This is a genomic window from Roseomonas sp. KE2513 (assembly GCF_016107305.1).
Taxonomy (GTDB): Bacteria; Pseudomonadota; Alphaproteobacteria; order Acetobacterales; family Acetobacteraceae; genus Roseomonas.
On the sequence record NZ_RCVR01000037.1, the window covers coordinates 1 to 47,921 of the forward strand.

The 47,921-nt window shown below is 71.4% G+C and carries 48 protein-coding genes; 27 read left to right on the top strand and 21 right to left on the bottom strand.

The window, feature by feature from the left end:
• Window positions 1-30 precede the first annotated feature (30 nt).
• Window positions 31-1,359, bottom strand: coding sequence for a siroheme synthase CysG (gene cysG, locus D9599_RS24340; protein ID WP_198383897.1), 1,329 nt, complete (start codon window positions 1,357-1,359; stop codon window positions 31-33).
• A gap of 136 nt (window positions 1,360-1,495) precedes the next feature.
• Here cysG and D9599_RS24345 point away from each other — a divergent pair, with 136 nt between their 5' ends.
• Both D9599_RS24345 and D9599_RS24350 read left to right on the top strand, forming a co-directional pair.
• Complete coding sequence (locus D9599_RS24345; protein ID WP_198383898.1) at window positions 1,496-3,187, top strand: NADPH-dependent assimilatory sulfite reductase hemoprotein subunit; 1,692 nt, start codon at window positions 1,496-1,498, stop codon at window positions 3,185-3,187.
• A 50-nt stretch (window positions 3,188-3,237) separates the two neighbouring features.
• On the top strand, window positions 3,238-3,414 hold the full coding sequence (locus D9599_RS24350; RefSeq protein WP_198383899.1) for a hypothetical protein: 177 nt from the start codon (window positions 3,238-3,240) through the stop codon (window positions 3,412-3,414).
• Between the two features lie 42 nt (window positions 3,415-3,456).
• On the opposite strand, the gene D9599_RS24355 is transcribed toward D9599_RS24350, so the two are convergent.
• Window positions 3,457-4,575: an SDR family oxidoreductase gene (locus tag D9599_RS24355; RefSeq protein WP_198383900.1), complete on the bottom strand. Its 1,119-nt coding sequence runs from the start codon at window positions 4,573-4,575 to the stop codon at window positions 3,457-3,459.
• A gap of 229 nt (window positions 4,576-4,804) precedes the next feature.
• Between D9599_RS24355 and D9599_RS24360 the strand changes: the two genes are divergently transcribed.
• Window positions 4,805-5,905 carry a hypothetical protein gene (locus D9599_RS24360; RefSeq protein ID WP_198383901.1) on the top strand — a complete coding sequence of 367 codons (1,101 nt, stop codon included), beginning with the start codon at window positions 4,805-4,807 and terminating at the stop codon, window positions 5,903-5,905.
• Between the two features lie 10 nt (window positions 5,906-5,915).
• Entirely contained in the window at window positions 5,916-6,242 is a 327-nt protein-coding gene (locus D9599_RS24365; protein ID WP_043833107.1) for an HPF/RaiA family ribosome-associated protein, read from the top strand.
• 42 nt (window positions 6,243-6,284) lie between these two features.
• Here the strand turns inward: D9599_RS24365 and D9599_RS24370 are convergent, their stop codons facing one another.
• On the bottom strand, window positions 6,285-7,271 hold the full coding sequence (locus D9599_RS24370) for a 2-dehydropantoate 2-reductase (RefSeq protein WP_198383902.1): 987 nt from the start codon (window positions 7,269-7,271) through the stop codon (window positions 6,285-6,287).
• 503 nt (window positions 7,272-7,774) lie between these two features.
• Between D9599_RS24370 and D9599_RS24375 the strand changes: the two genes are divergently transcribed.
• Window positions 7,775-7,999, top strand: a complete 225-nt coding sequence (locus D9599_RS24375; protein ID WP_198383903.1) for a hypothetical protein — start codon at window positions 7,775-7,777, stop codon at window positions 7,997-7,999.
• 9 nt (window positions 8,000-8,008) lie between these two features.
• Entirely contained in the window at window positions 8,009-8,545 is a 537-nt protein-coding gene (locus D9599_RS24380) for a response regulator (RefSeq protein ID WP_255531657.1), read from the top strand.
• Window positions 8,546-8,596: 51 nt separating this feature from the next.
• On the opposite strand, the gene D9599_RS24385 is transcribed toward D9599_RS24380, so the two are convergent.
• Window positions 8,597-9,562 (bottom strand): tripartite tricarboxylate transporter substrate binding protein, encoded by a 966-nt coding sequence (locus D9599_RS24385; RefSeq protein ID WP_198383904.1) that lies wholly within the window; start codon window positions 9,560-9,562, stop codon window positions 8,597-8,599.
• 303 nt (window positions 9,563-9,865) lie between these two features.
• Here D9599_RS24385 and D9599_RS24390 point away from each other — a divergent pair, with 303 nt between their 5' ends.
• The 9 genes from D9599_RS24390 to D9599_RS24430 all read left to right on the top strand — a co-directional run bounded on the left by D9599_RS24390 (window position 9,866) and on the right by D9599_RS24430 (window position 18,729).
• Window positions 9,866-10,252 carry a hypothetical protein gene (locus D9599_RS24390; RefSeq protein ID WP_198383905.1) on the top strand — a complete coding sequence of 129 codons (387 nt, stop codon included), beginning with the start codon at window positions 9,866-9,868 and terminating at the stop codon, window positions 10,250-10,252.
• Window positions 10,253-10,449: 197 nt separating this feature from the next.
• Window positions 10,450-11,424: an ABC transporter substrate-binding protein gene (locus D9599_RS24395; protein WP_198383906.1), complete on the top strand. Its 975-nt coding sequence runs from the start codon at window positions 10,450-10,452 to the stop codon at window positions 11,422-11,424.
• A gap of 1 nt (window position 11,425) precedes the next feature.
• On the top strand, window positions 11,426-12,247 hold the full coding sequence (locus D9599_RS24400; RefSeq protein ID WP_198383907.1) for an ABC transporter permease: 822 nt from the start codon (window positions 11,426-11,428) through the stop codon (window positions 12,245-12,247).
• A complete protein-coding gene (locus D9599_RS24405; protein ID WP_198383908.1) occupies window positions 12,244-13,023 on the top strand; it encodes an ABC transporter ATP-binding protein in 780 nt (259 codons plus the stop codon). The genes D9599_RS24400 and D9599_RS24405 overlap by 4 nt, the downstream gene beginning before the upstream one ends.
• Entirely contained in the window at window positions 13,016-14,734 is a 1,719-nt protein-coding gene (locus tag D9599_RS24410; RefSeq protein WP_232480862.1) for an FAD-binding protein, read from the top strand. The genes D9599_RS24405 and D9599_RS24410 overlap by 8 nt, the downstream gene beginning before the upstream one ends.
• The gene (locus tag D9599_RS24415) at window positions 14,731-15,087 is read left to right on the top strand and encodes a 2Fe-2S iron-sulfur cluster-binding protein (protein WP_198383909.1); all 357 of its coding nucleotides are present in this window, start codon (window positions 14,731-14,733) and stop codon (window positions 15,085-15,087) included. The genes D9599_RS24410 and D9599_RS24415 overlap by 4 nt, the downstream gene beginning before the upstream one ends.
• Window positions 15,084-17,420, top strand: a complete 2,337-nt coding sequence (locus D9599_RS24420; protein WP_198383910.1) for a xanthine dehydrogenase family protein molybdopterin-binding subunit — start codon at window positions 15,084-15,086, stop codon at window positions 17,418-17,420. The genes D9599_RS24415 and D9599_RS24420 overlap by 4 nt, the downstream gene beginning before the upstream one ends.
• The gene (locus D9599_RS24425) at window positions 17,417-18,247 is read left to right on the top strand and encodes a xanthine dehydrogenase family protein subunit M (protein ID WP_198383911.1); all 831 of its coding nucleotides are present in this window, start codon (window positions 17,417-17,419) and stop codon (window positions 18,245-18,247) included. The genes D9599_RS24420 and D9599_RS24425 overlap by 4 nt, the downstream gene beginning before the upstream one ends.
• Window positions 18,244-18,729 carry a (2Fe-2S)-binding protein gene (locus D9599_RS24430; protein WP_198383912.1) on the top strand — a complete coding sequence of 162 codons (486 nt, stop codon included), beginning with the start codon at window positions 18,244-18,246 and terminating at the stop codon, window positions 18,727-18,729. Before D9599_RS24425 ends, D9599_RS24430 begins: the two co-directional genes overlap by 4 nt.
• 351 nt (window positions 18,730-19,080) lie before the next feature.
• Here the strand turns inward: D9599_RS24430 and D9599_RS24435 are convergent, their stop codons facing one another.
• The gene (locus D9599_RS24435) at window positions 19,081-20,268 is read right to left on the bottom strand and encodes an HPP family protein (RefSeq protein ID WP_198383913.1); all 1,188 of its coding nucleotides are present in this window, start codon (window positions 20,266-20,268) and stop codon (window positions 19,081-19,083) included.
• A complete protein-coding gene (locus D9599_RS24440) occupies window positions 20,265-20,759 on the bottom strand; it encodes an Rrf2 family transcriptional regulator (protein WP_198383914.1) in 495 nt (164 codons plus the stop codon). Before D9599_RS24440 ends, D9599_RS24435 begins: the two co-directional genes overlap by 4 nt.
• Before the next feature lie 77 nt (window positions 20,760-20,836).
• Here D9599_RS24440 and hmpA point away from each other — a divergent pair, with 77 nt between their 5' ends.
• A complete protein-coding gene (gene hmpA / locus D9599_RS24445; protein ID WP_198383915.1) occupies window positions 20,837-22,051 on the top strand; it encodes an NO-inducible flavohemoprotein in 1,215 nt (404 codons plus the stop codon).
• A gap of 37 nt (window positions 22,052-22,088) precedes the next feature.
• Here hmpA and D9599_RS24450 read toward each other — a convergent pair whose 3' ends face one another.
• From D9599_RS24450 to D9599_RS24475, 6 genes are all read right to left on the bottom strand, one after another.
• A complete protein-coding gene (locus D9599_RS24450; RefSeq protein WP_198383916.1) occupies window positions 22,089-23,165 on the bottom strand; it encodes an ABC transporter ATP-binding protein in 1,077 nt (358 codons plus the stop codon).
• The gene (locus D9599_RS24455) at window positions 23,162-25,360 is read right to left on the bottom strand and encodes an iron ABC transporter permease (protein WP_198383917.1); all 2,199 of its coding nucleotides are present in this window, start codon (window positions 25,358-25,360) and stop codon (window positions 23,162-23,164) included. The genes D9599_RS24450 and D9599_RS24455 overlap by 4 nt, the downstream gene beginning before the upstream one ends.
• A 10-nt stretch (window positions 25,361-25,370) precedes the next feature.
• Window positions 25,371-26,399 (bottom strand): ABC transporter substrate-binding protein, encoded by a 1,029-nt coding sequence (locus D9599_RS24460; RefSeq protein WP_198383918.1) that lies wholly within the window; start codon window positions 26,397-26,399, stop codon window positions 25,371-25,373.
• Window positions 26,400-26,626: 227 nt separating this feature from the next.
• Window positions 26,627-27,877 (bottom strand): FAD-dependent oxidoreductase, encoded by a 1,251-nt coding sequence (locus tag D9599_RS24465; RefSeq protein WP_198383919.1) that lies wholly within the window; start codon window positions 27,875-27,877, stop codon window positions 26,627-26,629.
• A 124-nt stretch (window positions 27,878-28,001) separates the two neighbouring features.
• Window positions 28,002-28,649: a GntR family transcriptional regulator gene (locus D9599_RS24470; RefSeq protein ID WP_198383920.1), complete on the bottom strand. Its 648-nt coding sequence runs from the start codon at window positions 28,647-28,649 to the stop codon at window positions 28,002-28,004.
• A gap of 81 nt (window positions 28,650-28,730) precedes the next feature.
• A complete protein-coding gene (locus D9599_RS24475) occupies window positions 28,731-29,474 on the bottom strand; it encodes an arylmalonate decarboxylase (RefSeq protein WP_198383921.1) in 744 nt (247 codons plus the stop codon).
• Window positions 29,475-29,556: 82 nt separating this feature from the next.
• Between D9599_RS24475 and D9599_RS24480 the strand changes: the two genes are divergently transcribed.
• The gene (locus tag D9599_RS24480) at window positions 29,557-30,537 is read left to right on the top strand and encodes a tripartite tricarboxylate transporter substrate binding protein (RefSeq protein WP_198383922.1); all 981 of its coding nucleotides are present in this window, start codon (window positions 29,557-29,559) and stop codon (window positions 30,535-30,537) included.
• 23 nt (window positions 30,538-30,560) lie between these two features.
• On the opposite strand, the gene D9599_RS24485 is transcribed toward D9599_RS24480, so the two are convergent.
• The 6 genes from D9599_RS24485 to D9599_RS24510 all read right to left on the bottom strand — a co-directional run bounded on the left by D9599_RS24485 (window position 30,561) and on the right by D9599_RS24510 (window position 36,607).
• Window positions 30,561-31,757: an NAD(P)/FAD-dependent oxidoreductase gene (locus D9599_RS24485; protein WP_198383923.1), complete on the bottom strand. Its 1,197-nt coding sequence runs from the start codon at window positions 31,755-31,757 to the stop codon at window positions 30,561-30,563.
• A 278-nt stretch (window positions 31,758-32,035) separates the two neighbouring features.
• Window positions 32,036-32,668, bottom strand: a complete 633-nt coding sequence (locus tag D9599_RS24490; RefSeq protein ID WP_198383924.1) for an isochorismatase family protein — start codon at window positions 32,666-32,668, stop codon at window positions 32,036-32,038.
• A gap of 247 nt (window positions 32,669-32,915) precedes the next feature.
• The gene (locus D9599_RS24495; RefSeq protein WP_198383925.1) at window positions 32,916-33,908 is read right to left on the bottom strand and encodes a tripartite tricarboxylate transporter substrate binding protein; all 993 of its coding nucleotides are present in this window, start codon (window positions 33,906-33,908) and stop codon (window positions 32,916-32,918) included.
• 14 nt (window positions 33,909-33,922) lie between these two features.
• Complete coding sequence (locus D9599_RS24500) at window positions 33,923-34,804, bottom strand: oxaloacetate decarboxylase (protein WP_198383926.1); 882 nt, start codon at window positions 34,802-34,804, stop codon at window positions 33,923-33,925.
• Between the two features lie 28 nt (window positions 34,805-34,832).
• Entirely contained in the window at window positions 34,833-35,327 is a 495-nt protein-coding gene (locus D9599_RS24505) for a 3-isopropylmalate dehydratase small subunit (protein ID WP_198383927.1), read from the bottom strand.
• Window positions 35,324-36,607: an aconitase/3-isopropylmalate dehydratase large subunit family protein gene (locus D9599_RS24510; RefSeq protein WP_198383928.1), complete on the bottom strand. Its 1,284-nt coding sequence runs from the start codon at window positions 36,605-36,607 to the stop codon at window positions 35,324-35,326. The genes D9599_RS24505 and D9599_RS24510 overlap by 4 nt, the downstream gene beginning before the upstream one ends.
• Before the next feature lie 338 nt (window positions 36,608-36,945).
• Between D9599_RS24510 and D9599_RS24515 the strand changes: the two genes are divergently transcribed.
• The 5 genes from D9599_RS24515 (at window position 36,946) to D9599_RS24535 (ending at window position 40,707) form a co-directional block, all read left to right on the top strand.
• Window positions 36,946-38,001: a LacI family DNA-binding transcriptional regulator gene (locus tag D9599_RS24515; protein ID WP_198383929.1), complete on the top strand. Its 1,056-nt coding sequence runs from the start codon at window positions 36,946-36,948 to the stop codon at window positions 37,999-38,001.
• 107 nt (window positions 38,002-38,108) lie between these two features.
• Complete coding sequence (locus D9599_RS24520; protein WP_198383930.1) at window positions 38,109-39,263, top strand: homoserine O-acetyltransferase; 1,155 nt, start codon at window positions 38,109-38,111, stop codon at window positions 39,261-39,263.
• Window positions 39,264-39,313: 50 nt separating this feature from the next.
• A complete protein-coding gene (metW, locus tag D9599_RS24525) occupies window positions 39,314-39,916 on the top strand; it encodes a methionine biosynthesis protein MetW (protein ID WP_198383940.1) in 603 nt (200 codons plus the stop codon).
• 23 nt (window positions 39,917-39,939) lie between these two features.
• A complete protein-coding gene (locus D9599_RS24530; RefSeq protein WP_309228705.1) occupies window positions 39,940-40,245 on the top strand; it encodes a hypothetical protein in 306 nt (101 codons plus the stop codon).
• Between the two features lie 54 nt (window positions 40,246-40,299).
• Entirely contained in the window at window positions 40,300-40,707 is a 408-nt protein-coding gene (locus D9599_RS24535; RefSeq protein ID WP_198383932.1) for a hypothetical protein, read from the top strand.
• 320 nt (window positions 40,708-41,027) lie between these two features.
• Here the strand turns inward: D9599_RS24535 and D9599_RS24540 are convergent, their stop codons facing one another.
• Window positions 41,028-41,513 carry a BLUF domain-containing protein gene (locus D9599_RS24540; protein WP_232480865.1) on the bottom strand — a complete coding sequence of 162 codons (486 nt, stop codon included), beginning with the start codon at window positions 41,511-41,513 and terminating at the stop codon, window positions 41,028-41,030.
• Window positions 41,513-42,883 (bottom strand): bifunctional diguanylate cyclase/phosphodiesterase, encoded by a 1,371-nt coding sequence (locus tag D9599_RS24545; protein WP_198383934.1) that lies wholly within the window; start codon window positions 42,881-42,883, stop codon window positions 41,513-41,515. Before D9599_RS24545 ends, D9599_RS24540 begins: the two co-directional genes overlap by 1 nt.
• A 178-nt stretch (window positions 42,884-43,061) precedes the next feature.
• On the opposite strand from D9599_RS24545, the gene D9599_RS24550 reads away from it, so the two are divergent.
• The 5 genes from D9599_RS24550 to D9599_RS24570 all read left to right on the top strand — a co-directional run bounded on the left by D9599_RS24550 (window position 43,062) and on the right by D9599_RS24570 (window position 46,712).
• On the top strand, window positions 43,062-43,592 hold the full coding sequence (locus D9599_RS24550) for a CHAP domain-containing protein (RefSeq protein ID WP_309228706.1): 531 nt from the start codon (window positions 43,062-43,064) through the stop codon (window positions 43,590-43,592).
• Window positions 43,593-43,727: 135 nt separating this feature from the next.
• On the top strand, window positions 43,728-43,922 hold the full coding sequence (locus D9599_RS24555; protein ID WP_043833353.1) for a twin transmembrane helix small protein: 195 nt from the start codon (window positions 43,728-43,730) through the stop codon (window positions 43,920-43,922).
• 236 nt (window positions 43,923-44,158) lie between these two features.
• Window positions 44,159-44,911, top strand: coding sequence for an electron transfer flavoprotein subunit beta/FixA family protein (locus D9599_RS24560; protein ID WP_198383935.1), 753 nt, complete (start codon window positions 44,159-44,161; stop codon window positions 44,909-44,911).
• Window positions 44,908-45,825, top strand: coding sequence for an electron transfer flavoprotein subunit alpha/FixB family protein (locus D9599_RS24565; RefSeq protein ID WP_198383936.1), 918 nt, complete (start codon window positions 44,908-44,910; stop codon window positions 45,823-45,825). The genes D9599_RS24560 and D9599_RS24565 overlap by 4 nt, the downstream gene beginning before the upstream one ends.
• Complete coding sequence (locus tag D9599_RS24570) at window positions 45,822-46,712, top strand: 3-hydroxybutyryl-CoA dehydrogenase (protein ID WP_309228707.1); 891 nt, start codon at window positions 45,822-45,824, stop codon at window positions 46,710-46,712. The genes D9599_RS24565 and D9599_RS24570 overlap by 4 nt, the downstream gene beginning before the upstream one ends.
• Before the next feature lie 204 nt (window positions 46,713-46,916).
• On the opposite strand, the gene D9599_RS24575 is transcribed toward D9599_RS24570, so the two are convergent.
• Window positions 46,917-47,819 carry a LysR substrate-binding domain-containing protein gene (locus tag D9599_RS24575; RefSeq protein ID WP_198383937.1) on the bottom strand — a complete coding sequence of 301 codons (903 nt, stop codon included), beginning with the start codon at window positions 47,817-47,819 and terminating at the stop codon, window positions 46,917-46,919.
• Window positions 47,820-47,921: the final 102 nt, after the last annotated feature.

Below are 47,921 nucleotides of genomic sequence, written 5' to 3' on the forward strand. Positions count from 1 at the left end.
CCAGCCAATCAGAACATAGGGCCACTGCGATCAGGCAGCCCTGGCAGCCGCCGTGCGGGGTTCCGCCGTGACGTGGCCGATGAGTGTCATGACAGGCCCGCCGCGTTGCCACGCGGGCGCCTGGGCGACGAGGTCGTCGAGGCTGCCCTGGACGAAGCGTTGGTTGGTGGTGCCGCCCGCCTCGACGAGCGCCGCGGGGGTTCGGGGGTCGAGACCTGCCGCCACCAGCCCATCGCGGAGCGCGGGCAGGGTGGAAACGCCCATATAAATGGCCAGTGTCTGCCCTGGGCGAGCCAGGGCCGTGAAATCGAGGTCGAGGCGTCCATCCCGCGTGTGCCCGGTTGCCAGGGTCACGGCACGGGCGTGGTCGCGATGGGTCAGGGGGATGCCGGTCGCGGCGGCGCAGGCCAGCGCCGCGGTGACGCCCGGCACCACCTCGCAGGCGATGCCGGCGGCGCGGCAGGCCTGTAGTTCCTCTCCGCCGCGGCCGAAGACGAAGGGATCGCCCCCCTTGAGGCGCACCACCCGCTTGCCCTCGCGGGCGAGCCGCACCAGCAGGGCGTTGATGCCCTCCTGGGGAAGGCAGTGATTGGCGCGGCTCTTACCGACATAGATGCGCTCGGCGTCGCGCCGCGCGAGGTCCAGCACCGCCTCCCCGACAAGGCGGTCGTGCACGATGACGTCCGCCTCTCCCAGCAGGCGGAGCGCGCGCAGCGTCAGCAGGTCGGCCGCACCGGGGCCGGCACCGACGAGGTGAACCACGCCGGGTGGCCGCGCCTCGGCGGCGCCCAGAGCGGCGGTGAAGGCGGCCTCGGCCTCGGCCTCCCGTCCAGCGACGGCCAGGTCGGCGGCGGGTCCGGTCAGCGCGGCATCCAGGAAGCGCCGGCGGGCGGCGAGGTCGGGCAGGGCGGCGCGCACGGCCTCCTTGAAGCGCCCGGCAAGCGCCGCCAGCCGCCCGAATGCCGGCGGCAGCACGGCCTCGATCCGCGCCCGCACGAGGCGCGCAAGCACGGGGGCGGCACCGCCGGTGGAGATGGCGATGGTGACCGGCGCCCGGTCCACGATGGCCGGCATGACGAAGGAGCAGAGGGAGGGGCGGTCAACGATGTTCACAGGCACACCGCGCGCCATGCAGGTGTCTGCGAGCGCCCGAAGGTCATGATCGGGCGCGCCGGCGCCGATCGCGATCGCGCACCCCTCGGGCAGCCTGGCCCCTGCCACGGGGTCGAAGGCCGGCAGGCGCTGCACCAGCGCCCCTGCGCGCGCGAGAAGCGAGGCCTTGACCTCCGCCGCCTCGCCTTCACCCACCACCAGCGCCGCACGCCCGCGCAGCGAGAGAAACAGCGGAAAATGGTCCATCGCCCAGCCTACCCGGGCAGCCGCCGCGTTGGAATGGATCGAATCAACTAAAATCTGCCGTTAATTTGGAATACCGTTCCCTTGCCGGCACCGTGAAATCCGTCCTTCTACTGAATGAGAGTGGAGGGATCACGACATGGCAGCCAAGCCGAGCGGGGCTGAAGCGATCAAGTCGGCCAGCGCCGGGCTGCGCGGCACTATCGCCGAGGAACTGGCCCAGGCGGACGCGCCGGGCGGGCTGAGCGAGGCCGCCTACACGCTGCTCAAGTTCCACGGGACCTACGAGCAGTTCGACCGCGACACCGCGACCGCCCGCAAGCAGTCCGGCCAGGACAAGGACTGGCAGTTCATGGTGCGCGTGCGCGCCCCTGCCGGGCGGCTGACCGCGGCCCAGTGGCTGGCGCTCGACGCGCTGGCGGACGAGGATTCGGACGGCACCATGCGCCTGACGACGCGCCAGGGCCTGCAGTTCCACACCGTCCGGCGCGGGAAGCTGACGCACTGCATCGCCTCGATCGAGGCGGCGCTGCTGACCACCATGGCAGCCTGCGGGGACGTTGCGCGCAACATCACCACCTCCCCCGCACCGCGGCGCGACGCGCTGCACGCCCGGCTGGAGCGGGAGGCCTTCGCCCTTTCCGCCGCCCTGCTGCCGCGCACGCGCGCGCACCACGAGATCTTCCTGCAAGGCGAGCGGGTCGGCGAGGCGGAGGAGGAGCCGCTCTATGGCCCGGCCTACCTGCCCCGCAAGTTCAAGACCTCCCTCGCGCATCCGGCGGACAATACGCCGGACATCCTCTCTAACGACCTCGGCTTCATCGCGCAGACGGATGAGGCCGGGGAGGTGACGGGCTGGATCGTGACCATCGGCGGCGGCATGGGCATGACCCACAACAAGCCCGCCACCTACCCGCGCCTGGCGGACCCCATCACGGTGATCGGGCCGGACGAGGTCGAGGCGATGGCGCGCGCCGTCGTGCGCCTCTTCCGCGACCACGGCGACCGCTCAGACCGGCGCCACGCGCGGCTGAAATACGTCGTGGCGGAGCGCGGCGTGGAGTGGGTGCGCGAGCGCCTGTCGGAGGATCTCGGCCGCCCGCTGCCGCCCGCGCCGCCCCTGCCGAGGCTCGAGGTGCCGGAGCTTCTCGGCTGGCACGAGCAGGGCGACGGGCGCCTCTGGTTCGGCGTGCCGATTCCCTCCGGCCGCATCGCGGACCGGCCGGGCATGCGGCTGCGCACCGCCCTGCGCGAGGCCGTGTCGCGTTTCGGCCTCGATCCCATCGCGACCCCGCAGCAGGACCTTATCCTTTCCAACGTGCGTCCGGAGGACCGGGCCGCGCTGGAGGCCTTGCTGCGAGGCCACGGCGTCGTCTTCGCCGAGGAGCTCTCGCCCCTCGCGCGCTGGTCGCTCTCCTGCACGGCGCTGCCGACCTGCGGGCAGGCGCTGGCCGAGGGCGAGCGCGTGCACGCGCCCATCGTCGCGCAGGTGCAGGCGTCGCTCGCGCGGCACGGGCTGCTGGGCGAGCGGATCTCCCTGCGGCTCACCGGCTGCCCGAACGGTTGCGCGCGCCCCTATGCCGGCGAGATCGGCGTGGTCGGGCGCTCGCCGGGAATCTACGCACTCTTCGTCGGTGGCGACTTCGAGGGAACGCGGCTGTCCTTCCCGCTGGTGGACAAGCTGCGCACGGAGGCGGTGGGCGCGACGCTCGATCCGCTGCTGGCCCGCTTCGCGTCCGAGCGCGAGCCCGGCGAGGCCTTTGGCGACTTCTGCCACCGCCAGGGCCCGGATGCGCTGCGTGCCCTGCTCACCCCGGCGGTTGCCGCTTGATCGCCGTGGAGCGGACCGTGCGTGGCCCTGGACGTTCCGGAGCGAGAGCCATGAAGCGAGCGCCGACAACGCTTCGTGTCTCGCCAGGCGCGGCCGCCCCTCCCCGCCTTCCCTCCGCGCCTTTCTCTATCAACCTTCGCCGCGTCGCGGCCTTCGTGGACGGGCCGCTGCGCGTGATCACGCTGGTTATCGTCGTCCTGATGTTCGTCAGGATCTTTCTGAACTGAGGGGGCGCCCCGCGCTTCGTCGCGGGGGTTGTTCCCAGGCTGCTACTTCGACTTCGGCCCGGGCGTCCCGAGCGGACTCATCGCCTCCAGGATGCGTGCCGCGGTGGTGAGGCCGATATCGGCCATCCGGAAAGGCAGCATCGCGAAGTCGAGCGGAATAGCGGCGGCGGCGGTCATGGCCGCGAGCGGCGCGCCGCCGCTCTCGGCATTCTTGCGCCAGCCGCCGCTGATACCGCGGCCGTCCTGCACAGGCTCGAACAGCGCGCCGGTCGTGTCATCGCTCTGGCCGCTCGAAAGAAAGCCGCGATGCAGGCTGCGGCCGGTGAACCAGGTGGTGAAGGTCGGCGCCATGCGCTTCTGCGCGATCGCGACCTTGCCGAAGCCGCCGACCACGACCTCGGCCTGCGGACGCTGCGAGAGCCCCACGACCGCCTCCGCCACCTCCTCCGCCGTGTAGACGGGCGGCGCGGCGCGCACGTTGCGGCCGCTGAAGTTCGCGGCGTGATGGAAGAAGGGCGTGTCGATCACCGAGGGCAGGACCGTGCAGACATGGATGTCCTGCTGGTCCAGCACCTCCTGCCGCAGCGCCTCCGAAAGGCCACGGATCGCGAACTTGCTGGTAGCGTAGGGGGTGCCGTCCGGCTTGGCCAGCTCACCGACGATGGAGCCGTTCTGGACGAGCGTGCCGTGACCCTGGAAGCGGAACTGCCGCATCGCCACGCGCGCGCCGTGGACGTAGCCGAACAGGTTCGTCTCGATGACACGGCGCCACACGTCCATCGGAATCGATTCGAGCCGGCCGAAGGCTGCGATGCCGGCATTGTTGAACCAGAGGTCGATGCGACCGAAGCGCTCGAGCGTGCGGCGGCCAAGTTCCTCTACCTGCTCCTCGCTCGTCACGTCCGTCGGCACCACCAGCGGCACGCCGCCAAGATCGCTGCACTCGCCGGCGGCCTCGTCGAGCATCTCCGCACGGCGCGCGGCAAGAACCACGGCGGCGCCGCGCCTTGCGAAGGCATGGGCGGTGGCGCGCCCGATGCCGCTGGAAGCGCCCGTGACGACGATAACAGGACGATCGGATGACAATGCCACCACCCGTCCTTTCGAAGCCGGCGTCGGTTCGGACGGCGTGACGGAGGTCGCGGTGGAGGGATCGGACATGGATGTTCCGCTTCGTCGGCGCCCGTTCGGGGGATAGTCCCACGGGCACGGATGGTCGCGGCGGCCTGATGCACGACGCGGATCGGGCACGCCGCCAACCTATGTGAAGAGCGCGGCGGATAACGGGCTCACCTCTACGCGATCCGCATCAAAGACCTGCGGCACGCTCTGTTTCAGCAACCAGAATGGACGATATCGCGTTCGATGCTCCTCACTGCAGGTGATCTCAATGCTTGATCCCACACTCCTCACCGGTCTGGTCGATCGACATGAACTTGCTATCTCGATGTACGTGCCGCTCACACCCGAGATGCGCGACATCCGCATGCAGTCGGCAACGCTGCGTGAGGCCGCCGGGGAGATCGAGCGCAAGCTGGAGCAGCGCGGCCTCGATCCCCGCCAGCGCGAGGAGATCCTGACGCCGCTGCGGGAGGGTCTCGGCGGCCTCGATATCGCGCAGCACCGCGATCCCGCGCTCGCGGTTTTCATGGCGAACGGCGCGCCCCGCGTCGTGCCTTTGCCGGAGGAGGTCGCGTCCAGCGCCACCGTCGGGCACCACTTCCACGTCAAGCCGTTGCTGCCGCTGATGGTGCGCAACCGCCGCTTCTGGCTGCTCGCCCTCTCCGGCGCGAAGAGCAAGCTCTACACCGTAACACCTTTTGGCGCAGAGGAGGTGCCGCTCGACCTCGGCACGCCGGATGCGGACCCGCCCGAGGGTTACGAGCACGGCTCGGACGACAAGGACCAAGGTGTCGGAAATCCCGCGCTGGGCGACGCCACGTCCTCGCTGATGGACGACCAGCCACGGCTCGTCCGCGCGCTGCAGAACGCGATTGGCAGCGACCCGGCGCCGCTGATCCTCGCCGCGGACGCGAAGATCATGGGGCAGATCCGCAAGCTGAACGTGCTACCAGGCCTTCAGGAGGAGGGACTGACGATGAACCCCTTCGCCTTTCCGCCGTCCGAGCTGCACCAGCGCGCGCTCGCGCTGATGCAGCCGGTTTTCGAGCGCGAGGTCGAGACGGTGCTCGACCAGATCAACGCGCGTCTCGGCGATGCCGCGCCGAACGTCGCCATCCGCCTTGAGGAAATTCTTGCCGCCGCCGAGGAAGGGCGCGTGGATTCAGTCGTGGTCGCGGCCGACGAGAAGCTCTGGGGCAGCTTCGATCCGGCCACGGGAATCGTCGCGCATGGGCGTCCATCCGGCCCTGACGAGGACCTGCTGAACCAGGCAGCGGCCGTCACGCTGCGCCATGGCGGCTACGCCTACGCGCTGCCGCGCTCGCGCATTCCCCGCGCGGTGCCCGCCGCCGCCACGCTTCGCTACTGAGGAGGCCGACATGGACCGTCCGCTCGACATTGCCTTCCATAACATCGAGCCCTCCGAGGGGATCAAGGACGAGATCCGGCAGCACGCGGAGAAGCTGCAGAAGCGGCATTCGGAGCTTGTTGCCTGCCGCGTCTCGGTGGAGGCGCTGCACAACCAGCACCAGACGGGCAACGTCCCGGAGGTGCATATCGTCCTCTCGATCCGCGGCCGCGACCTCGCCGTCTCGCGGGAGCCGCATCAGTCTGGAAATCGCTACGCCCATCCCGACCTGCGAACCGCGATCCGCGACGCGTTCAAGGCGGCGGAGAGGCAGCTAGAGTCGGCCAGGGGCAAGTAACGCGCGCCTGGGCTGGCGGTGGGAGCGGCCGCTCCCACCGCCTCAGCGGCGCTCCACCTTTCCAGCAAGGCCGAGGTTCAGCGCCAGCAGGCGCAGCAGCCCGTGGACACCGGCCAGTGTCGGCACCGGCTGACCCAGCCTGGCCCCGAGTTCCACCAGGGCTCCCAGGATCGGCCCCAGTTCCATCGCCCGCCCTGCCTCGAGATCCTGCACCATCGAGGTCCGGAAGGCGCCGAGCCGGCGCGTGACCGCGATCCGCGCCTCCGGGTCGCCGAGGCCAGTGAGCCCGATCCGCTCGCCGAGATCCGCCATCTCCCGCATCATCGCCAGCGCCAGGCCGCGCGTTCCGTCGTCGTCTAGCAACTGGAGCACGTCCGCCCGCGCGAGGGCGCCGAGCGTGTTCATGTTCGAATTGCCCCAGAGCTTGTTCCAGACCTCGCCGCGGATGTCTCCGATGGCTTCGGCCGGGATGCCGCCCGCGCGGAAGGCTTCCGCGATCGTGGTCGCCTGGCCAGCGCCGCCCGGGTCGCCCAGCAGCACGCGGTCGGCCTTCATCAGGCGGATGCGCCCGGGCGCCTCCACCCGGCTGCCGGCATGCACGACGGCGCCGACCACGCGCGAGGCCGGCAGCGCCGCGACCAGCCTGCCGCCGGGGTCCACCGACTCGAGCACCACCCCCTCGGCGGGCCCGCCGAAGCCCTGAAGGAACCACCAGGGCAGGCCGTTCAGCGCCGCCACCACCTGCGTGTTCGGGCCAAGCAGCGCGCGGATAAGGGGCAGCGCGCCCGGCAGGTCCTGCCCCTTGAGGCCGAGCAGCAACAGGTCCGGCCCGGCGAGGGCCGCCGGGTCGTCGGTCGCCGTGACCGCGAAACGCTCGGAGCGCTCGCCCTCGGACAGCACCAGCCCGTCGCGGCGCAGCGCAGCAAGGCTGGCCCCGCGCGCGAGGACCCCGACCTCGTTCCCGGCCCTCGCCAGCCCCGCGGCCAGCCAGCCGCCGATCGCCCCCGCGCCGAGCACCGCCACGCGCATGCCGCCCCTCCCCCGCATCCGGCCGAAAGACTATGGGAGGACGCGCCAGGCGCCCAGCTTGGCCCTGGCGGAAGGGCGACCACCAGGGCCCATGTCCTGCCCAGTACCGCGCCCGTCCACAGCTACTTCTCGCGTGCGGGCGCGACGATCGCACCGCTCCTGCGGCGGGGGCGCACGCCGGATATGGACGCCTATCTCGGCCGGCACGCCACGGCCGAGGCGCGGCAGGCCATCCAGGCCGCCGAGGCCGGCCTGTTCGAACTGCCCGCCATCGATGGCGGGCCGATCCTCGCCGCCTTCAGCCGCATGCCGGGATCCCGCTGGACCGTGGTGGTCGCGATCCGCCAGGCGCGGCTGCACGCCGGGCTGTGGCGCTCGCTGGCGGGCCTCGGCGCGGGCGGCGCGGCCCTTCTGCTGTTCGGCCTCGCCCTCGCCTGGCACCAGTCGCGGCGGATCGCGGGAGCAATCGGGGGCTCGCCACGCCCGGCGCGCCCACGACCGGCGTGCGGGAGGTGGAGGACGCGGCGCAGGCCCTGGCGGAGGCCGCCGCAGCCCGCGATCGCGCGACGATGGCCCTCGTCGGCAGCGAGGCGCGCCTACGGCGGGCGCAGCTGGCCGGGGGCGTGCACCCCTTCGAGATCTGCCCGGATGGTGTCGCCGAGTGCGGCGATGGCCTGCGCGCCCTCTTCGGCCTGCCACCGGGCGCGCGCTTCGACCATGCGACCTGATCCGCCTGCCTGCACCCGGCCGACCGGTCACGGATGAGGGCGGATTTCGACCGGCTCGCGCATGAGGGCGGCTCGACGGAGATCGAGTACCGCGTGGCGCCGCCGGGCGGCCCGGCGCGATGGCTGCTCAGCCGCGCCGAGCTGCAACCGGGCGAGGGCGGCGGCCCCGGCACGATCGTCGGCGTCACGCTCGACGTCACTGGCGGCCGCCTCGCGGAGGAGCGGCTGCGCGAGAGCGAGGCGCGGCTGCGCGCCCTCGCGGGCACGCTGGAGGAGCGCGGCTACCACGTCCTGCAGGCGGGGAGCGGCCCGGCCGCGCTCGCGCTGCTCGAGGGGGGCGAGGCGGTGGACCTGCTCGTCTCCGACTTTTCGATGCCCGGGATGGACGGGGTGGCGCTGATCCGCGAGGCGCAGCGCCGCCGCCCTCGCCTGCCGGCCATCCTGTTGACCGGCTATGCCGGGGATGCGGCGACGCTGCCGGCGGACGGCGCGCCGCAGCTCGCCGACCGCGCCGCGGCGCTGCTGAAGGCCGCGAGGAGGGGCTAGCTTCCGGCCGCGGCTCCGCTGGCGGCGAGGCCACCTTCCCGGCCGGTGCCGCTACTGCCGCTCGATGCCGGCGCGCGCCACGACCTCCGTCCAGCGCGCCACCTCCGCCGAGACGAAGCGGCGCATCCCCTCGGGCGAGGTCGGGCTTACCTGGGTGCCCAGCCCCTCCAGGCGCTCGCGCACCGCTGGCTGGACGAGGGCCGTGCGCAATTCGCCGTTCAGGCGCTCCACCACGGCCGCTGGGGTGCGCGCCGGTGCGGCGAGGCCGACCCAGGACACCACCTCGAAACCCGGCACGGCCGCGGCGACCGGCGGCACCTCTGGCAGCGCTGGCCAAGCCGCCGCGCTGGTGATGCCGAGCGCGCGCAGCTTGTCCGCCGCGATCGCCGCCCCGGTGACGGTAACGGAATCCACCATCACGTCGATGCGGCCCGAGAGCAGGTCCGTCAGCGGCTGGGTGCCGCCGCGATAGGGCACGTGGGTGAGCCGGATGCCCGCCATCTGGGCCAGCAGCTCACCCGTGAGGTGCTGGGTGGAGCCCACGCCGACCGAGCTGAAGGTGAGGCCGCCGGGATCGCGCCGCGCAGCGGCGATCAGCTCGGCCAGGCTGCGGATCGGCCCATCGGCACGTGTCGCGACCACGAAGGGAAAGATCGAGACGAGCGAGACGAAGGCGAAGTCCTCGACCGGGTCGAAGCGCAGGCTGCGGTACATGGCGGCCGAGACGGCGTGGCCGCCCGTCAGCAGGATGAGGGTATGCCCGTCCGGCGCTGCGCGCGCGGCGTACTCGCTGGCGATGTTGCCGCCCGCGCCGGTCCGCGCCTCGACCACCACGGGCCGGCCGAGCGCCTCGGAGAGCGGCGCGGCGATCACGCGGGCTATGACATCGGCATTCCCGCCCGCGCCGAAGCCGTGGACGAGGGTGATGGGGCGGTCGGGCCAGGACTGTGCCCCCGCCGTCCGCGTCAGCCCCGCGAGGAAGGGGGCCGCGATAAGCCCGCGCCGGATGTTCTGCATCGACCTTCCCCTCCCTGACCCGCCCTTCTTGTCCGGGCGGTGGCGCGCCGACGCTCCTGACTGATCGGACGCGGCAGCCCGTGCGAGGGCTCGGCGCTGAGCGTGGCAACCCTTGCGGCAGCATGGTCTCCGCTTACGAGGCCCGACAAGCCCCCTGGGCCAGCGCCTCCTGCGCCTGCGGGCAGGATCGCTGCCGGCGTACTCGCCTGGCAAGGCTCAGAGAGGATGAGGGCGAGAGTCGGCGGGAAATGTGCTCGCCACGTGTTCAAGCCACGCACGGATGACCTCTCTGCAAGCAGCGGAATGGAGCCTTTCATCAACCCGGCCGACGCGCCCGCCGGCGTGGATGGCGTCTTCCACCCGCCCTATATCGCCGCGCATCTGGCGGTGACGCAGCGCATGGCCCGGCCCCGCCTCCTCGTCGTGAAGGGCGGCGGGGGAGAGGCGGAGCGCAGCCCCGCCAAACCGGTGGCCGCGCACCTGATGACCGGTGCGGCGGTCGAGGTGCTCACCCTGCCCGCGCTGTCCGACACCCGGTCCACGGCGGCCGACTTCGCGGGGGTGTGGCAGGGCAGCGTCCGCGGCGCCCATGCCGAGGGCACGATCATCGGCACGATCGCGCTCGGCCTCCTGGCGATGGGCACCGCCGGAGGTGTCGAGCTGGCCGATGCCGAGGCGGAAAGGATCTGAAGGGAAAGGTTCGGTTGACGCGCGGCCCGAAGGCTTCGGACGCGTACCGAGATGACGGTGCGGCTTGCGCTGGCCTGCTTCATGCACAAGCTCGGCCAATCGCCTCATGCGGCCGATCCTCCCTTGGCAAAACCACGCTCCGCCATGGGGCAGCATTTGCCAAGCACGGAAACGGACGGTTAATTGGGGCAAAGAGAATGGGGCTCGGCTCTATGATGCTGCGGAACAAGCTGGCGGGAATGATCCTTCTCGCCACTCTCCTGGTCACGGCGGCCTCCGCCAGCGCCCAGACAAAAGTGGTTATCGGCGCGGCATCGGCGAGCGAGATGGCGGCGCCGATCTATGTCGCCATCGACCAGGGCTATTTCCGTGAGGCCGGGCTTGAGGCCGAGCTGGTTGATTTCCGCGGCGGCGCCCCCGCGATCCAGGCGCTTGTCGGCGGCGGCATCAACGTCTGCGTCTGCGCGGTGGACCATGTGGTGCGCCTGCGCAGCCGCCGGCAGGACGTGGCCGTCGCCGTGGAGCTGGACACACGCCACTCCTACGCGCTGGTCAGCCGCACGGGCACGAGCTACGCCTCCGTCGCCGACCTGCGCGGCAAGCGTATCGGCATCACCTCGCCGAGCAGCCTCACGGACAACACGCTGCGCTGGGCGCTCGCCAAGGCAGGCCTCAACCCGGATCGTGACGTCGAGATCGTGGGCGCCGGGGGTGGTGCGAGCATGAAGGCCGCGATCGACAGCGGTCGCGTGGAGGCCGGCATGGTCATCAACGCGGACCTGCTGCACATGCAGACAGGGAGCAATAACGGCTACCGGATCGTGCAGGATTTCCGAGGGATCCCCTACCCTTCCCTCGCGCTGCTGACGCGGGAATCCTGGTTCTCTCAGCAGCCGGATGCCGCGCGCGGCTTCGTGCGAGCCGTGCTGCGCGGGATCAGTGCCATCCGCGCGGACCGCGCCGTGGCCCTGGCCGGCCTGCGGCGGCAGTTCCCCGACTACAGCGAGGCGGAGATCGACGCCCTCGCGGCCGATGTGCAGGCACGGCTGGCGCCGGAGGGCCGGGTGGAGGAGGCGGGCTACCAGACGCTGCTTGAGATGCTGCTGCCGGCCGAGCCCGGCCTGCGCCGCATCCCCTTCGCCGAGATCTCCATCCCCCCGGTCCGGGACTGAGATGCCCGCCGCGATCGAAGAGGCACCCGCGCTGGCGCCGGCGGGTGCGGCGGCCCCGCGCGGCGGCATGCCGGGCTGGCTGACCATCACCCTGCAGCGGATCCTGCTGGTGGGCGTCGTGCTCGCCGCGTGGCAGGTTGCGACCGACCACTTCATCGATCCCTTCTGGATCAGCCAGCCCTCCGAAATCGCCCTCCGGCTCTGGACGATGGCGGCCAGCGGCGACCTTCTCTTCCACGCGACGGCCACAGCCTGGCAGGCGCTGCTCGGGCTGCTGCTCGGGCTCGTCGTCGGCGTGGTGGCGGGCGTGCTCTACGCGGCCTTCCCGCGCGGGGCGCAGGTCGCCGATCCGCTGGTGATGGGCCTCTACAGCGTGCCGCGCGTGGCCTTCGCGCCGCTCTTCATCATCTGGTTCGGTATCGGCCTCTTCTCGAAGGTGATGATGGCCTTCTCCATGGTCGTCTTCGTCTATCTCCTCAACACGGCCCAGGGACTGCGCGAGGTGGACCGGGACCTGCTGGACGCGATGCGCAGCATGCGGGCGCGGCCGCTCTGGCTGCTCTGGCACGTGCGCCTGCCGGCCATCCTGCCCTGGATCTTCGGCGCCACGCGGATCGGCCTCGGCCTCGCGCTCGTTGGCTCGGTGCTGGGCGAGCTGCTGGGGGCCAATCGCGGCCTCGGCTGGTATGTGGAACGTTCGGGCGGACGGCTGGACACGACGGGCGTGATGGCGGGCCTCGTCGCGCTGATGGTCATCGCCGTTGTCGGCAACGAGATCGTGCGGCTTATCGAGCGCTTGGCCCTGCGCGGGGCGACGCGATGAGTGTCAGCGCCCCCTCCCCCAAGCTCACCTTCGAGGGCATCACTCTCGACTATCCGGGCCTCCGCGTGCTGGACGGCATCGACCTGTCCCTCGCGGACGGCGAGTTCCTGGCGATCGTCGGCCCCTCCGGCTGCGGCAAGTCCACGCTGCTGCGGCTGGCCTCCGGGTTGCTGAGCCCCACGGACGGGCGCGTGCTGCTCGATGGCAAGCCCGTGTCGGGCCCGCCGCCCGGCGTCGGCTTCATGTTCCAGCGGGACACGCTGATGCCCTGGGCCGATGTGCGGCGGAACGTGGAGGTCGGGCTCGTGCTGGGCGGCACTCCCGTCCGCGAGCGGCCGGCGCGGCTGGCGGAGCTGCTGGCTCTCGTTGGGCTGACAGATTTCGCAGGGCACCGCCCGGCCCAGCTCTCGGGCGGCATGCGCCAGCGCGTGGCCCTCGCGCGGCTGCTCGCCTACGCGCCCGACATCTACCTGCTGGATGAGCCCTTCGGCGCGCTCGACGCGCAGACGAAGATCACCATGGGCCGGGAACTGCTTCGCATCTGGGCGCAGCGCCGGCGGAGCGTCGTCTTCGTTACGCACGACATCGAGGAGGCGGTCACGCTCGCCGACCGCGTCGTCGTGATGGCGCCGCGCCCCGGGCGAGTGCGTTCCATTCATCGCGTGGACCTGCCGCGCCCGCGCGATCCACGCGCCCTGCGTCAGGACGCGCGCTTCCGAGATGTCTGTGCGGCCATCTGGAACCATATCGTCGAGGAGGAGCCCGCCCATGACTGAAGCGATGCCGGGCGTGCGCGGACAGGGCGCGGCGGGACATATCGAGACGGACGTGCTGGTGATCGGCGCGGGCGGCGCCGGGCTCTACGCCGCCATCGAGGCCGCGCGCTCCGGCGCCCGCGCGCTGGTCATCGACCGCTCCCTCATCGGCCGCGGCGGCGCGACGGTGATGGCGCAGATGACCGTCGCCGCGGCCATCGGCACGGAGCAGCCGGATGACTGGCAGCACCACTGGCGCGACACGCTGACCGCCGGCCGCGGCCTCTGCGACGCCCGCCTCGCGCGGCTGCTCTGCGAGGACGGCGTCGAGGTCATCCGCGAGATGGACCGCTGGAAGGTCGGCTGGGCGCGCCACGCCGATGGCCGGATCCGCCAGGCCTTCGCCCCAGGGCACGACCGCCCGCGCTGCGTCTACGTGGACTTCCTGAGCACCGGCCCCGCCGTCTCGCGCACCCTGCGCACCCAGGCGCAGCGGCAGGAGGGCGTCCACCGGATGGGCGAGATGCTCGTCACGGACCTCGTCGTCTCGGACGGCGCGGTGCAGGGCGTCGTCGCGCTCGATCTCGCCCATGGCGTGCCCGTCACCATTGCGGCGGGCGCCACCATCATCGCGACGGGCGGGCTGACGCGGCTGTACCGGCGTAACAGCGCCTCCGCCAACATGGCAGGCGACGGCTACGCGCTCGCGCTCCGCGCCGGCGCCGCGCTGATCGACATGGAATTCGTCCAGTTCTTCCCCATCGGCCATCTCGCGCCGCGCATGGTGGGGATGGACCCGATCATGTGGGATCCTTTCCGCTACAAGCTCGGCGGGCGCCTGCTGAACGGCGCGCGCGAGGAGTTCGTGGACCGCTACGGCAGCACGGACTCTGGGAAATACGTGACCACGCGCGACCTCGCGACCTATGCCATCACAAAGGAGGTCGCGGCCGGTCGCGGCTCGCCGGCCGGCGGCGCCTGGCTGAGCTTCGAGCACGTGCCCGAGGCGACCTTGCGCGAGAATTTCGGGCCGGTGATCGACCGCCTCGCCGCCAACGGCATCGATCTGACGAAGACCGCCATCGAGGTGGCGCCGATCGCGCACTACCACATGGGCGGCATCCGCGTGGACACGAGCATGTCCACGGGCCTTCCCGGCCTCTACGCCGCCGGCGAGGCCGTGGGCGGTGCGAACGGGGCCAACCGCCTCTCCGGCAACGCCATCACGGAGGCACTTGCCTTCGGCCGCGTCGCGGGGCGGGAGGCGGCGCGCTTCGCCAAGGGCGGCATCGCCTGGGATGCCGCGAAGGCGGCCGATGGCGTGGCGCTGGCGCGGGCCGCCGGCCCCACACGGCCCGGCTGGAACCCGGCGGCGGGTTTCGCCCGGCTGCAGGACATTATGTCGGACCTTGTCGGCCCCTTCCGGACCGAAGCCGGCCTGGTGGAGGCCGCGTCACGGCTGCGCGCGCTGGCCGCGGAGCTGGGCGAGGTTCCGCCCGGCCCGCCCTTGCCGCATGACCTCGCGCGCGCGGACTGGTTCGACCTGCGCGCGGCCCTGCTGGTCGCCGAGACCGTCATCCTCTCCGCCACCGAGCGGCGCGAGAGCCGCGGCGCGCATCAGCGCGAGGACTATCCGGGCCTGGACCCGGCATGGGAGACGAACCAGGTGCTGACACTGGACGGCGGCGCGCTGCGTCTCGAGCAGCGCGCGGTGGTGAAGGAGGCGGCATGAGCGTCGCGCTTCTCGATATCCGGCGCGGCGGCCCGGGCGAGGCGCCGCGGCGCCAGCGCTACGAGGTGCCCTTCGAGCCCGGCCGCTCCGTGCTGGACGGGCTGCGCTGGATCCGCGAGCACGAGGATCCGTCGCTCGCCATGCGCTATGCCTGCCTGAACGCGAACGCGTGCAAGGAGTGCATGATGCTGCTCGACGGCGCCGTGGTCTATGCCTGCACGGCGCGGCTGGAGGAGCGCGAGATGCGGCTCGACCCCCTGCCCAACAAGCCGCTGCTACGCGACCTCGCGACCGCCATCGCCCCCCCGGACGAGCGGCCGCCGGAGCCTGCGCAGCCCGCCCCCGCCCCGTGACGGCGGCCGAGGCGCCGGCCTGGCTCGGGCGCCGCGTTCCGCGCATCGAGGACGCGGCGCTGCTGCGCGGGCGCGGGCAATTCGTGGGCGACATCGTGCGGCCGGGCATGCTGCACGCCCGCTTCGTCCGCAGCCCCGTCGCGCACGGGCGCTTGCACAGCCTCGACGCCGTGGCGGCACGGCGCGCGCCCGGCGTGCGCGGCGTGTTCACGGCCGAGGAGCTGCGCCCGCACCTGACCTCCCTCGACCTCGCCGTCGCCATGCCGGCCGGGGCGATCCGGCATGTCGTGAACCCCCGCGTGCTGGCGGCCGACGAGGTCTGCTACGCCGGCGAGGCCGTCGCGCTGGTGGTGGCCGACACGCCGCACGAGGCCGAGGACGCGGCGGCGCTCGTCCAACTCGACATCGAAGCCCTGCCGCCCGTGCTCGATCCCGGCGCCGCGCTGGAACCCGGCGCGCCTCGGGCGCGGCTCGGCTGCGCCGACAACCTGCTGGCCCGCTTCACCGTCGCCTATGGCGAGGTCGCACCCGCCTTCGAGGCGGCGCCGCACGTCTTCCGGGACCGCTTCCGCCTGCACAAGGGCGGCGGCCACTCGGTGGAGACGCGCGGCGTCCTGGCCGAGCACGACCGCGTGGACGACATGCTGACCGTCTGGTCCTCCGCGCAGATGCCGCACCGGAACAAGGGCGTGATCTGCGCGGCCCTCGGCCGGGCGGAGGACCGGGTGCGGGTGGTGGCGCCCGATGTGGGCGGCGGCTTCGGCCCGAAATTCGTCTGCTACCCCGAGGACGTCGCCGTGCCGCTCGCCGCGCTGCTGCTCGGCCGCCCCGTGCGATGGATCGAGGACCGGCGCGAGAACTTCGCCGCCACCACGGCGGAGCGCGACCAGCTCTGGGATGTGGAGGTCGCCGCGGATGCACAGGGGCGGCTGTTCGGCCTGCGCGGCCGGCTGCTGCACGACCACGGGGCCGACACGCCCTACGGGATCGCCCTGCCGCAGAACTCGGCCACGAACCTGCTCGGCCCCTATGTGCTGCCGGCCTATCGGCTGGAGATATCCGTCGCGCTGACGAACAAGGTGGCGGCGACGCCGACGCGCGGCGCAGGTCGGCCGCAGGGCACCTTCGTGATGGAGCGGATGCTCGACCGCATCGCCGATGAGCTGGGGCTCGGGCGCGACGAGGTGCGGCGCCGCAATCTCATCCCGCCCTCCGCCATGCCCTATCGCACGCCGCTGACGACGCGGGACGGCGCGGCCATGATCTACGACAGCGGCGACTATCCCGCCTGCATGGCGGACGCGCTGCGCCTGGCGGGCTACGAGGATTTCCGTGCCCGGCAGCGCGACGCGCGCGAGGCGGGCCGGCACATTGGCATCGGCCTCTCCAACTACGTGGAGGGAACCAGCCGCGGGCCCTTCGAGACGGCGGCGATCAGCATCGGACCTTCCGGGCAGGTGGTGCTTTCCACCGGGGCCTCGGCGCAGGGGCAGGGAACGGCGACGGTGCTCGCGCAGGTCTGCGCGGGGGTGCTGGACATGGACCCCGCCCGGATCACCGTCCGCACAGGCGACACGGCGGCGATCGCGCAGGGCCTGGGCGCCTTCGCCAGCCGGCAGGGACCGGTGGCCGGTGCCGCCGTGCTGCAGGCCGCGCGGCTTGTGCGGGAGAAGGCGCTGCTCGCGGCCTCTCACCTGCTGGAAGCCGCGCCGGAGGACCTGGAGCTCGTCAACGGAGCCGTGCGGATCCGCGGCATCCCGGCGGACCGGCTCTCGCTGGGGCAGGTCGCGCAGGTGCTGCAGGGCATGCCGGGCTTTCCGCTGCCGCCGGGCCTCTCGCCGGGCCTGTCCTCCTCCGTCGCCTGGCAGCCGGAGGCGCTGAGCTATGCCAACGGCACCCATGTAGCCGAGGTGATGGTGGACCCCGAGACCGGGGGGATCACCCTTCTCCGCTACCTCGTGGTGCATGACAGCGGCCGTCTGCTGAACCCCTCGCTTGCAGAGGGGCAGATCCTCGGCGGCGTCGTGCACGGGATCGGCCACGCCTTGTTGGAGGAGACGCTTTTCGACGCGCAGGGTGTGCCGGCCACGCTCGGCTACCCCGCCTATCGCTTGCCCTCGGCGCCGATTCTGCCGCGGATCGAGATCCACCATCGCGAAACGCCGACGCCGTTGAATCCGCTGGGCGCCAAGGGCGTCGGCGAGGGCGGCACGATCCCTGCGGCCGCCGCGATCGTGGCGGCTGTCGAGGACGCGCTGCGCCCCGCGCGCATCCGCATCACGCAGCTGCCGGTCACGCCCCGGCGGCTGCGCGCGCTGCTGGCCGCCGCATGAAGCCGGCCGCCTTCCGCTACCACGCGCCGCGAAGCCTGCCGGAGGCCTTGGCGGTGCTGGAGCGCCATCCGGAGGCGAGGCCGCTCGCGGGCGGGCAGTCGCTGATGCCACAGCTGAACGCGCGTCAGGTCACGGCGCCGCACCTGCTCGACCTGAACCGCCTGGACGGGCTCGACGGGATCGAGGAGGCGGAGGGGTGCATCCGCATCGGCGCCATGGCGCGGCAGGCCGCGCTGCTCCGCTCGCCCCTGCTGCGGCGGCACCTGCCGATCCTCGTCGAGGCGGCGGCGCTCGTGGGGCATATCGCGACGCGCAACCGGGGCACGCTCGGCGGAAGCCTCTGCCAGCTTGATCCCTGGGCCGAGCTGCCGCTAGTCGCGGCGCTGCTGGATGCGGAATTGGAACTGGCGGCGCCCTCGGGCACGCGGCGCCTCGCCTTCCGGCATTTCGCGCAAGGCGCTGGGCGGAACGCGCTCTGGCCGGGCGAGCTGCTGACGCAGGCGCGGTTTCCCATCCCGGCGCCGGGCGCGCGGCAGGCCTTCGTTGAGATCGCCGACCGGCCCAACGATCCCGCAGAGGCCGCCGCAGCGGTCTCTCTCCGGCTGGGTGCGGGCGGAGAGGTAGTGTCCGCCGCCCTCGCGGTCTGCGGGCCCTTTCCCGTGGCCAGGCGGCTGCCAGAGGGGGAGACGATGCTCCTGGGGTGGCGGCCCGGCCCCGATCCCCGCCCGCTGGTCTCCGCCATGCCGCTTCCCGACGTGGCGGACGATGACCGCGCGGCGATGGTCCGTGTTGCCCTGCGGCGCGCGCTGGAAAGGGCGATGGCTTGAGCGAGGAACGCTTCCCGATCTCGGTAACGGTCAACGGCGAACCGCATCGGCTGGACGTGCCGGCGCGGCTGAGCCTGGCGGACCTGCTGCGCGAGGGGCTGCGGCTCACTGGCACGCATCTCGGCTGCGAGCACGGGGCCTGCGGCGCCTGCACGGTGCTGGTGGACGGCGCCTCCGCCCGCGCCTGCCTCATGCTGGCCGTGCAGGCGGACGGGCGAAGCATCACGACGGTGGAGGGGCTGGAACGCGCCGGCCGGCTGCACCCGCTCCAGCAGGCGCTCGCCGACCATCACGGGCTGCAATGCGGCTTCTGCACGCCGGGCGTGCTGATGACGCTGGTGGAGCTGCTCGACGCCTCGCCCTCCCCGAGCGAAGCGGAGATCCGCATGGCGCTGGCCGGGCATCACTGCCGCTGCACGGGCTACCAGGGCATGGTCGAGGCGGCGTTGTCGCTGTCGGGCGGCGCAGGAACGGATAGATGAGGCGGCGCCCCTCTGTGCGACGGCGCGCCGCGCCCATCCCGCCGTCCCCCGATGATCCCCCTGCAAAGGGCTGGGAAGGTTTCGACCTGCTTGTGCCCGTGACTCCGGAGAGGGCTCCGCCCTCTCCGGACCTCACCTGCCAAGGGCCTGAGGCCCTTGGATCCCCACATGTGGCTTCGCGGATGCGATGACTGGGTGCTGGCTCTTCCTGCACGCGCCGGCGTCTCGGGTCTCTGACCCGAGGCGCACCAGCCACCCAGTATCTCCAACTCGCGAATAGGATGATGGAGAGGGGCCTGGGGAGAGAAAGACTTCTTCCTTCCTCTCCCCAGAGTCACCGCAGGCGCCAGTTCAGGCTGCCCTGCGGATGTTCCCAGCCCCATTCGAGGCAAGACCGCCCTGGTAAAGGGCCGCGATCAGGTCCGACTGAGCGATGATGCCCGCCAACTTTCTGTTCCCGTCCACGACCGAAACATGCCGGAAGCCCGCATCCGCCATCAGCGGCACCAGTGCCGCGACATGCGTGCCCTCCGTCACCGTGCGGATGCTGCGCGGCATGATCTGCCCGACGACTTCCGGCCGATCGGCGTGGAGTGTCGTCAGACGGCGGATGAGTTGGCGGAACCGCGCCTCGAACCCCTCGTAGTGGTCGAGTTCCGGGCTCTTCATGAAGTCCACATCCGAGACCATGCCGATGACACGCCGCGCCGGATCAAGCACGGGCATGGCGCGGATATCGTGGCGCCGCAGCAGCCGCCAGGCTTCGGCGAGAGGCGTGCCGAACTGCACGGTGACCACGTCGCGCGACATGATGTCCGCGCAGGTGATCTCTCCGAAGCGCCGCTGGTAGGCATGCATCTCCGCCCGCTGCAACAGGCTGTCCAGGTCGTCGCGGCTGACGTCGAGGACGCCGTCGTAGTTGCGCAGCACGGCGTCGAGGTCCTCGGCCTGCACACCCAGGCGGCGCGTCGGCTCGCGGTCGGCAGTGTGGTGAGGGTTGGCCCGGGCGGGCTGCTGTTGATGCGGGTAGGGGCGGCGCGTCGCGTTGTTGAAAGCGATCGCCATCAGCATCAGAAGCAGCGAGTCGAGCACGACAGGGGAGAGGACGAAGCCGTAGCCGGCCGCGGTCACGGCCGGCCCGCCGAGCACGGAGGTGAGCGCGATCGCCCCGCCCGGCGGATGAAGGCACCGCAGCGCGAACATCGCGCCAATCGCGAGCGCAACGGCGAGCGGAGCGGCCAGCAGCGGGTCCGCGATCCATTGCGCGCAGGTCACCCCCACCAGGGCGGAGACGGTGTTGCCGCCGATGATCGACCAGGGCTGGGCAAGCGGGCTGGCCGGTACGGCGAAGAGCAGGACGGCCGAGGCGCCGAGCGGCGCGATGAGCATCGGCGGCGTCACCCCCGGCAGTTCCAGACGGCTGCCGATCAGCCCGGTGAGGAGGAGGCCGAGCAGCGCGCCGACGCAGCCGCGAAGCCGCTCCGTCCTGCTCGCGCCCATGGAGGCCGGAAGGAAGGCGCGCAGCCAATCGCGGATCATTCGCCGTTTCCCGGGGCGCGAGGCGCTTCCACTCCCGTCGTGCCCGGGCCGAGACCGAGCCTCGCCAGCACCGCCTCCCGTTCCGGCGCCGCCAGCAGGTCCGCCAGCGTGCGGCGGTCCAGCACGGCCATGAAGGCGGCCAGCGCCTCACCCAGCAGGGACTGGAGCCGGCAAGCATCGATCAGCGCACAGCCGCCGCTCTCGCCCGGCGGCTGAAAGCAGGCGACGAGGGCCATGTCCTCCTCGGTGAAGCGAACGACATCGCCGACGCGGATCTCCGCGGCCGGGCGCGCCAGGCGCAGGCCGCCGCCCCTGCCGCGCATCGTCTCGACGAAGCCGCCGCGACCGAGCCGGTGCACCACCTTCACGAGGTGGTTCTCCGAGATCCGGTGCGCCTCCGCGATCTCCCGGATCGAGGCGCGGCGGTCTCCCTTCAGGCCGAGATAGATCAGCGTCCGCAGGGCGTAGTCCGTGTAGAGCGTCAGGCGCATGCAGAAGATGTAGCAGCTTTACATCTTCCGGCCAGGCGGCAATAAGATGCATCAGCAATGCACCTTATGGAGCAGTGATGCCCCGCGATCTCAGCCCGCAGACGATCCTTCTCGTGAAGGCCACTGTCCCGGCCCTGGAGGCCCATGGCCTCGCCATCACCCGCCGCATGTACGAGCGGTTGTTCGAGAACAGGGCCATCCGGGACCTGTTCAACCAGTCCCATCACGGGGAGACGGGCTCCCAGCCGAAGGCGCTGGCCGGTGCCGTGCTCGCCTATGCCCGCAACATCGACAACCTCGCGGTCCTCGGCCCGGCGGTGGAGCGCATCGCCCAGAAGCATGTCGGCCTGAACATCCTGGCCGAGCACTATCCCTTCGTGGCCGAGGCCCTGCTCGGCGCCATCAAGGATGTGCTGGGCTCGGCCGCGACGCCGGAGATCCTGCAGGCCTGGGGCGAGGCCTACTGGTTCCTCGCGGATGTGCTGATCGGACGGGAGGCGCAGATCTATGCGGAGCACGCCGCCTCGCCCGGAGGCTGGAGCGGCTGGCGCGACTTCGCCGTGGCGGCGAGGACGAAGGAGAGCGAGATCATCACCTCCTTCCACCTGGTGCCCACCGATGGCGGCAAGGTGCTGCGCCACCGCCCCGGCGAGTACCTGACCTTCTGGCTGGAGATCCCGGGCCGGCCGCCGCTGAAGCGGAACTACAGCATCTCCTCCGCCCCGGGCGACGCCGGATACCGGATTACGGTGAAGCGTGAACCCATGGGCATCGCTTCCAACTGGCTGCATGACGCGGTGCAGCCCGGCGCGCGGCTGAAGGTGGCGGCACCGGCCGGGGATTTCGTGCTGGCGGAGCCGGTGGAGCGCCCGGTCGTGCTGCTCAGCGGCGGCGTCGGCCAGACCCCGCTGATGAGCATGATGCAGGCGCTGGCGAAGGGGCCCTCCGCGGCCAGCGTGCGCTTCGTGCACGGCACGCTGTCCGGCGCCACCCATGCTTTGGCGGCAGAGGCGCGGGACCTCGCTGCCGCCTCCGCCGGGCGCATCGCCGTGACGACCTTCTACGAGCGCCCCCGCGCCGAGGACCGCCAGGGCGAGCACTACGATCTCGCCGGCCGGATCACTCCCGACTGGCTGCGCGCCAACACGCCTGTCGCGGAGGCGGACTACTACCTCTGCGGTCCGCGTCCCTTCCTCCGGGACTTCGCGGGCGGGTTGGCAGGGATGGGCGTGCCGGCGGCCCGGATCCACTACGAGTTCTTCGGGCCCGCGGACGAGCTGCTGGCAGCCTGAGCCGAGGCGGCACCGCGGGTGGTGGAACGCTGCCCGACTAGGCGCCCGCCCCGCCCGGCAGCAGCGCCGCCCCGTGGCGGCCGAAGCCGAGCCCCACGTCATCGCCCTGCGCTGGCATCCCTCCGGTGGAGGGCGATACGACGAAGACCTCCCCGACCGGGGTTCCGACCGTGATCTCCCGGACACCGCCGAGATAGGCTGCCTTCAGGACCTTGCCCCGCAGCATCGCCGCCGGGTCGGACGCGCCGAGCAGGGCGATGGCCTCAGGCCGCAGCGCGAGTTCGGCCGCACCATCCGGCAGGCCCCGGTGCGGAAGAACCAGGCGTGCATCGCCGGCCGTAACCTCGGCCATTCCCCCGTCCAGCCGGCGCAGGGTGACGGGGATCCGGTTCGCCTCGCCGACGAAGCCAGCCACGAAGGCGCTGACGGGGCTTTCGTACAGATCCTGCGGCGTTCCCTCCTGCGCGATCACCGCCTGGTTCATCACGATGATCTTGTCGGAAATCGCGAGGGCCTCCGCCTGGTCATGCGTGACATAGACCACGGTGACGCCGAGCCGCTGCTGCAACTCCCGGATTTCCTCCCGCATCTTGCGACGCAGGCGCGCATCGAGGTTCGAGAGCGGCTCGTCGAACAGCAGGACGGAAGGTTCGAGCACGAGCGCGCGCGCGACCGCCACCCGCTGCTGCTGCCCGCCCGAGAGCTCGGAGGGAAGCCGGGCCTCAAAGCCGGCGAGGCCGACGCTCTCGAGCGCGGCGCGCCCCGCCTCCGCCGCTTCCCGCTTCGGGCGGCGCGAGACGGTGAGGCCGTAGCAGACATTCTCCAGCACCGTCATGTGCGGGAACAGGGCGTAGGACTGGAACACCATGGAGACGTCGCGCTCGGCCGGCGGCAGGGCGGAGACGTCGCGGCCGCCGATCAGCACGCGCCCCTCGCTCGGGTATTCCAGCCCCGCGATCATGCGCAGTGTCGTCGTCTTGCCGCAGCCGGAAGGGCCGAGCAGCGTGCAGAGCGTGCCGGCCGGCACGGTGAAGGAAACGTCCCGCACCGCGGTGCTGCCAGCGCCGAAGCGCTTCCAGACATGGTCGAAGCGCACTTCCGCCGCGCGGCTCATGCCACGGCTCCCCCTTGCTGGATGGCCGGCGCCACGGCCAGGCGCCGCCCGATCCGCCGGCGCCCGACGAGAAGCTGCGCCAGCCCGAGCATGACGAGCATCAGCGCGATCAGCACCACCGCCACCGCGATGGCCAGCCCGTAGTCGCCGTTGATGACGCGGTTGACAATGAACACCGTGGCCAGCTCCGTATCGGCCGTCACCAGGAAGATCACGGCCGAGATCGTGGTCATGGCCCGCACGAAGGCGTAGACCAGCCCCGCCATGATGGCCGGCCGCAGCAGCGGCAGCACCACGCGGCGGAAGGCGTCCCCGCCGCCGCCGCCCAGCGTGTGCGAGGCCTCGTCGAGCGAGGGGTCGATCTGCGCCATGGCCGCCATTCCCGAGCGCAGCCCGACCGGCAGGTTCCGGAACACGAAGCAGGCGACGATGATCGCGCCCGTCCCCGCCAGCTCCAGCGGCGGCAGGTTGAAGGCGCGGAGATAGGCCACCCCGATCACCGTGCCCGGCACGGCGAAGGAGAGCATGGTGGCGAATTCCAGCACGCCCTTCCCGGCGAAGCGCGTGCGGGAGAAGAGCCAGGCGGCAGCGATGCCAAGCGCCGCCGTAATCGGCGCGGAAATGGCGGCGAGCGTTACCGTCGTGATCACGCTGTTCCAGGCGAGGCCCGTGAGCTGGCCGCCGCTGATCTCGAAGGCCTTGATCATGTGGCGAAGCGTGGGCGTGTAGTCCCGCCCCCAGACCTCCACGAAGCCGCCCGAGATCGCCAGCACGTAGAGGGCGATGGTCAGGCAAGCCCAGGGCAGCGCGACCATCAGGCAGAGGCGGCGCACGCCGGCCGGCAGGGGCGGCGCCAGCCCCGCATCGCCCTTGCCGCCGATCGAGACATAGGACTTGCGCGCGGTCAGCCGGTTCTGGAGGAAGAAGGCGCCGAGCGCCATGGCGAGCAGCACGAGGGAGAGCGTCGCCGCCCGCCCCGCATCCGCCTGCGCGCCCACCACGGCGAAGAAGATCTCCGTTGCCAGCACGCCGAATTGGCCGCCCAGCACCACCGGGTTGCCGAAATCCGCCATGCTCTCGACGAAGCCGAGCAGGAAAGCATTCGCCAGACCGGGCAGAAGCAGCGGCAGGGTGACAGTCTGGAAGGTGTCCCGCGGCGTCGCGCGCAGGGTGGAGGAGGCCTCCTCCAGCGTCGGGGACAACCCCTCCACCACCCCGATCAGCACGAGGAAGGCGATAGGCGTGAAGGCGAAGAGCTGCGCGAGCAGCACGCCCGGCAGGCCATAGATCCAGCGCCCGAGCTCGATGCCGAACAGGGAGGAGGCCGCGAGGGAGACGATACCGGAACGCCCAAAGATGAGGATCAGCCCGAGGCCGAGGATGAAGGGCGGCGTCACGATCGGCAGCACGGTCAGCCAGCGCAGCGGCCGCCCGAGGCGCAGCCGGCCGCGCACCACCAGCAGCGCGAAGGCGAGGCCGAGCGCGGTGGTGCCGGCGCCCACCAGCACACCGAGGAAGGCGGTGTTCCACACCACGCCGCAGCGCGGCGCCCCGGCGAGGCAGGCGAGGCTCCAGAGACGGTCGTCGGCCAGCCGCCCGAACAGAGCGCCGGCCGCAACCGCGCCGCCTGCGTCGCGGAAGGCATCACCCAGCAACAGGATCAGCGGCAAGGCCGTGAAGACCGCGATGGCCAGGGCGATGCAGACGGCCACTGTCGCGGTGAAGGCATCGCCGCGGAAGGCGCCGCGCCCGGCCAGCCCGGCGGCGAGCAGCGCGGCGAGGGCGGCCGGCACCAGCGCCCCGCCCCAGCCGACGCCGAACTGGCGGTCCTCCATCGGGCCGAACAGCCCTTCGAGCCAGGGCGCGGACCAACCCTGCACGCCGATGGCGTAGCCCTGCACGACGAGCAGCCCGAGGCCGAGCCCGCCCGCGAGGAGAAAAAGCCAGGCCCGCCCCGCGCGTGGCATCGGCAGCAGCGCCGCCAGCAGCCCGAGCCCGGGCGCCAGCAGGGCTGGCCAGAGCCACCAGCGCCCCTGGGTGAACACCTGCCCGGCGGCCGGCGCGTAGTCGGGATCGGAAAGCCAGGCGAGGCCCGCCACCGGCATTTGCGCGATGCCGTCCTGCGTCAGGTACCAGGGCAGCAACAGCGCCGCCGCGAGGGCGAGAAGGCTGCTCCAGAGGCCCGCGGCGCGCATCAGGGTGTCCTCAGCGCGGCAGCGTGTTCACCTCGCGGTCCCAGCGCTCGATGAGGCGGCGCCGCTCCGACGAGGCGCCATACTTCGCGAAATCGTAGTCGATGAGCCGGATCTGCGACATCTGCGGCGCCTCCGGCGGGATCGGCGTCGCGCGGTTGGAGGGGGTCTGGAACTGCTTCGTCTCGGCGCCGAGCTGCTGTGCCGCCGGGGTCAGCGCCCAATCGTAGAAGCGCTGCGCGTTCCGCAGGTTCCGCGCGCCGCGGATGATCGACATCGAACCGACCTCGTATCCCGATCCCTCACAGGGCACGGCGCTGCCGACGGGGAAGCCGCCCAGGCGCTCCGTCACCGCGTCGTGCACGAAGGAGATGGAGACGCCAGTCTCGCCGCGCGCGACGGACTTGATCGGGCCCGTCCCCTGGCGCGGATAGGCGTTGATGTTGCGGTGCAGGGCCTTGAGGTAGTCGAAGGCCGGCTCCTCGCCCATCAGCTGCACGATGGTCGCGATCATCACATAGGCCGTGCCGGAAGATTGCGGGTTGGCCATCTGGATCTCGTTGCGGAATCGCGGCTCCAGCAGGTCCTTCCAGCAGGCGGGGGCGGCGATGTTGCGGCGGGCCAGTAGCTCCGTGTTAAAGCCAAAGCCGAGCGCGCCGGCATAGATGCCGACGGTGCGGTAGTGGCTGTCCCGCGCCTGCCGCTGTGCCCAGTCATGGAGCTGGTCGAGCACGGCCGGGCGGTACTCGGCCGAGAGGTTCTCGTCGGCGGCCTGCAGGTGCGGGTCGCCCGTACCGCCGAACCAGAGATCGCCGCGCGGGTTCTGTGCCTCGGCCCGGATCTGGGCCAGCACCTCGCCCGAGCCCTTCTGGGAGACCGAGACGCGCACGCCCGTCTCGCGCTGGAAGGCATTCGCCGCGGCCTGGCACCACTCGACCTGCACGGAGCAGTAGAGGTTCAGCGAGCCCTGCGCGCGGGCGGCACCCGGAACGGTGAGAAGGGCGGCTGCCGCGACGGCGGCCTGGATGACGCGGAGCAGCATGAGACCTGTTTCCTCCAGCCCGGGTTGGTCCCCGCGCGTCATCGGAATGCAACAAAAACGTCACATGATCAATCGGCGCGGCTGATCCCGCCTTGTCCGGCCGCGCCGCCGCTTCCGTCGCGAGGGCGAACCCGGAACGCCCGCCACGAGCAGGGTGGCGCGGGAGAGGAGGGTGCACGCGGAGCCAGCGGCCGCCAGCCTCGATGACCATTCCATCGGGTGGCGCCTCAGAGAATTGCGCCCTGCTCCAGCAGCGCCGCCCGCACCGCGACGGCATCCCCTGCCCCGCCGCCGGCCACGAGCGCCGCGGCCACACCCGCTGCCTGGCCCGTCGCGAAGGCCGTGCCCATGACACGGGTGGAACCATAGGCCGCGCGGTCGGCCCCGGCGACGCGGCCCGCATAGAGGAGATTGTTCAGGCCCTGGGCGCGGAGGGTATCGAGCGGGATGTCGTAGAAGCCTTCCCCGCCCACGGGCGTGTAGGCGGCCCGCCCCGGCGCCTCGTGCACCTCCATCGGCCAAGCGCCCCGCGCGATGCCCTCCGGGTCGCGCCGTCCCTCGATGACGGCCGCGCCGGTCACCTCCGCGAGCGCCGCGCAGCGCCGCGTCTCCCGCACGCCGAATTGCGGCCCGGTCGCGATGAGGCGCGCGCCACCCATGCCCGGCTCCTCCCGCAGCGCCGCGACCACGGCCCAGGCGGCCCGGCGCGCGGCCTGCTCCGCCGCGGTGAGGCTCGCGGCCGTCAGCCCGTCGGTCGGCAGGTCCACGCACATCCACCAGGCCTCACCCGCCCCGGGCATCGGCATGAAGACCCCGCCATCCGGCCGCACCGGGGCATCCGGCAGCACCGCATTCGCGCGCGCCGCCGCGCGGGCGAGGGTGCCGCGGTCCGGCATCGCCTCCGGCCGAAGCCCGCCGACCCGCATCGTCGCGGAGCCCGGCTGCACCTGCCCGTCCGGGCCCGGCACCACCCGCGGCACGCCGGCGAGCGACGCGAGCGTCGCCTCGCCGCTCGCGTCCACGAAAGCGCGCGCGGCGATCTCGGCGGCGCCCGCATGGTCGGTGACGCGCAGGGCGCCGAGTGCCGCGCCCGCGCGCGCCGTGCCCGTCACCAGCGCGTGCAGCCGGCATTCGGCACCGGCCGCCCCGACCACCTCGTCCGCCGCGCGCTTCAGCGCCTCCGGGTCGAAGGGAACTACCCAGTTGCCGCTGCGCGAGCGGATGGGCGCGACCTCGCCGCCCAGCGCCGCCAGGCCCGCGAGCATCCGCTCCGCCGCGCCGCCCACGGCCTGCCGCGGGGTCTCCCCGGCCTGGTAGAGGCCGCAATAGGTGAGGACACCGGCATTCGTCGCGGCCCCGCCGAGAAAGCCATAGCGTTCGAGGAGAAGCACCCGCGCCCCGGTCGCGGCCGCGCCGAGCGCGGCGCCGATCCCGGCCGCGCCGCCGCCCGCGACAACCACATCATACGTCTCGACCAAACGATGCCCTCCCGCAGGGGCGCAGGTTGCGCCCGGACGGGAGAAAGCGCCAATCAGGAGTTAGCGGCCCCGCTGCCCACACCAGTCGACGCAAGGCCCACGCGAGAAGCACGGCATTCGTCGCTCAGGCTGCGCCGTCGCGGAGTAGATCGCGGGGCGTGGTGGAGATGATATGCGCGCTGGTGGCGAGCGCGGCCCATTCCGGGTTCCCGGCGCTCAGCGCCGCCAGGATCTCGCGGTGCTGGCGGTTGGACCGCTCGATCCCAACATGCTGCTGCAGCCGGTACTCCTTCAGCAGCACGAGCGGCATCTGCACGAGGCGCCGCAGCATTCCCTCCAGCCGGCGGGAGCGGGACGCCCTCGCGAGAACGGCGTGGAACTCACCGTTGAGATCCGAGAAGGCGCTGATTCCTGCCTCGGCGGCCGGGTCCACCCGCTCCATCCGCTCCGCCAGCGCCTCCATCTCGGCGAGTTCCTCGGGCGTGATGCGCGTCGCGGCCTTGCGCGCCGCGTGGCCTTCCAGCAGCGCACGCAGTTCGAACTCGTCCGCCAGTTCCTCAGAGCGGAGGTTGGCGACGAAGCTGCCCTGGTTGCGCGTGCTCTCCACCAGGCCGTCCGCCAGCAGGCGCCGCAGCGCGTCACGCACGGGCGTGCGGCTGACCCCGATCTCCGAGGCCAGCATCTCCTCGCGCAGCGGCGCGCCCGGCGCGAAGCCGCCGCGAAGGATCCGGTCGCGGATCACCTGGTAGGCGCGCTCCGCCGCGTTCGGCATCCCCGTGTCGTCCCCCTGACTCGCGCCTATCCTATCCTAGGGGCGCGGTGCCGGAAGCGGCACCCTCCCGCGCGGGAATCCTCAGAAGTCGGAGAGCAACCGGCCGAAGCCCTCCATTCGGTCCGTGATGCCGTTCTCGCGCAGCGCGTGCCACCAGGTCGCGGTGTTGATGGCGATCACAGGCTTGCCGAGCCACATCTCCGCTGCCGCCGCCAGCCGCACCATGGAAAGATTGGTGCCAACCTGCACGATCGCGTCCACATCCGGCCCGTCCAACTCGCGCAGCCGCAGGCGCAGCTCCTCCGGCGTCACCTCGGCGATCGCGGTCCAGGAGGGGCATTGCAGACAGAGGTCGCGCACCACCTCGAAGCCTTCCTCCGTGAAGTAGCGCCGCACCTCCTCGTTCGCCGCGGGGTAGTAGGGCGAGAGAAAGGCGATGCGCTTCGCGCCATAGGCCCGCAGCGCCGCCGTGGTCGCCAAGCTGCCGCAGCTGAGCCGAACGCCCGCCTCCTTCTCCACCCCCTCGCGGAAGGCTTCCGCGCCGGCCTTGCCGCCGAAGAAGGTGACGGCGGACATCCCCATCACGAGGTAGTTGGGCGAGCAGGTCATCACGCTCCGCACCGCGTCGATCACGCCTTCGGCGATCTTCATCGCCCCCGCACGAAAGCTCTCGTTGCTGATGGCCTTGGCGTTCGGGGTGAAGATGCGGCTGTAATGCGCAGTGATGCCGGGCGGGCGCATCATCTCGAAGTCCGGCTGCACCACCGTGTTGGTGGAGGGGCCGAGAACGCCGTACTTCCCGCGGTAGCCGAGAACGTCGGGCATGATAGTCTCCTTTCCTGATCCCGCGGCCAATTGGCGCGGTCCGTGCATTGGCGGTCACCAAACTTCAGAGAGGCGAACCGGCATGTCAGCATCCTTCCTTCCTCGCCGCCACTTCCTGGGCGCCGCAGCCCTGCTCGCCGCACCGGGCATCGCCCGCGCGCAGGGTGATTGGCCAAGCCGCCCGATCCGCTTCATCGCCACGGGCCCTGCGGGCGGCGCCGGAGACGTGATCTCGCGCCTTGTCTGCGAACGCCTCACCGCGCGGCTGGGCCAGGCGGTCGTGGTGGAGAACCGGCCGGGCGCGGGCACCAACATCGGCATGGCCGCGATCGCGCGCAGCACGCCGGACGGCTACACGATCGGCCTCGCCTCCATCGCGTCCAACGCGGTGAACCGCTGGCTCTACAAGTCCCTGCCCTTCGATCCCGAGAAGGACGTGGTGCCGGTCTCGCTGATGGCGCTGACGCCGAACCTGATGGTCGTCTCGCCCTCCCTGCCCGTGCGCAACGCGGCCGAGTTCATCGCCTACGCGAAGTCGCATCCCGGCTCGCTGAACTACGGCTCGGTCGGATCCGGCTCCTCGCAGCACCTCGCGGGCGCGCAATTCGCGCTCGCGAACGGGCTGGACATGCAGCACGTGCCCTACAACAACTCCGGCCAGCTCAACACGGACATGATGGAGGGCCGCGTGCAGGTCCTCTTCCAGTCCGTCTCCGCGGTGGCCGAGATGGCGCGCAGCGGCCGCATGCGCCCGCTCGCCGTCACCGGCACGGAGCGGCTGGACGCCTTCCCCGAGGTGCCGACCCTGCGCGAGGCCGGTGTGGACATCACCTCCATGGGCTGGTTCGGCATCGTGGCGCCCACGGGCGTGCCGGAGCCGATCCTGGAGAAGCTCAACGCCGAGACGGTCGCGGTGCTGGGCGAGCCGGACCTGCGCCGCCGCATCGCGGAGCTGGGCTCCATCCCGCGCCCGATGACGCGCGCGGAGTTCGGGCGCTGGATGGCCGACGAAACCGCGAAGTGGCGGCCGGTGGTCCAGGCCACCGGCGCCACGGCCGACTAGGGCGGGCGCCGGGCGCCGCCGCATCAGGCGACGGCGTCCAGCTCCCGGAGGGAGCGGATCATCGAGGTCCGCATCAGGTGTTCCTTGTGGCGCACCGGGTCCTCCGCGGTGCGCCGCAGATCGTCCAGCGCCGCCGCGCGCACGGCGGGATCGCGCTGGTTCAGCGTCGCGCGGTTGCGAAGCGCCTGCTGCTGCACCACGTCGAGCGCGACCTTACGCCGCTGCCGCTCGTAGCGGCCGAGAAGCGCGGGATCGCCCCCGCGCCAAACCTCGGCAAGTTTGTCCGCCAGGTTGAAGGCGTCGTGGATGCCGCCGTTCATCCCCATGCCGCCGAGCGGGTTGTTCACATGCGCCGCGTCGCCCGCCAGCAGGATGCGCCCGACCGTGTAGCGCTCGGCGACGCGCTCGTGCACGCGATAGGCGGTGCGGTGACGGATCTCGTAGTCGCCGCCGATCGGCAGCACCTCCTTCATGCGCTGCTGGATGCGCGCGTCGGAGAGCATCACCTCCTCGGGCTCGCTCGCCTCGGTCGGCAGCAGCAGGCGCCAGAGGCCGGCGGTGCGGAGGAGGACGAACCACTCCTCCGGGTCCGAGATATAGGCGATGTTCGAGAGATGCGGGATCGCCTCGTGGAAGGGATAGGGCGTGGAGAGCGTGAGGTAGAGCTCGGGGATGGTCTGGCCGTCGAAGGGCACGTCGATCGACTTGCGAACCACGCTTCGCGCGCCGTCCGCACCGATGAGATAGGCGCCCTCCAGCACCTCCTGGCTGCCGTCCTCGCGCTCGATCACGAGCCGCACGCCGTCCGCATCCTGCGAGGCCGAGACGGCGCGGGCGTCGTACATGATCTCGACGTTCGCGTCGGCGTCGAGCCTCTCGCGCAGCAGGCGCGTCAGGCGCCACTGCTCGCATTGCAGCCGGTAGGGGTGGTTCGTCTCCCCGCGCAGCAACTCCATGTCGAAGGTGGCGACGGGGCCGGTGCGGCGGTCCCGGAACTGCCAGTGGCGGCAGATCAGCCCCTGCTCGACCAGCGGGGCGGCGGTGTCCAGCCGCTCCAGCATGTCGAGGGTCGGGGGATGGAAGGTGGAGGCCCGCAACCCGTCCGGCAGGTCTCGCTCGGCCTCCACGACCAGCACGGGGATGCCTGCATCGGCCAGGCAGGCTGCGGCGACGAGGCCGACAGGTCCGGCTCCGGCGACGATGACGCGCAGGCGGCTCATGCGGCGGCGCTCCGGGGGGCTGGGCCACGATAGATCACGGGCAGGAGGGGGAAGGTCATGCCTAATTGTGTACAATAGGCAGTAAGGAGGCAAGCTTCGCGTTAGAGAGACAGATTGAGCCGGTATGGCCGAAAGAGGAAATCATACCTGACCCGAAGAGATTGGACCCCGGGCAGTCCTTATCAAAGAGCAGGCATTGTGCACAACAATCAGCCTACCAGTGGGCAGGACGCGGCAAGCAGGGAAGTTCTCTGCGCCGGCCCTGCCTCAAGCGCCCGTCAGGACACCGCGCTCGCGAGGTTCCTGGTCCGCAACTCCTCCAGGCTCATCAGGTCCGCGTATTTCTGGCCCATGTCGAAAAGGTTAGCCTCGTGCGGGCCAAGGGCACGGTCGCCTACGCAATCCGTCACCACCACCGTGCGGAAGTTGTGCGAGCAACTGTCCACCACCGTCGCGCGGACACATCCGCTGGTGGTGCAGCCCGCGACGAGCAGCGTGTCGACGCGGCGGAAGGCGAGCCAACCCGCGAGTTCTGTACCAAAAAAGGCGCTCGCCTGCCGCTTGCGGAGCACGAGTTCGCCCGGCACCGGCGCCACCTCCGGCAGGATCTGCGAGAGAGGGCTCGTCTCCGTCAGCTTGGCCAGCCCGGTCGCCTTCAACGCAAAGGCGCCGGCGTCGGAGCCGTCATCGGCATAGACGACCCGGGTATGCGCCACCGGCCAGCCGCGCGAGCGCGCAAGCGCCAGCAGCTCGGCCGTGCGGGCGATGGCCGGGCCGATGTTCCCGCCGCCGAAGTGCTCGGGATCCGCGAAGCCGCGCACGAAATCCACCACCACCACGGCGGGGGCCACGCCCAACCCCATGCTCCCACCCATGCCCTGGCGGCGATAGATGTCCAGTTCGTCCGTCATCGCGGCGGTCTCCTGTCCCCGTTCATGCAAGCGCGCCTCCCGCGGCGCTTGGGCGCTCAGAGGCGGGATCGCGCCACCCTCGCCTCGGGCCGGCGTTAAGATAATTGTGCACAGTCCACCCGGCAGGGTGAAGCAAGTTTCCGCAGGACATTCAGTAGCTCCGGCCGGTTAAGGCCGCACCACGATCCAAAAACAGGCAGTCGACCCCTGTTTGTGCACAATAAGGCTTGATCGCCTGCTCGGCCCGTCACTCCGTGCGGATGCCGCCCTCGCGGATCACCGGCGTCCAGGTGTCGTATTCTTTCTGGAGGAAGCGGGCGAACTCCTCCCGCGAGCCGCCGATGACCTGCCCGGCCTGGGTGTTGAACACGGCCTCGCGCACCTCAGGCAAGGCGGCGATACTGCCGAAAACCTCGTTGATGCGGTCCGCGAGGTCCGGCGCCATGCCGGCAGGGGCGGCGACGCCGTACCAAACGGCAATGTCGAAGCCGGGCAGCGTGTCGCTCACGAGCGGCACGCCGGGCAGGGCAGGGCTGCCGCCGGGGTTGCCCATGGCAATCGGGCGGATGGCTCCCTCTTTCAGCATCGGCAGGGCGGAGGAGAGGCTGGGAAAGCCGAGCTGCGTCTCGTTCCGCATGACGGAGGTGACGATCTCCGACCCGCTGCGATAGGGCACGTGCACCATGGAGATCCCAGCGCGGCGGCAGAGCAGCGCCATGAAGAGGTGGCTGCCGTTGCCCACCCCGGCGGAGGCGTAGGTATAGGCGTCCGGCCGCGCCTTCGCCTTGGCGATCACCTCCGCCACCGTCTTCTCGGGCACCGAAGGGTGGGCGAAGAAGACTGCCGGCAGGTTCACGAGCTGGATGATCGGCGTGAAGGCCTTCATCGGGTCGTAGCCGAGGCGCGGGTTCAGCTCCTTGCCGATGGCATTGGCGCCGATATCGGCCATCAGCAGGATGTTCCCGTCCGGCCGCTGCCCCGCGACATAGGCGCCGCCGACCAGCCCGCCGGCGCCCGCGCGGTTCTCGACCACCAGGGTCTGGCCGCCGGTGAAGCGCGGGAAGTGCTGCCCCACCAGCCGTGCCAGCGTGTCCGAGGCACCGCCGGGGGTGAAGGGAACCACCAGCGTCACCGGCCGGTCCGGCCAGGTCGCGGCGGCGGCACGGCCGAGCAGGGCCGGGGCTGCGAGCAGCCCCGCGCCGAGTGCGCCCAGGCGGCGGCGGGTGAAGCCGTGGTCCATGGCTCTTCTCCCTCCTACTCGGCGGCTTGCTGGCGGTCGGGGCGAGCCCACTTGGCGTCGAATTCCCAAACTTCGGGGAAGCCCATCAGCTCGTTCATCTCGGCGAAAGGCAGCACCTCCAGCCCCGCGCTGTCGCCGTGCTCGCGCAGATGGGCATAGGCGCTCTCGAGCACCTTCGCGACGCTGAGGAAGCCGATCGCGGGATAGATGGCCACGTCGTAGCCGATGGCCTTCAGGGTCGCCGCCGGCAGGATCGGCGTGCGGCCGCCGCCATCGACGTTGTTGGCGAGCAGGAAGGCATCGATCTCGCCGCCGATGCGGCGCATCTCCTCCTCGCTCTCCGGGCTCTCGACGAAGACGATGTCGGCGCCGGCCTTCGTGTAGAGCTTGCCGCGGCGGATCGCCTCGTCGAGGCCGAGCGTCGTGCGCGCGTCGGTGCGGGCGATGATGAGGAAGTCGTCGCTCTTGCGGGCCTCGGCGGCGACCTCAATCTTCAGCGCCATCTCCTCGGCGGGGATCACGCGGCGGCCCGGGGTGTGGCCGCACTTCTTCGGCACCTCCTGGTCCTCGATCTGGATGGCCGTGACGCCGCCGGCCTCGTAGCCCATGACGGTGTGGCGCACGTTGAGCAGGCCGCCATAGCCGGTGTCCGCGTCGGCGATGACCGGCGTGGTGCTGCCCTGCGCGAAGCGCGCCATGCGCGAGACCATGTCGGTGTAGGTCGCGATGCCCGCGTCCGGCACGCCGAGATGGGAGGCGACGGTGCCGTAGCCCGTGGCGTAGAGGGCCGTGAAGCCCATGCGGTCCGCGACGCGGGCGGAGATCATGTCGAAGATGCCGGGGGCCACGACGAACTCGCCCGCGCGCAGCGCCGCCTTCAGCTTGGGATCGGCCATGGGGAAGTCTCCTGTTGAAGGGGGTTGGTCAGGCGGCCAGGGCGGCGCGCACGCGCTGCACCAGCCCGCCGGCCGCGAGGATGGCGCGCACCTCCTCGCCGAGCGGCTCGGCCCGCCATTCGGCGCCGCCCTGCCGCACGGTGGCGGATGCAAGATCGATTTCCGCGGGCTCGCCCTCGCGCAGCGCCAGGGCGGCCTCGGGGCAGATCAGCACGGGCAGGCCGAGGTTGACGGCGTTGCGGTAGAAGATGCGCGCGGCGCTGACGGCGACGATGGCGCCGATACCTGCCGCGCGCAGCGCGACCACCGCGTGCTCGCGCGAGGAGCCGCAGCCGAAATTGCGCCCGACGGCGAGGATGTCGCCGGGTTGGACACGGCCGACGAAGCCGGGGTCCAGCCCCTCCATGCAGTGCGCACGAAGGTCCTCCGGCCGGCGGAGCGCAAGGTAGCGGCCGGGCAGGATGACATCGGTGTTCACCTCGTCCCCGAAGCGGTGGACGCGGCCCGTCATCGGCGCGCTCATGCGGCAGCCTCCAGGGCGGGGAGCCGCTCCGGCGACACGATCTCGCCCGCCACGGCCGCCGCCGCCGCCACCCAGGCATTGGCGAGGAAGACCTGGGAGTCTGGGTCGCCCATCCGGCCGCGGTAGTTGCGGTTGGTGGTGGCGACCGCGGTCTCCCCGGCGGCGAGGATGCCCATGTGCCCGCCGAAGCAGGCGCCGCAGGTGGGGGTAGAGACGGCGGCGCCGGCCGCCGCCAGCATGTCCAGCAGCCCCTCGGCCAGAGCCTGCCGCCAGATGCGCTGCGTGGCCGGCACCACCACCAGCCGCACGCCCGGTGCCACCTGCCGGCCGCGCAGGACCTCGGCGGCCTGGCGCAGGTCCGTGATCGTGCCGTTGGCGCAGTTGCCGATATAGACCTGGTCCACCCGCTGCCCCCGCAGCGCCTCCACCGGCACGCCCCCGGCCGGAGAGGGCGGCTTCGCGACGAGGGGCGAGAGCGCGCCGAGGTCGATCGCGATTCGCGCGCGGTAGCGCGCCTCCGGATCCGCCATCACCGGCACCGTGGCGGCCGCGCCGAAATGGGCCTGCCGGGCGGCGGACTGCTCGTCGCCCTCGAAGACGCAGGTGTCCGCGCCGGCCTCCACCGCCATGTTCGCGACGGCCATCCGCGCGTCCATGGAGAGGGCCGCCACGCCCGGCCCGCCGAATTCGAGCGAGGCATCGGCCGCCCCGTCCGAGCCGATGCGGCGGATCACCTCCAGGATCACGTCCTTGCCCGCGACATAGGGGCCGGGGCGCCCGGTCAGCTCCACGCGGATCGATTCCGGCACCCGCATCCAGAGCCGCCCCATCGCGAGCGCCGCGGCCAGGTCGGTGGAGCCGAAACCGATGCCCAGCGCGTTGAAGGCGCCCGCCGTGCAGGTGTGGCTGTCCGCTCCGAAGACGATCCCCCCGTGCCCGACCATGCCGAGCTCCGAGAGAAGCGTGTGCTCGATGCCGCCGTTCCCCGGCTCGTAGAAATGGGCGATGCCGTGCCGCTCGGCGAACTGGCGGGTCATGCGGATGGCGCCCGCGGCCTGGACGTTCGGGGCGGGGGCGAAGTGGTCGGCCACCAGCACGATGCGCGCGGGATCGAAGGGGCGGGTGGCGCCCATCCGCTCGAACCCCTCGAAGGCCAGCGGGCCGGAGACGTCGTTGAGCAACACGACGTCGGGGCGGACGGTCACCGTCTCCCCCGCGCTCGCGCGGCCCTCCACGGCATGGGCCGCGAGGATCTTCTCGGTGATGGTTTGTCCGGCCAAGCGGGTCATCCTCTTCTGGGTGGTCACAGGAGGGGGCGGATCAGCCCGTGCGCCCGGCCTCGGCCCCAGCCGGCCATGCCGCACCGAACGACGAAAAAGCTGCCGCCTGGATGGCCCCGCTCACCCGGTGCATCCGCTTCCTCCACCCGATCTTGGCCTGCCCGGCATCGTGGCCGCCGGTGCGTTCGGAGCATGGCGCGGCCAGCGCCCCTTGTTCAAGAGTTTTGTTCAAAGGTTTGCGCAGAGCGTTTGTGCAGCATGGAAGGAATGGATCTTGCGCCTGCCTGCCTTGCTCATGCAAAGCTTTGCCACGCTGGGCAAGCTGCTAGGATGAGCGGATGGATCATCCGGTCTCACGCCCCCGGCCGGCCCGCCCCCGGGCCACGCTGCTCTCCCTCTCCCAGGCCGCGGGCGTGTCGATCTCCACCGTCTCCCGGGCCCTGCGCGGCGACACCCGGATTTCCTCCGCCACCCGCCGGCGGATCAGCGCCCTGGCGGCGGAGGCCGGCTACGCGCCGGACACCCTGGCCCGCACCCTGCTCGGCGGCCGGAGCGGGCTTATCGGCCTCGTGCTGGGGCCCATGCGGAACCCCTTCTACCCTGCCCTGCTGGAGGAACTGGTCGCCCAGGCCGCGGATCGCGGACTGCGCCTGCTGATCCTCCACGCCGGGGAGGGCTCCATGGAGGAGCGCACCGCCCAGGCTCTGCTCGGATACCGCGTGGACGGCTGCATCGTGACCTCCGCCGTGCTGCCTTCCCGTGTCACCGCAATCTGCGCGGAGAATGCCGTGCCGCTGGTCATGGTGAACCGCGTGGCGCGGGACCACGGTACGGCCGTGAGCTGCGACAACACGGAGGGCGGCGCACGCCTGGCCGGCCTTCTTCTCGCAGCCGGGCACCGGCGCTTCGCGATCGTCGGCGGCCACGCCGACACCTCCACGAGCCAGGACCGGGAGCGCGGCTTCGCCACCCACCTCGCGGAAGCGGGCCACGGCCTTGCCTGCCGCTTCGACGGCGGCTCCACGCGGGAAGGCGGGTGGGCTGCCGGCCTGCGCATCGCCGCCCTGCCGCCCAAGGCGCGCCCCGATGCCGTCTTCGCGGTGAGCGACGGCATGGCCATGGGCCTCATCGATGCCCTCCGCTCGGCCGCCATTCCCGTGGGCATGATGGGAGGCATCTCCGTCGTCGGCTTCGACGGGGTGGCGACCGCCCTGCACCCTCCCTACGAGCTGACCACCATCGTGGTCCCCGTCCCGGCCCTCGTCCGCCGCGGCCTCGACCTGCTTCTCGCCCGCATCACGGAGCCCGACGCGCCGGACGAACTCGTTACCCTGCGCGGGGCGCTGCATCCCGGCCGCTCGGCGCGCCTTCCCGCGCTGCCGGAAAGCACCTGACTGCGGGCGCCACGATCGCCCCCGTCGATGGCCGACCATTCCGTGGGCCTCCCTTCCAGGTTCGCCCGACCTTGCCCGCCCGCCGCAGGGCTCCTAATCCTCCCGCCATGAATGAGGTCGTGCCGTTCTCTCCGGACGTGGCGCACCAGCGGGCCGTCTTCCCGGACGGCCTGCTGCTGGACAGCGGCGCCACGATCGCGCCGCTGATCGTGGCCTACGAGACCTACGGCACGCTCGACGCCACCCGCGGCAACGCCGTGCTCGTCTGCCACGCCCTGACCGGCGACCAGTACCTGGCCGGCCGCCACCCCGTCACCGGCCGCCCCGGCTGGTGGGAGGCGGTGGTCGGCCCCGGCCTGCCCATCGACACCGACCGCTTCTTCGTCATCTGCGCCAATGTCCTCGGCGGCTGCATGGGCAGTTCCGGGCCACGCGAGGAGATGACGGACGCGGAGGGCCAGCCCCTCGGCCGCCCCTGGGGCACCGATTTCCCGAGCGTGACGATCCGCGACATGGTCCGCGCTCAGAAGCGGCTGGTGGAGCATCTCGGCATCGACCGGCTGCTGGCGGTGGTCGGCGGCTCCATGGGCGGCATGCAGGCCTTGCAATGGGCGGCGACCTACCCGGAAGCGGTCTTCGCCTGCGCGCCCATCGCGACGGCGGCCCACCACTCCGCCCAGAACATCGCCTTCCACGAGGTCGGCCGCGCCGCCATCCACGCCGATCCCGACTGGTGCGGCGGCGCCTACTGGCGGAAGGGGCGGCTGCCCGCACAGGGCCTCTCGGTCGCGCGCATGGTCGCCCACATCACCTACCTCTCGGAGAGCGCGCTGACGCGGAAGTTCGGCCGCCGCCTCCAGGGCGCCAAGGCCGTCACCTTCCTCGAGGACGTCTTTGCGGTGGAGAGCTACCTGCGCCACCAAGGCAGCACCTTCATCCGCCGCTTCGATGCCAACTCCTACCTCACCATCACCCGCGCGATGGATTATTTCGACCTTGCCGCCGATTTCGACGGCGATCTCTCGCAGGCCTTCCGCGGCACGCCGACCCGCTTCTTCCTCGCCTCCTTCTCCTCCGACTGGCTCTTTCCCACGGCCGAGAGCCGGGCGATCACCCGCGCGCTGAACCGCGCCGCCGCCCGCACCTCCTTCATCGAGATCGCCTCCGACAAGGGCCACGACGCCTTCCTGCTGGACGAGCCGGAGTTCCACGCGGCGCTCGGCGGCTTCCTGCGCGGCGCCGCCGACGCGGCGGGAGCCTGAGCATGGGAATCCGCCCCAAGCGGGAGCCGATCCGCTACGTCGCGAAGAACATGCGGCTCGACCTGCGGCTGATCGCGGAGATGATTCCGGCCAGCGCGAAGGTGCTCGACATCGGCTGCGGCGACGGCGCCCTCATCGAGTACCTGACGCGCGAGAAGGGCGCCGACGCCCGCGGCATCGAGATCGACATGGCCGAGGCCACGCGCGCCGTCGCCGCTGGCCTCGCCGTCATCCACGGCGACGCCGACGCCGACCTCGCGCAGTACCCGGACGGCGCCTTCGACTACGTCGTGCTCTCCCGCACGCTGCAGGCGGTGGAGCGCCCGCGGGAGGTGCTGCGGCAGATGCTGCGCATCGGCAGCCACGCGATCGTCTCCTTCCCCAATTTCGGCCACTGGCAAATGCGCTGGCGCCTGCTCTCCACCGGGCGGATGCCGGACACGGACACCTGGAACCGGCCCTGGTACGAGACACCGAACATCCATCCCTGCACGATCCTCGACTTCGTGGCCCTCTGCGAGACGGACGGCTACGCGGTGGACGGCTGGCTCGCGGTGGACGAGCGCGGGTTGCGCGCTCCCTGGCGACGTGGCCTGCGCCTGGCGAACCTCTTTGGGGAACAGGCCCTCTTCCTGCTCAGCCGCAAAGCCTGACGCGCGCCGCGATGAGGCACCCGGTGACGCCGGACGGCCGCTACTTCGTCGTCCGCGGCCGGCTGTGGCGCATGTCCAATCCCGCCCTTCCACCGGGGGAGCGGGAGGTGCTGACGAAGGCGCTGATGGCCGCCCGCCGTGCCGTCGGGGCGGCCCTCCGCGCGGAGGACGCGACCGCCCTGGCGGAAGCCCGCGGTGCCGTGGACAGGGCCAAGCGCGCCCTGGGCGAGCGAGGCCCGGTCTGGTGGACGGACGGCGCCGCCGACCTGAACCGGAAGATGGTGGCGAACAGCCCCTATGCCGCTTGGCACAGAGGATTGGATGTCTGACCGAAATCAGGCATAAGCCTTAAAAATCAGAGGGCTGATCCCCATATCGGGGCCATGCGCAAGACCCCAGCGGGGCCCCGCGCCGATGCGTCCCCGCCCCTTTCCCGACCGCTTCGCCGCCGGATCGCCCGCCTCGCCCAGGCAGTGCGGGAGAGGCGCGCGCTTGAGCTCTTCTACGGCGGTGCCTGGCGGGTGGTACACCCGCACGCCATCGGCCGGATGGGTACGGGCCGGGTCGGCCTGCTGACCTGGCAGACCGCCGGCCTGGCCCGCGGCCCCAATGACCCCGGCGAGGGCTGGCGGATGTTCGACGTGGCGCGGATCGGCGCGAGCCGGGCCCTGCGCGCCCACTTCGCGCCCCGCCCTCGCCCCGGCCCGGCTTGGACCGCTGGCATCGACGCCCCCGTGGCCGAGGTGCCCTCGCGCGATGATGCCCTCTCGTCAACGCCTCTGGCAGCCTGATCCATTCCCCTGTTCGGAGCCCGGCCCTGGAGAGGGCAGAGCGCTTCCGGACATCCGAGGCAGTGTCTCGGATCCGCCGAGGGCCTGAGGCCCTTGGATCCCCATCTGGCTGGCGCGACGCGGTGATCAGGGGCTGGTGCCTGTTTGGGTGTCTTTCCTGCGCGTGCAGTCGCCTCGGGTCCATGGCCCGGGCGCAGCGGCCGCAGGGTGCTTCCAAACAGATGGAAGAAGATGATGGAGAGGGGTCCGGGGAGAGGAAGAATTCTTTCTTCCTTTCCCCGAATCACCCGCGCAGCCCCGCGAGCGCCCGAAGGAACCTCTCAGCCGGCATGCACCGGCTTCAGCACCCGTCGCAGCAGTTCCAGCACGCGCCGGGCTTCCATACTGGCCGTTCCCGGCATGGTCAGGGCCGAGTAGCGGCCGTTTTCGACCTGGCCGGCATAGGCCATCGACCACGCGCCGAACTCCCTGATGGCGACGGGTTCGCAGGCGAGCACGACGGTGTTCCGGTGGCGCTCGTCGCACTGGATGCGCTCGAAGACCTGCTGCACGGCGGGCAGCGGGCCTTCCAGGGCCTGCGCGAAGAGGTCGGTGCTGAACAGCAGCGCGCCGGTGATGCCCGCGCGCGCATTGTTGTGCCGGGATGCCTTAAGGATGCTCAGGACCCCGGCCTCGACCTCGCTGGGGGAGCCGGCCAGGAGGTTTCGGCTGACATAGATCAGCCGGTGCAGGCTGATGCCTGGCGCACCGGGGCTGTCGTCCCCTTCCGGTGCGTGAACAGCGTAATGCGGTCTGCCCATGTCCATCACGACGAACTTTCGTTTGTCCGGCTGGCCTCGGTGAAGCGTGCGATGAGCTTCGGCACGTCGATGGCCGGTACCGGCTTGCTGAGAAGGTATCCTTGGGCTTCCGTGCAGCCGTCCTCGCGGATGCGCATCATCTGCTCGGCGGTTTCCACGCCCTCCGCCGTGATGCGGATGCCGAGGCTTGTGCCCAGCGCGGCGACGGCCCGCACCACCGCACTGTCATCGGCGAAGGAACGGTCGATCTTCACCTTGTCGAAGGGAAAGCGGCGCAGCTGCGTCAGTGAGGAATAGCCGGTCCCGAAATCGTCGAGGGAGATGCGCACGCCGAGCGCCTTCAGCGCCGAGAGCTGCTGCAGCGTGAAGCCGCTGTCGTGCAGCAGCGCGGTCTCCGTGATCTCCAGCTCCAGCAGATGGCCGGGCAGCGAGGTGGCCTTCAGCGCCTTCGTGACGGCGGGCAGCAGCGAGCCGCCGACGAACTGCGCGGGCGCGACGTTCACGGCCACGCTCAGCTCACCGCCCCAGCGCACCGCCTCGGCGCAGGCCTCGTGGATCACCCATTCGCCGATGGGGGTGATCAGGCCCAACTCCTCGGTCAGGGGGATGAAGCGGTCGGGCGGGACGAGGCCGCGCACCGGGTGGCGCCAGCGGATCAGCGCCTCGAAGCCCGAGAGCTGCTGCGAGTGAAGATGGAACTGCGGCTGGTAGAAGAGCTCGAACTGGTTGAGCGCCAGGGCGGCACGAAGGTCGAACTCGAGCCGCTGCCGCTCCTCCGCCGCCTCCTGCAGGGATGGCTCGAAGAAGTGGAAGCAGTGCCGACCGCCCTCCTTGCTCTTGTACAGGGCGAGATCGGCGCGGCGGAGCACGGTATCGGCGTCGAGGCCCGGCGGCACGACGGCGATGCCGACACTGGCCCCCACATTGGCGATCCGCCCCTCCACCAAATAGGAGCGGCCGAGCAGGTCCACGAGCCGGCCGGCGATGCTGCCCACCCCCTCCTGGCTGGCCGGACTTCCGAGAAGGATCGCGAACTCGTCCCCGCCCATGCGGGCGGCGATGTCCTGCTGCCGCAGCAGGCCGCGCAGCCGCTGGCCGACATGGCGGAGCAGCGCGTCCCCCGCGGCGTGGCCGAGGCTGTCATTCACGGATTTGAAGCGGTCGAGATCGACCAGCAGCACCACGATCTCGCGCCACTTCTCCCGGGTGTTCCAGCCGCCGGGCTGGTCGGGGGCCAGGGCCTCCTCCAGCCGGGCCCGGAACTCCAGCCGGTCGGCCAAGCCCGTCAGATGATCACCCTGCCAAAGCGGCCGCGCGCAGGCCGGGCAGTGACCTTCCCGCTCCCCACCCGGCGGCGGACCGATTGTTCCATCCATGGACGCAACCGACTCCCCTGTCGCGGCAACCACCGGCACAGCTTTAGGTGCAATCGGTTGATGCGGGGTAAACAGTGCCCTCCTCGGAGCGATCGTTACGAGGCGCTGACAGGGCGGGCCGCTGGCGCTAGGCTGCTCCCGGACCTCGGGGGAGGTCCGCCTGGGGGATTGGTTGATCGTGGCGGGAATTTTCCTGCGTCTCGTGCTGCTGGCGCTGGCCGGCGGGGTGCTCTCGGCCTGCGGGTCAACGCGGGGCGGTCCGTCCGCGGGCTATGGCTACGAGGCTTCCGACAGCTATCAGTCCTGTGTGCCCTACGCCCGGGCCCGCTCGGGGCTCGAGCTGCGCGGCGACGGCTGGCAGTGGTGGGAGGCGGCGCTGGGCCGCTACCAGCGCGGGCAGCAGCCGCGCGAGGGCGCCGTCCTCGTCTTCCAGCGCACCTCCCGCCTGCGGGACGGCCATGTCGCGGTCGTCGCCCGCGTGGTCGGGCCGCGGGAGATCCGGGTGGACCACGCTAACTGGGCCTCGGGCGGGCTGCGCGGGCGGGTGGCACGGGACCAGCCGGTGATCGACGTCTCCGCCCGCAACGACTGGTCGGAGGTGCGGGTGTGGTACCCGCCGGCGGCAGTCATCGGGAACACCGTCTTCCCGGCCTACGGCTTCATCCTGCCGGCGCGCCCGTCGATCTGGCACTCGGCCTCGCTCGACTGAGGCTACCAGGCCGGCGAAAGACCGGCCAAGTCTTGTGAAGGGGCGAGGAAAAGCAGTGAATCGAACCCCGGCATTCCCTCTTTGCGGGGCGCGCGGCGTTGCCGGGTGGGCGGTCATGCCCACATCCCAGCGGTCATGATCACATTCCTCACCATCCTCGTCGCCCTCGGGATGCTCGCCACCCTGGGCACCCTCTTCTACGGCATGGTCGGCATGGCCCGAGGAAGCAGCGACTCCCACAAATCCAACGCCTTGATGCGCTGGCGCGTCACCCTGCAGGGCGTCACCCTCGCCCTTTTCGCCCTGCTCCTCTACCTCATGCGGGGCTGAGGGACGCCGGGCGAACCGTCAGCTGCCGCGTGGCGAGCAGCCAGCCACCGCCGGGCGCGTGGCTTGTCGCCGCCGGAGGCGGGCCGTATAGACCCGGCTGACTCCTGGCACGCGCGGCCCTGGCCGCGCCTTGCCCTGCCCACCTGTCCGGGGCCCGCCACGGTCCCGCAAGCGCACCGGCCCCGACCCTGGCCGCTGCCCAGCAGAGGATCGCCAACAATCATGAGAATCCGGGCATGAAGCTCCTCGTCCCCGTCAAGCGGGTGGTGGACTACAACGTGAAGGTCCGGGTTCGCCCGGACGGCACGGGCGTTGAGACCGCCAACGTGAAAATGTCGATGAACCCCTTCGACGAGATCGCCGTCGAGGAGGCCGTGCGGCTGAAGGAGAAGGGGGTGGCGACCGAGATCGTCGCCGTCTCCGTCGGCCCGACCCAGGCGCAGGAGCAGATCCGCACGGCACTCGCCATGGGCGCCGACCGCGGCATCCTGGTCGAGGCCGAGGGCACGGTCGAGCCGATCGCGGTCGCCAAGATCCTGAAGGCGATCGTCGACAAGGAGGGCCCGCAGATGGTCATCCTCGGCAAGCAGGCCATCGACGACGACATGAATGCGACCGGCCAGATGCTGGCCGCCCTCCTCGGCTGGGGCCAGGGCACCTTCGCGAACAAGGTCGAGATCGCCGACGGCAGCGCGAGCGTGACCCGCGAGGTGGACGGTGGCGTCGAGACGGTGAAGCTCACGCTTCCCGCCATCGTCACCACCGACCTCCGCCTGAACGAGCCGCGCTATGCCAGCCTTCCGAACATCATGAAGGCCCGCAAGAAGCCGATCGAGACGGTCAAGCCCGCCGATCTCGGCGTGGACACGACGCCGCGCCTGAAGGTCATCAAGGTCGAGGAGCCGCCGAAGCGCCAGGCCGGCGTGAAGGTGGCCTCCGCCGCCGAGCTCGTCTCGAAGCTGCGCAACGAAGCGAAGGTGATCCCATGACGGTCCTCGTCCTCGCCGACCACGACAACGCGGCGATCAACCAACCGACCCGCTCGGCGGTCGCCGCCGCCGGCAAGCTGGGCGATGTCCATCTGCTGGTGATCGGCCCCGAGGCCGTCGCCGGGGCCGGCGCGAAGATCGAGGGCGTGGCGAAGGTCCTGCACGCGCCTGCCGAGCACATGCTGGCCGAGCCCGCCGCCGCCCTGATCGCGAGCCTCGCGGAGGGCTACACCCACCTTCTCGCCCCGGGCTCGGCGCTCGGCAAGAACGTCATGCCGCGCGTCGCCGCCCTGCTCGACGTGCAGCCGATCAGCGACATCTCGGGCATCGTGGACGCCGATACCTTCGTGCGGCCGATCTATGCCGGCAACGCGCTGGCGACGGTCCAGTCGTCCGATGCGAAGAAGGTGCTGACGGTGCGCGCCGCCTCCTTCGACCCCGCGGCCCCCGAGGGCGGCAGCGCGGCCGTCGAGCCCGCCCAGGCGGCGGCCGATCCCGGCGTCTCCACCTTCGTGAACGCCGAGCTGGTGAAGAGTGAGCGGCCCGAGCTGACGGCGGCCCGCATCGTCGTCTCCGGTGGCCGCGCGATCGGCTCGGCCGAGAACTTCAAGATCCTCGACGGCATCGCCGACAAGCTCGGCGCCGCCGTCGGCGCCTCGCGCGCCGCGGTCGATGCCGGCTACGCGCCGAACGACCAGCAGGTTGGCCAGACCGGCAAGATCGTGGCGCCCGAGCTCTACATCGCCTTCGGCATCTCGGGCGCGATCCAGCACCTCGCGGGCATGAAGGACAGCAAGGTGATCGTTGCCGTCAACAAGGACGAGGAGGCGCCGATCTTCCAGGTGGCCGACTACGGCCTCGTCGGCGACATCTTCAAGATCATCCCGGAGATCGAGGCGGAGCTGTCGAAGTGAGCGACACGACGCCGACAATCGGATCCGTCGGCGTCATCGGCGCCGGTCAGATGGGCAACGGCATCGCGCATGTCGCGGCCCAGGCGGGCCTCACCGCCATCATGATCGACGTGAACCCGGAGGCGCTGGACAAGGCCCGCGCCACCATCGCGAAGAACATGGAGCGCCAGGTCTCCAAGGGAACGCTGGAGGCTTCGGCGCGCGACGCGGCGCTCGCCCGCATCTCCACCGGCACCGACATGGCGATGCTCGGCACCTGCGACATCGTCATCGAGGCGGCGACGGAGCGGGAGGAGGTCAAGAAGTCGATCTTCAGGTCCCTCTGCCCGCACCTGAAGGTGGAGGCGATCCTCGCCACCAACACCTCCTCAATTCCGATCACGCGGCTGGCGGCGGTGACGGACCGGCCGGCGCGCTTCATCGGCATGCACTTCATGAACCCGGTGCCGGTCATGAAGCTGGTGGAAATCATCCGCGGCATCGCGACCGACGATGCGACCTACCAGGCCGTCGATGCACTGGCGCTCAGGATGGGCAAGACCACCGCGACGAGCGAGGACTTTCCCGGTTTCATCGTCAACCGCATCCTGATGCCGATGATCAACGAGGCCGTCTACACGCTGCACGAGGGCGTGGGCGACGTGGCCTCGATCGACACCGGCATGAAGCTCGGCACCAACCAGCCGATGGGTCCACTGGAACTGGCCGATTTCATCGGCCTCGATACCTGCCTCTCCATCATGCAGGTGCTGCACGAGGGGATGGGCGACAGCAAGTATCGCCCCTGTCCGTTGCTGGTGAAGCATGTCGAGGCCGGCTGGCTCGGCCGGAAGACGGGCCGCGGCTTCTACGACTACTCCGGCGAGAAGCCCCGCCCCACGCGCTGATACGACCCGCTGAGAGCGGGCCATCGCTACCGGCGGCGGATCCAGATCGTCAGCATCATCACGGCGACCATGATGATGACGCCGGTTCGGTTCTCGGCGATCCAGGCCAGCGCGGGGTCGAGCAGCACGGCGTCCTCCCTGCGGCAGGGGGCCGCGGGAAGGCTTTAGGGCCAGCGGAGCGAGGGGGCAAACGCGACCACGGCCTCATCCGACCTCCTCCTTCCGCAGGGCGGAGGCAAGCTGCAGGAAGCGCCTGAGCGCGGCCGAGGTGCCGGCGGCGCTGTAGAGGATGGCCAGGCCCGTCTCGGCCCCCGGCCCCGTCACGTCCAGCAATTCCACCCCATGGATGTTCACGCGCCGGAGGGAGGCCGGAACGAGGCTGACGCCGAAGCCGGCCGCCACCAAGCCCATGGCGCCGATCACGTCCGCCACCCGCGCGCTGATCCGCGGCGTGAAGCCTGCCCGCCGGCAAAGACTCCAGACGCTGTGCCCGAGGCCCAGCCCGTCGGGATCGCGCAGCACGATGAAGGCGAACTCCGCTAGATCGGCAGGGCTGATCGAGGTACCGAAGCGGGCGGCGACCGCCGAGGGCACGGCCGCGAGCAGCCGCCCGCCCTTGAAGGGCCGCGACCCGATGCCCCGCGGCAGCGGCCCGGCCGGCTCACGGACGATCGCCAGGTCCAGCCGCTGCTTCTGCAGACCGAGGAGCTGGTCGGCCACTACCGCCTCCTCCAGGTGCAGCTCGACATTCGGCACCTCCGCCCGGAAGCGGAACAGCAGCTCAGGCAGCGCCGGCTCCAGCATGGCGGTGCTGACATAGCCGATGTTGAGCGAGCTCGCCTCGCCCCGGCCCACGCGGCGCGCGACGGCGATGGCGTGCGCCTCCTGCTCCAGCGCCGTCCGCGCCTCGGGCAGAAGGGCGCTGCCCGCCTCGGTGAGGGCGATGCCCCTCCCGGCCCGGCGCACCAGCGGTACGCCGATCTCGGCCTCGAGCACGCGGAGCTGCTGCGTCAGGGCGGGCTGGCTCATCCCCAGCACCTCCGCCGCGCGGCCGACATGCAGCTCCTCGGCGACGGCAACGAAGTATCCGAGGCGGCGCGACGGCATGACCAACCAATAGGCTCAACCTATGAATTCTGCCAGTTCGGCGCATTGATGGGCGTGGCGCGGCGGTGTGATCCTGCGGCGGATGGCGGATCCCGCCGCGAC

What these genes read in the sequence shown, in the direction of transcription:
- D9599_RS24560 (WP_198383935.1), top strand. Translation starts at nt 44,159, where the DNA reads ATGAAGCTCCTCGTCCCCGTCAAGCGGGTGGTGGACTACAACGTGAAG.
- D9599_RS24370 (WP_198383902.1), bottom strand. Translation starts at nt 7,271, where the DNA reads ATGCGCGTGGCGGTGCTCGGCGCGGGGGCGATCGGCGGCTGGCTGGCC.
- D9599_RS24390 (WP_198383905.1), top strand. Translation starts at nt 9,866, where the DNA reads ATGGAGCCTTTCATCAACCCGGCCGACGCGCCCGCCGGCGTGGATGGC.
- D9599_RS24455 (WP_198383917.1), bottom strand. Translation starts at nt 25,360, where the DNA reads ATGCGCGCCGCGGGCCTCTGGAGCAGCCTTCTCGCCCTCGCGGCGGCG.
- D9599_RS24485 (WP_198383923.1), bottom strand. Translation starts at nt 31,757, where the DNA reads ATGAGCCGCCTGCGCGTCATCGTCGCCGGAGCCGGACCTGTCGGCCTC.
- D9599_RS24475 (WP_198383921.1), bottom strand. Translation starts at nt 29,474, where the DNA reads ATGCCCGACGTTCTCGGCTACCGCGGGAAGTACGGCGTTCTCGGCCCC.
- D9599_RS24385 (WP_198383904.1), bottom strand. Translation starts at nt 9,562, where the DNA reads ATGCAGAACATCCGGCGCGGGCTTATCGCGGCCCCCTTCCTCGCGGGG.
- D9599_RS24415 (WP_198383909.1), top strand. Translation starts at nt 14,731, where the DNA reads ATGAGCGTCGCGCTTCTCGATATCCGGCGCGGCGGCCCGGGCGAGGCG.
- D9599_RS24470 (WP_198383920.1), bottom strand. Translation starts at nt 28,649, where the DNA reads ATGCCGAACGCGGCGGAGCGCGCCTACCAGGTGATCCGCGACCGGATC.
- D9599_RS24345 (WP_198383898.1), top strand. Translation starts at nt 1,496, where the DNA reads ATGGCAGCCAAGCCGAGCGGGGCTGAAGCGATCAAGTCGGCCAGCGCC.
- D9599_RS24360 (WP_198383901.1), top strand. Translation starts at nt 4,805, where the DNA reads ATGCTTGATCCCACACTCCTCACCGGTCTGGTCGATCGACATGAACTT.
- D9599_RS24575 (WP_198383937.1), bottom strand. Translation starts at nt 47,819, where the DNA reads ATGCCGTCGCGCCGCCTCGGATACTTCGTTGCCGTCGCCGAGGAGCTG.
- D9599_RS24460 (WP_198383918.1), bottom strand. Translation starts at nt 26,399, where the DNA reads ATGCTGCTCCGCGTCATCCAGGCCGCCGTCGCGGCAGCCGCCCTTCTC.
- D9599_RS24515 (WP_198383929.1), top strand. Translation starts at nt 36,946, where the DNA reads ATGGATCATCCGGTCTCACGCCCCCGGCCGGCCCGCCCCCGGGCCACG.
- hmpA (WP_198383915.1), top strand. Translation starts at nt 20,837, where the DNA reads ATGCCCCGCGATCTCAGCCCGCAGACGATCCTTCTCGTGAAGGCCACT.
- D9599_RS24480 (WP_198383922.1), top strand. Translation starts at nt 29,557, where the DNA reads ATGTCAGCATCCTTCCTTCCTCGCCGCCACTTCCTGGGCGCCGCAGCC.
- D9599_RS24355 (WP_198383900.1), bottom strand. Translation starts at nt 4,575, where the DNA reads ATGTCCGATCCCTCCACCGCGACCTCCGTCACGCCGTCCGAACCGACG.
- D9599_RS24505 (WP_198383927.1), bottom strand. Translation starts at nt 35,327, where the DNA reads ATGAGCGCGCCGATGACGGGCCGCGTCCACCGCTTCGGGGACGAGGTG.
- D9599_RS24425 (WP_198383911.1), top strand. Translation starts at nt 17,417, where the DNA reads ATGAAGCCGGCCGCCTTCCGCTACCACGCGCCGCGAAGCCTGCCGGAG.
- D9599_RS24410 (WP_232480862.1), top strand. Translation starts at nt 13,016, where the DNA reads ATGACTGAAGCGATGCCGGGCGTGCGCGGACAGGGCGCGGCGGGACAT.
- D9599_RS24565 (WP_198383936.1), top strand. Translation starts at nt 44,908, where the DNA reads ATGACGGTCCTCGTCCTCGCCGACCACGACAACGCGGCGATCAACCAA.
- D9599_RS24365 (WP_043833107.1), top strand. Translation starts at nt 5,916, where the DNA reads ATGGACCGTCCGCTCGACATTGCCTTCCATAACATCGAGCCCTCCGAG.
- metW (WP_198383940.1), top strand. Translation starts at nt 39,314, where the DNA reads ATGCGGCTCGACCTGCGGCTGATCGCGGAGATGATTCCGGCCAGCGCG.
- D9599_RS24395 (WP_198383906.1), top strand. Translation starts at nt 10,450, where the DNA reads ATGGGGCTCGGCTCTATGATGCTGCGGAACAAGCTGGCGGGAATGATC.
- D9599_RS24540 (WP_232480865.1), bottom strand. Translation starts at nt 41,513, where the DNA reads ATGGACATGGGCAGACCGCATTACGCTGTTCACGCACCGGAAGGGGAC.
- D9599_RS24405 (WP_198383908.1), top strand. Translation starts at nt 12,244, where the DNA reads ATGAGTGTCAGCGCCCCCTCCCCCAAGCTCACCTTCGAGGGCATCACT.
- D9599_RS24545 (WP_198383934.1), bottom strand. Translation starts at nt 42,883, where the DNA reads ATGGATGGAACAATCGGTCCGCCGCCGGGTGGGGAGCGGGAAGGTCAC.
- D9599_RS24490 (WP_198383924.1), bottom strand. Translation starts at nt 32,668, where the DNA reads ATGACGGACGAACTGGACATCTATCGCCGCCAGGGCATGGGTGGGAGC.
- D9599_RS24520 (WP_198383930.1), top strand. Translation starts at nt 38,109, where the DNA reads ATGAATGAGGTCGTGCCGTTCTCTCCGGACGTGGCGCACCAGCGGGCC.
- D9599_RS24435 (WP_198383913.1), bottom strand. Translation starts at nt 20,268, where the DNA reads ATGATCCGCGATTGGCTGCGCGCCTTCCTTCCGGCCTCCATGGGCGCG.
- D9599_RS24440 (WP_198383914.1), bottom strand. Translation starts at nt 20,759, where the DNA reads ATGCGCCTGACGCTCTACACGGACTACGCCCTGCGGACGCTGATCTAT.
- D9599_RS24450 (WP_198383916.1), bottom strand. Translation starts at nt 23,165, where the DNA reads ATGAGCCGCGCGGCGGAAGTGCGCTTCGACCATGTCTGGAAGCGCTTC.
- cysG (WP_198383897.1), bottom strand. Translation starts at nt 1,359, where the DNA reads ATGGACCATTTTCCGCTGTTTCTCTCGCTGCGCGGGCGTGCGGCGCTG.
- D9599_RS24535 (WP_198383932.1), top strand. Translation starts at nt 40,300, where the DNA reads ATGCGCAAGACCCCAGCGGGGCCCCGCGCCGATGCGTCCCCGCCCCTT.
- D9599_RS24400 (WP_198383907.1), top strand. Translation starts at nt 11,426, where the DNA reads ATGCCCGCCGCGATCGAAGAGGCACCCGCGCTGGCGCCGGCGGGTGCG.
- D9599_RS24555 (WP_043833353.1), top strand. Translation starts at nt 43,728, where the DNA reads ATGATCACATTCCTCACCATCCTCGTCGCCCTCGGGATGCTCGCCACC.
- D9599_RS24350 (WP_198383899.1), top strand. Translation starts at nt 3,238, where the DNA reads ATGAAGCGAGCGCCGACAACGCTTCGTGTCTCGCCAGGCGCGGCCGCC.
- D9599_RS24500 (WP_198383926.1), bottom strand. Translation starts at nt 34,804, where the DNA reads ATGGCCGATCCCAAGCTGAAGGCGGCGCTGCGCGCGGGCGAGTTCGTC.
- D9599_RS24495 (WP_198383925.1), bottom strand. Translation starts at nt 33,908, where the DNA reads ATGGACCACGGCTTCACCCGCCGCCGCCTGGGCGCACTCGGCGCGGGG.